The following is a 56497-nucleotide window of genomic DNA, read 5'->3' as shown; positions in this document are numbered from 1 at the left end:
GCGATGCGCGCCGTGCGCGACGCCGACGTCGCCGCGGCGGCTCTGGGCTTCGACCCGGTCCGGGTGAAGACCCTGGCCTTCGCGATCTCCGCCGCCCTGACCGGCCTCGCGGGGGCTGTCCTGCCGCCGCTGATGCTGTTCATCGCGCCGAGCTCGTTCCCGTTCTCGCAGTCGATCCTGTTCGTCCTCTCGGTGATCGTCGGCGGCGCCGGCACGGTGCTCGGCCCACTCCTCGGGGCCCTCGTCACCGTGCTGCTGCCGGAGGCGCTGTCCGGCCTCGCCGAGTACCGCCTGCTGTTCTTCGGCATCGCGACCCTGGCGGTGCTGTGGCTGGTGCCCTCGGGGCTGGTCGGCAGCCTCGCCCGGCTGCTGCCCCGGGGCCGCGACGAGGCGGCCCCCCCGGAGAGCGGGGAGTTACCGCTGCCCGGCACGGCGGCGCGCGAGGCCCTCGTCCTGGAGGGCGTCGGCATCCGCTTCGGCGGCATCACGGCGGCGGACGGCGTCGACCTCACGGCGCGGCCGGCGGCGGTCACCAGCGTGATCGGCCCGAACGGGGCCGGCAAGACCACCGTGCTCAACATGGTCTCGGGCTTCTACCGCCCGAGCGCCGGGGCGATCCGGCGGGGCGGGCGCGACCTCGCCGGGCGGCCGGCCCACGTCGTCGCCCGCGCCGGCATCGCGCGCACCTACCAGACCACGCGCCTGTTCGGCTCGCTGCCGGTGGCCGACAACGTCGCCCTCGGTCTCGCGCCGGGCCGGCTCTGGCGCCGCGCGCGGGCGCGGGACCGCGCGACGGCCGCCGCGCTCCTCGCCTTCGTCGGCTACCGGGGTGCCCTCGACCGCCCGGCCGCCGAGCTGCCCCACGTCGACCGGCGGCTCGTGGAGATCGCCCGGGCGCTCGCCGGCAGCCCCGCGGTGCTACTCCTCGACGAGCCCGCCGCCGGCCTGTCGCGGGCCGACACCGACCGGCTGGCCCGGCTGATCCGCCGGATCGCCGACAGCGGCGTCGCGGTGGTGCTGGTCGAGCATGACATGCCGCTGGTGATGGGCATCTCCGACCACATCCTCGTCATGGATGCCGGCCGCCCGATCGCGCGCGGCACGCCCGCCGAGATCCGGCGCGACCCGGCGGTGCTGCGCGCCTATCTGGGCGGCGCCGACACCCCGGCCCGGCCGCGGAGCGCGCCGTGGCAGGGACCGGCGGACGCCGTCCTCTCGGTCCTCGACCTGACCGCCGGCTACGGCGCCGCGCCCGTCCTCGACGGCGTCCATCTCGACGTGCGTCCCGGCGAGACCGTCGCCCTGCTGGGCGCGAACGGCGCCGGCAAGTCCACGGCCATGCGGGCGCTGGCGGGGCTTCTGCGCCCGGTCGCGGGATCGGTCGTGTTCGACGACCGGCGCGTCGAGGCGCTGCCCGCGCACCGGATCGCCAGAAGCGGGCTCGTCCTGGTGCCGGAGGGCCGGCAGGTCTTCCCGGAGCTCACCGTCGTCGAGAACATCCGCCTCGGCGCCTTCGGGCGCGGGTCGCCGATCGACCCGGCCGAGGTCGAGCGCCTGCTCGACCGGTTCCCGCGGCTGCGCGACCGGGCGGCAAGCCGGGCGGGCCTGCTCTCCGGCGGCGAGCAGCAGATGCTGGCGATCGCCCGCGGGTTGATGGCGCACCCGCGCATCCTGCTCCTCGACGAGCCATCGCTGGGCCTCGCCCCGGCGATGATCAACGCCCTCTACGCCACCGTGGCCGAACTGCGCGACGAGGGCGTCACCATCCTGATCGTCGACCAGATGGCGGCGCTGGCCCTCACGGTCGCCGACCGCGGTTACGTGCTGGAGCAGGGCCGGGTCGTCGCGCGCGGAACCGCCGCGGAACTGTCGGCGGACAAGGGGCTGGAAGCGGCCTATCTCGGTGCGGCGTAAGGGGGGCCCTGATGGACACGAATGCCGGACACGGTCGCTACGGCTACAGCGCCCTCCCCGACCGGCCGGTCTACGACTGGCCGGAGGGCAAGCGGCTGGCCGTCTATGTCGGGCTCAACCTCGAGACCTTCGCGTTCGGCGAGGGCCTGGGCGCCGAGCTGGCGCCGGGCGGCCCGCAGCCGGACGTGCTCAACTACGCGTGGCGCGACTGGGGCAACCGGGTCGGCGCGTGGCGGATCGCCGAGATGCTGGACGCTCTGGCGATGCCGGCGAGCGTGCTCGTCAACAGCAACCTCTACCGGGACTGCCCCGGGCTGATCGAGGCGTTCCGGGCGCGGGGCGACGAGATCGTCGGCCACGGGCGAACCAACGCCGAGCGGCAGGGTACCCTCGACGAGGACGCGGAGCGGGCCCTGATCGCCGAGACGACCCGCGAGATCGCCGCGCGGGAGGGCCGCCCGCCGGCCGGCTGGCTCGGGCCCTGGATCTCGCAGTCGCGGGTGACGCCCGACCTGCTCGCCGAGGCCGGATACCGCTACCTGCTCGACTGGGACCACGACGACCAGCCGACCTGGTTCGCGACCCGCGGCGGCGGCCGGATCCTGACGGTGCCCTACCCGCAGGAACTCAACGACATCCCCGCCATCGTCGCCCGCAAGGAGACGGGCCGCCAGTTCGCCGAAGCCATCGTCGACGCCTTCGAAGAAATGTTGGAGCAGTCTCGGGGCGCGCCGCTGGTGATGGGCATCGCGCTCCATCCCTACATCGTCGGGCGCCCGCACCGGCTGCGGCCCCTGCGGCAGGCGCTCCGGCACATCGCAGACCGCCGCGACGCCATCTGGCTCACCACCGCCGGGGCGATCGCCGACCACATCGTGGCGCGGGAGGCCGCGCCGCGCTGACGCGGCCCTGACCCCGGCGGGCTCAGAGCACCTGCGACAGGAACCGGCGCGTGCGCTCGTCCTGGGCGGAGGCGAAGAAGGTCGCGGGCGGCCCGTGCTCGACGATCACGCCGCGGTCGGTGAAGTAGATGTGGTCGGCGACGTCGCGGGCGAAGTTCATCTCGTGCGTGACGAGCATGCAGGTCATGCCCTCCTCGGCGAGTTCCCGGATCGTCACCAGCACCTCCTTGACCGTCTCCGGATCGAGGGCGGCGGTGACCTCGTCGAACAGCATCACGTCCGGCCGCATCGCCAGCGAGCGGGCGATGGCCACGCGCTGCTGCTGGCCGCCGGACAGCTCGCCCGGATAGGCGTTCTCCTTGCCGGCCAGCCGGACCTTGGCGAGGAGCGCCCTTGCCCGGGCCTCGACCTCGCGCTTCTCCTGCCCGAGGACGTGGATGGGGGCCATCATCACGTTCTGCAGCGCCGTCTTGTGCGGGAACAGGTTGTACTGCTGGAACACCATGCCGACCTTGCGGCGCAGCGCCAGCTTGTCGAGCCGCGGATCGGTCACCTCGATCCCCTCGACCTGGATCGAGCCCGCGCTCACCGGCACCAGGGCGTTGACGCAGCGGATCAGCGTCGACTTGCCCGAGCCCGAGGGGCCGATGATGCAGACGACCTCGCCCTTGCGGACGTCGAAGCTGATCCCCTTCAGCACCTCGAACGTCCCGAAGGACTTGTGCACGTCGACGACGCGGACGATCGGCTGATCGGGGGTCCAGCTCGGGGACGGGGTGGCGGCCGGGGTCGCGCGCGTCATGGTCTCAGCGGGTCTCGAAGCGGCGTTCCAGGGCGGCGGTGAACCGGTCGATCGGGTAGCAGTAGAGGAAGAAGCAGAGCAGCGCGAAGCCGTAGAGCGGCGCGAACAGCTCGGGGCGGCCGCCCTCGGCGGCGTGCACCTGCGCGGTCAGCGTCAGCATCTCGGTGACACCGACGATGGAGGCCTGCACGGTCGCCATCGCGATGAGCGAGTAGACGTTCATCCAGGGCGGCAGCATGCGCTTCGCGCACTGGGGCAGGATGATGCGCCACATCGTCTGCCGCCGGGTGAAGGCCAGGGATTCGGCGGCCTCCCACTGGGTGTTGGGCACCGAGCGCACCGCGCCGCGGACGATCTCGGCGACGTTGGCCATGACCGGCAGGCTGAAGCCGAAGGTCGCCTTCACCCAGTCGGGCAGCGGCACGCGGACGCCGAACACCGTGACCTGGAACGGGACGAGGAACATCACGAAGAACAGCAGCACCAGCCAGGGCACGTTGCGGAAGACCTGCGTGGCGCACCACGCGAGTCGGGGCAGGATCCGCCCCTCGGCCAGCATGGCCAGCCCGAGCCCGATGCCCGCCACCGTGCCGATCGCCATCGCCATCAGCGAGATCGCCACGTTGAACGCGAAGCCCGTGAGCAGGAGGGGCGCCCACTTGATCACGACCTCCAGCGGCGACAGCGCGGGGGCCGCGCCCTGCGCCCAAGCCGGCAGGGCGACGAGGGCGAGCGCTGTCAGCAGCCAGAAATGGGCCGGGCGCAGGCGCGCCGCCGCGCGGTCCTTCGGGAGCGCGAAGGGCAGCAGCACCGGCAGGTCGCCCGGTCGCCCGCCCCGCGGATCGGCAGCTTTCATCGGCCGTATCCCGGGATCCGCAGGGCGCGTTCCCAGCGGTGCATGATCCAGACGAGCACGCCGACGAGGACCGCGTAGGTCGCGAGCAGCACCAGCATCATCTCCAGCACGTTCTGCGACTCGGACCAGATCTGCTTCACCGCGTACAGCGTCTCCGGGACCGCGATGGCGTAGGCCAGTGTGGTGGTCTTCAGGAGGTTGATCAGGTTGTTGTTGAGCGCCGGCAGGCAGACCCGCAGGGCCAGCGGCAGGACGACGTACCGGTAGGCCTTGAAGCGGGTGTAGCCCAGGGCCTCGGCGGCCTCGACCGTGGTCCGCGGCACCGCCTCGATGCCGGAGCGGAAGATCTCGACGTTGAACGCGCCCGCGAACAGCGACAGCGAGATGATCGCCCACTGGACATTGTTGAGGATCGGCGCGCGCAGGCCGTCGGCCGAGCGGATGTCCGGGAGCAGCGTCCCGAGGCCGAAATAGAAGAAGAAGATCTGCACGAGCGGCGGCGTGTTGCGAAAGACCACCACGAAGCCGTTGATCAGCGCCCGCAGGACGCGCGACGGCCCGCTCTGCAGGAGCGCGCCGACGGCGCCGATGACGAGGCTCGCCAGGATCGTGCTGATCCCGAGGAGCAGCGTCATCCGCAGGCCGGCCACGTACCGGTCCCAGTCGTAGGGATCGTAGAAGACCGTGAAGTTGAAGCCCGTGGTCTCGTAGAGCTGCTGGAACCACGCCTGGATCGTGGCGATCATCGCGGGCTAACGCTCGGTGTTGTCGCGCAGAACCGCATCAGTTGGTCGCGTTCTTGTACTTCTCGTGCATCGCCTTCGAGTAAGCGGTCGGCTCGATGCCCCACTTCTTCTCCTCGTTGACGATGAAGCCGGTCTTCATCCAGTCCTTGGTGGCGTCCTCGACCGCGGCCTGGAGCGTGGTGTTGCCCTGCGCCACCGCCATCATCCACGGGGCGTCGAGGATGCCCTTGAGCGGCAGCGCGTAGTTGGCCTTCCAGTCGTCGTCGAGCAGCTTACCCTGCAGCATGCTCTGGTCGTAGACGTAGCCGATGCAGTTGCCCTGCTTGAGCGCGAAGAGCGGCTTCTCGGATCCGTCGAAGGCGACGATCTCCGCACCGTAGGTCCGCGCGACGTCCTTGTTGTACCAGGCGCCCGAGGTGGCGCAGAGCGGCTTGCCCTTGAGCTGCGCCCAGTCGGTGATGCCGGACGACTTGGGCAGCAGGACGTTCACGAAGTCGGAATAGTAGTTCGGGTCGATCGCCTGCACCACGCGGCGTCGCTCCGGCTTGTCCGACAGGGTGGCGATCAGCAGATCGACCTTGCCCTGCTGCAGGAACTCGATCCGGTTGGCCGAGACGACCGGCACGAGCTCGAGCTTCACGCCGAGCCGCTTGGCGAGGTCGGCGGCGAGGTCGGGCTCCAGGCCGATGATGGTCCCGCTCGGGTCGCGGAAGCCGAACGGCTTGTAATCCGCCTTCACGCCGACGATCAGCGTTCCGCGCTTCTTGATCGCGTCGACGCCGTCGGCGGCCGTGGCCCGGCCGGGCAGCGCGACGGTCGAGAACGCCGCGAGCGCGGCCAGCGCACCGGTGGTCAGAAGGGTGCGGACGGTGAGACGCATCGGATCTTTCCTGCTCGGGTCGACGGATCTTGGCATGGTTTCAAGCAATCCACGAGCCATCGGTCGGCGCATCAACTGAAACGTGCCAGAGCGAAGGGCTTGAGATCGACGGTGCTACCGGTCCCGGCCAGCTCCGCGGCGACGGCCTCGCCGATGCCGGCCGAGTGCTTGAAGCCGTGCCCCGAGCAGGCGGAGACGACCAGGACCCGCTCCATCGCGGGATGCCGGTCGATGATGAAGCCGCGGTCGGGGGTCACCGTGTAGACGCAGGCGGCGGCCTGGACGACCTCCGGGGTCGCGCCGGCCAGCCGGTTCGCGACGCGCAGCCGGTACATGTCGTCGGATTCCGACGGGTCGACGCGGCGCTCCACCCCGTCGGCGGTGGTGGTGGTGCTGTACTGCTCCGTCGCGACCTTGATGGACCCGTCCAGCGGCGGGAAGCCGTAGAGGTATTCCGTGTCGCTCGTCCCGTACATCCAGATGAAGACCGGCGCGTGCGGCCCGTAGGCAGTCTCGTCCGCGAGCGCGTACCAGTGCAGCAGTTGGCGACGGACGGTCAGGAGCCGGTCGAAGGGGCTCCCGAGCAGGGGGGCCGTCCAGGCGCCCGCGGCCACGACGGCGCGGTCGGCCAGGATGGTCTCCTCCGCCGTCTCGATGCGGACGCCGCTCCCGTCCTGCTGCAGCGCGACCACCGTGCAGTTGGTGCGGATCTCGGCGCCCGCGGCACCCGCGCGGCCGAGCTGCGCCGCGAGGCAGCGCTCCGGGAACACGTAGCCGCCGCCCGGCTCGTAATAGGCCTTCTCATCGCCCGCGAGGTTCAGGAATTGCGGGAAGCGGCGGGCCACCTCCGCGCCGGTGAGCACCTCGTGGACGATGCCGGCGCCCTCCGCGGCGCTGATGGACCGGCCCACGAAGTCCGGTTTGCCGTGGTGCGAGGAGACGCCGTGGCCCGGGGCCATGACGAGCGCCCCGCAGGCGTTCAGCAGGGTCTCGCCCGTCTCGGCCTCCAGCTCGCGCCAGATGCGGTGCGAGGCGGTGACGAAGGGGACGTAGTCGGCGCCCTCACCGACCGCCTGACGGGTGATCCGCGTCTCGCCGTGGCTCGACCCGAGCGCGTGGGGCGGCGCGAAGCGGTCGAGCCCGATGACCGCGGCGCCCCGCTTCGCCAGCTGGTAGAGCGCGGCGCTGCCCATCGCGCCGAGCCCCAGCACGGCGACGTCGTAGCGGCGGCTCACGGCCGACACTCCCGCTGGCTTCCGGGACGGGCCGCCGCGGCGGCGCGGAACGGAGGAAGATCGGCAGGTCGAGGCATCCGGAAGCGATCTCGCGCGGGACGGGGTAACGGCACACAGCATGATCAATGCCGAGGCGGGCGTTTGACTGAAACGGACGGTTTCCTGCACGTTTGAGCCATCGAGGAGCGGAGGGGGCGTGCGAGATGGAGGCGGAGACCGGGGATCGCCCACAGGAGATCGGCTTCATCCTCGTGCCCGGCTTCGCGCTGCTGTCCTTCGCTTCGGGGTGCGAGCCGTTCCGGGCGGCCAACGAACTTGCCGGGCGGCCGCTCTACCGCCTGCGCTACTTCGGCGAGTCGGAGGGCTCAGTGGCCGCCTCGTCGGGCGCCGAGGTCCCCACCGAGGCGCTGCCGCGCCAGCGCGGCCACCTCCACACCCTCTTCGTCTGCGCGGGCGGCGAGCCGACCGGGTGGGACAGGCCCGAGATCCACGCGACCCTGCGGCGGATGGCCCGACTCGGCGTCCGCATCGGCGGCATCTCGGGCGGTCCCTACCTGATGGCCGAAGCGGGCCTGCTGGCCGATCGCGCATTCACGCTCCACTGGGAATATGCCGGTGCCACGGTCGAGACCTTCCCGGAGGCGCGCCTGAGCCGGGCGCGCTACGTCGCCGACGGCGATCGCCTGACCTGCGGCGGCGGCGTCGCGCCCCTGGAGATGGCCCACGCCCTGATCGCCGAACGCATGGGCGAGGCCTTCGCCCGGCGCGTCTCCGACTGGTTCCTCCACACCGCCATCGGCGCCGCCGACGACCCGCAGCGGGCCTCCGCGGTCGAGCGCTACGGAATCCACCATCCGGCTCTGCTGGCGGTACTGGAGACGATGGAGAAGACCGTGGAGGCGCCGCTCGGCCGCCTCGCCATGGCGCGCCTCGCGGCGATAAGCCCGCGCCACCTCGACCGGCTGTTCCTCGACAAGCTCGGGCTCGGCTTCTCGGCCCAGTACAGGGCGATTCGCCTCGCCCACGGACGCCGCCTTCTGCGCCAGAGCCCGCTCAGGATCGGGGAGATCGCGACGGCCTGCGGCTTCACGAGCGCGGCCCATTTCGCCCGCTGCTACCGGTCCCAGTTCGGCTGCAGCCCGTCCGCGGAGCGCGCGTGACGTCCGCCCGGGTCGTCCGAGCGGTCAGTCCCGCGCGTCCGGCAGCGCCTTCGGGTCTGCGGGATCGTCCCGGCGCAGCGCGACGCCGCTGGTGCCCTGGGCCAGCATCGCCCGCAGCAGCGCCTCCATCTGCGCGGCGGCCGCCTCGACCGCCAGGCCGCCCTCCCGGATGTTCGAGATGCAGTTCCGCCGGGAATCGGGCAGCCCCGGCGCCGGGCCGAACGTGACATAGCAGCCCAGGCTGTCGGAGGCCGACAGGCCCGGCCGCTCCCCGATCAGAACCACGACGCAGCGCGCCCCGAGTCGCGCCCCGATCGGATCGCCGATCGCTACACGTCCCTGGCTCGCGACGACCACCGGCGCGAGGCGCCAGCCGGCCCGCCGCACCCGCGCTGCCAGCGCCGCCGCCGCCGGGACCGCGTTCAGCGCGACCGCCGTCGCCGACAGCCCGTCCGCGATCACGATCGCCACGTCGAAGCCCGGCCCGTGCCCGTCGAGCACCGACCCGGATTCCGGATCGAGGGTGCGGCCCCTGTCCGGCCGGCGCAGGTACTCCGCCCGGTCGGCCACGGCGGAGCGGACCTCCAACGCGTCGAGGCCCTGCGCCCGCAGCCCTTCGCGGATCGCGACCGCGTCGAGGGGCGTCCACACCGCCTCGCGGGCGCGGGCATGGTCGAGCCCGAAGGCGAGCGCCGCGGCGGTCGGCAGGCCAGCGCCGTGCGCGCCGAGCGCGATGCGCGCCTGGGTCAGCGCGCGCAGGTCGCGCAGCGTCGGGGGGCCCGGTCGGGCCGGCTCGCCGCTCACGCGGCCCGCCCGGGCAGGAGCCGGGACGCCTCGGCCAGGGCCGGGGGCAGCGCGCCCGTCGCGCTGGCCAGCCGGCCCTGCCCGTCCGTGATGCCCACGGCCCGCAGCCACGCCTCGAATTCCGGGGCCGGACGGCGACCCAGGGTCTCGCGGGCGTAGACAGCGTCGTGGTGCGACAATGACTGGTAGTTCAGCATCACGTCGTCCGCCCCCGGCACCGTGATGACGAAGTTGACCCCGGCCGCGCACAGCAGGGTCAGGAGCGCGTCCATGTCTTCGCCGTCGGCATCGGCGTGGTTGGTGTAGCAGACGTCCACGCCCATCGGCAGGCCGAGCAGCTTGCCGCAGAAGTGGTCCTCCAGCCCGGCGCGGATGATCTGCTTGCCGTCGTAGAGGTACTCGGGACCGATGAAGCCCACGACCGTGTTGACCAGCAGCGGGTCGAACTCCCGCGCCACCGCGTAGGCGCGCGCCTCCATGGTCTGCTGGTCGACGCCCCAGTGGGCGTCGGCCGAGAGGGCCGAGCCCTGGCCGGTCTCGAAGTACATGAGCTGACCGCCCTCCGGGCAGCGGCCGAGCGCGCGGGCAGCGTCCGAGGCCTCGCGCAGGACGGCGAGGTCGACGCCGAAGCCGGCATTGGCCTTCTGCGAGCCCGCCACCGACTGGAACACGAGGTCGACGGGCGCGCCGCGGTCCATGGCCTCGATCGCCACGGTGACGTGGCCGAGGCAGCAGTGCTGGGTCGGCACGTCGAGGCGCAGGCGCAGGGTCTCGAGCAGCTCGACGATGCGGATGTAGTCCGGCAGGGAATCGGTGGCCGGGTTGACGCCGATGACCGCGTCGCCCGAGCCCATCAGCAGTCCGTCGAGGGCCGAGAGCAGGATGCCCTCGGACGAGTCGGTCGGGTGGTTGGGCTGGTTGCGGGTGGCGAGGCGCCCGGGCAGGCCGATGGTGGAGCGGAAGCGCGTCACCACCGGCCGCTTGGCGGCCACCGCGACGAGGTCCTGCAGCCGGCAGATCTTGGAGACCGCCGCGACCATCTCGGGCGTGAGGCCGGGCGCGAGGGCGGCAAGGGCGTCCGCGTCGGCGGCGGGCGCGAGCAGCCACTCGCGGAAGGCGCCGACCGTCAGGGATGAGACCGGCGCGAAGGCTTCCGGGTCGTGCTGGCGGGCGATGAGGTCGGAGACCTCGTCCTGGTCCGAGGGGATCAGTTCCTCGGCCAGGAAGGTCTTGAGCGGCAGGTCGGCGAGGGCGATCTGCGCGGCCAGGCGCTCGACCGGCCCGTCGGCGCAGAGCCCGGCGAGCTGGTCGCCCGAGCGCTCCGGCGTGGCCTTGGCGAGCAGGCTGCGCAGGTCGGGGAAGGTGAAGCGTGTGCCTTCGATCGTCGTCGCGTAGGCCATGCGGGCGCTCCCGGCGCGCTGTCGGAAGTCAGGGACGCCGATCCTGCAGGATGTCGGGGCCGCCGGGAAGCGGGGACGGCGCGGGCGCTGCCCGCCCTCAGGCCGGCAGCACGACCACCTTCGTCTTCACCGGCGTGCGCGCGTAGAGGTGGATCATGTCCTGGCTGAGCAGGCCGACGCAGCCGCTGGTGATGCCCGTGCCGATCGATTCGGCATCGCTGCTCGCGTAGATCGTGTAGAGCGTGTAGGCGCCGTTCTGGTAGAGGTGGAGCGTGCGGGCGCCGAGCGGGTTATCGAGGCCGCCGGGCATGCCGCGGGCGTATTTCGCGGCCTCGGGCTGGCGCCGGATCATCTCCTTGGGTGGGGTCCAGGTCGCCCACTCGGACTTGCGGCCGACATAGGCGTTCCCGTTCCACAGGAAGCCCTGGCGGCCGACATTGGCGCCGTAGCGGGTGGCGGTGCCGTCACCCTCGATGCGGTAGACGTAGTAGTTGGCGGGATCGACCACGATCGTGCCGGGCGCTTCCGACGAGGCGTACTGGACGGTCCGCCGGTAGTATTTCGGGTTGACCTTGCTGACGTCGACCGCCGGGATCGGGAACTTCTCGTTCGGCATCGGCCCGTAGGTCTTCGTCGCCTCGGCCATGAGCAGGGTGTCGGTCGTCCCGCACCCGCCGAGCGAGAGCGCGCCGATCCCGAGGGCCGAGCCGGCCAGGAACGACCGGCGGCTGAGAACTCCCGCCTCGCATCCGAGGCGCCCGCGCCCGTCGAGCCCGCCGGCCTCGCGATCGTCCGTCATCATCGCCCTGGACTTCCCTGTCCTGCAGCCCGGCGCGACTGCGCGGCGTGCCACCGCCGCGCGAACGGCCAAGCTTGAGAGTGCCGCGTGCCAGCGCGCGTGGCAAGCTTGTCTTTACAGAGTCGAGAGCGGCCGAAATGCGTCGCAAGTGTGGTGAGTCCTCGCGATCTCCGGACTTCGTCGCTGAACGACCGTACTGAACGCGCCGGGTGTGCTTCGGACGTCGCAGGTGTCCCGGTGCGGGGCGAGGCCGGTCGGCGTCAAAACTGCACGCCGCGGGTCAGGCTGCCGTCGACCACGAGGTTGGTGCCGGTGATGAAGCTCGCGGCCGGGCTGGCCAGGAAGACGGCCGCGCGGGCCACTTCCTCCGGCCGCGCCATCCGGCCGGTCGGGTTCAGCCGGAGCGCCTCGGCGAACAGCGCCGGGTTGCCGGTCTCGATCTGGTGCCAGACGCCGCCCGCGAAGTAGGTGTTGCCGGGCGAGACCGAGTTCGCGCGGATGTTCCGCGGCGCGAGCTGGAAGGCCAGCCCCTGCGCGTAGTGGATCAGCGCCGCCTTGAAGGCGCCGTAGGGACCGGCCGCGAAGTCGATCTCCCGCCCGGAGACGCTGGAGATGACGACGATCGCGCCGGCCTCGGAGCGCTCGAGGTAAGGCATCGCCGCCTCGACCGCCGAGACGGTGCCCATCATGTCGACGGCGAAGCCGCTGCGCCACGCCGCCTCGTCGCTGCCGACCGCGAGGGCACTCACGTTGGGCACCACGATGTCGAGGCCGCCGAGTTCCTCCGCTGCCTCGGAGACCCAGCCGCGCAGCGCGGCGGAATCGGCGACGTCGACGGCGCGCCCGGTCGCCGCCACGCCCCGGGCGCGGAGGGCCGCCACCTTGCCGGCGACCTCCGCGGCGTTGCGGGCGCAGAGGGCGACCGCCGCCCCCTCGTCGGCCAGCAGGTCGACGATCGCCGCGCCGATGCCCTTGGTGCCGCCGGTCACCAGCGCGCGGCGGCCTCTGAGCCCGAGATCCATGCCGTCCTCCTCCGTCGCCGGTCAGGCGTGGGCGATCGCCTTCGTGATCGAGGCGCCGAGCGTGTATTTCGGATCGACCATGTTGCCGAGCCGCACGCGCCCGCACTGCGTGAGCAGCATGTAGGCGTCGATCTCGTCGAAGCCGAAATCGGCCGCGAGCCAGCGGATCAGCTCCCGGTAGGCGATGCGCGCCGCGTCCTCCATCGGCCGGGACGAGCCGATCGTCATGTAGAAGTCTTCGGTCTCGAGCCGCGGCCAGCGGAAGGTCCAGCCCTTGATCAGGTCGATCTGCACCGTCGTGTGGGTCGGGTGCTCCACCGCGACGCCGCAGAGTTCGCCGTCGCCCTGCGCGGCGTGGCAGTCGCCGAGGTAGAGGAGCGCGCCCTTCGCATTCACCGGCAGGTAGATCACCGCGCCGACGCCCACGTCCGGCAGGTCCATGTTGCCGCCGTAATAGTCCGGCTGCAGCGAGGAGATCGCCTCGATCTCCGGAGAGGTGCCGATCGTGCCGATGAACGGCTGGTAGGGCAGCGTGATCCGGTCGTTCCAGCGCACGCCGGTCTCGGCCGTGACCTCGAGCTTGCGCACCCGCTCGGGGAGCGGCGGATTGAGGAGCGCGGTGTCGCCGGTGGCGACGAGGCCGCCGAATTCCGGCATGATCAGCGTCGTGCCGCAGGGCTGCGGGCCGCGCGGCCGGATCGAGCGGATCGCCACCGCGAGGCAGTCGCCCTTCTCGGCGCCGTTGACGTAGATCGGCCCGTTCTGCGGGTTGAGGTAGGGGAAGTTCAGGATCTGCGTCGGGCTGTCGGTCTCGTGGCGGATCTTGCCCTCGAAGGCGTCGTGGGTCTCGACGGTGACGACCGCGCCGGGATCGACGGTCAGCACCGGCTCGGCGAAGGGCCCGTAGACGTAGTGGTAGCGGCCCTGCTCGGCCTCGGTGATCGTGTGCTCCCGGCCGGGCTTGCCGCCGGCGACGCCCTTGCGGGCCATGATGGACTGGTCGAGCCACTGCATGGTCGTCTCTCCCTTGGTTGTCTGCCGTGTCGTCAGACGGCGAGGTGGCGCCGCACGAGGTCGCGGTCGTCGAGGTCACCGGCCGTCAGCTCCGCGACGATCCGGCCCTTGTCCATGACGTAGCTGCGCTGGGCCATGGCGCGGATCAGGTCGAGGTTCTGCTCCACGAACACGATCGTCACCCCGGTGCGGCGGTTGAGATCGACGAGGGTGCGGCCGATCTGCTGCACCACCGAGGGTTGGATGCCCTCGGAGGGCTCGTCGAGGAGGATCAGCGCCGGCCCGCCGACGAGGACGCGGCCGATGGCGAGCTGCTGCTGCTGGCCGCCCGAGAGCGTCCCCGCCCGCTGCCCGCGCCGCTCCCGCAGGATCGGGAAAGGCCCGAAGGCGCGCTCGTAATCCGGCCGCTCCCCCTTCGGCAGCAGCGACGCGCCGACCGTCAGGTTGTCGACGACGCTCATGCGCGGGAAGACATCGCGGCCCTGCGGCACGTAGCCGATGCCGAGGCGGGCGCGCCGGTGGGCGGCGAGCCCCTCGACCGCCGCACCCCGGAACGCGATGCCGCCCGCGGAGGCGGGCAGGAGTCCGACGAGGCTGCGCATCAGCGTCGACTTGCCGACGCCGTTGCGGCCGATCACCGCCACGATCTCGCCGGGCCGGACCGCGAGGTCGACGCCCTGCAGCACGGGCTTGCCGCCGTAGCCGGCGCGGAGGCCGGTCGTCGCGAGGAGCGGCTCAGGCATCGGCGACGCTCCGCAGCGGCGGCGCGTCCGCCTCCCCGAGGTAGATCGCGGCGACCCGCTCGTCCGCGATGATCGCGTCGGTGGTGCCCTGGGCGAAGATGCGCCCGACGTGGAGCACGGTCACCCGCTGGGCGATCTGCCGGACGAAGGCCATGTCGTGCTCGATGGCCAGCACCGCGACGCCGTCGCGGTTGAGCGCCTGCACCATCGCGCCGGTGGCGAAGGTCTCGTCCGGCGACATCCCGGCGGTGGGCTCGTCGAGGAGGAGCAGGCGCGGCTTGAGGCTGATCGCCATGCCGATCTCCAGCCACTGCTTCTGCCCGTGGCTGAGGTTGCCGGCGCGGTCGGAGGCCGCCGCGGTGAGATTGAGGAAGGCGAGCAGTCGGCGGATCTCGGCACCGAGCGAGGCGCCCTCGAGATGGTGCTGCAGGGCTATCTCCAGGTTGTGCGCCACCGACAGGCTCGGGAAGATGCCCGGCACCTGGAACTTGACGCTCATGCCCCGCCGGATCCGCGCGAAGGGCTTGAGCGCGGTGATGTCCTCGCCGGCGTAGAGGATCTGCCCCCGCTCCGGCGTGTACTCGCCGAGCAGCAGGCGGAAGAAGGTGCTCTTGCCGGCGCCGTTCGGCCCGATCAGGCAGTGGATCTCCCCCGCCGCGAGGGCGAAGTTCACGTCGTTGGTGACGTGGAGCCCGCCGAAATGCTTGCTCAGATCGCGGGTCTCGAGCAGCGGGCTCATCGGCCCACCTCCCGGCGGCGGAGGCGCCCGAGCCCGCGCATGGCCGCCACCACGAGGCCGTCGGGCGCCGCCAGCACCACCACGACGAGGAGCAGGCCCATCACCACCAGGGCGTACTGGCTGCCGTAGATCGTCAGCGCCTGGAAGCCGCCGAGGACCACGAGCGTGCCGATGAGCGTGGCCGTCAGGTCGCCGCGGCCGCCGACCGCGACCCAGATCACCGGCAGCGCGGCGGCGGTGAGCCCCATGCTGGAGGGCGTGATGTACTGGCCCCAGGCGGTGTAGAGGGTGCCGCTCAGCCCCGCGAGGGCCGAGCCGATCACGAAGGCGGCGAGCTGGTAGCGCCGCACGTCGTAGCCGAGCATCTCGGCCCGCTCCGGGTTCTCGCGGATCGCCACCAGCACGTTGCCGAACCGGGCGTTCACCAGGATGCGCAGCGCGAGGTAGACGACGATCAGGAGGCCCAGGAGGCCGTAGTAGAGGGCGACGTCGGGAAACAGCACGACGTCGCCGTCGGGCCACGGCACTGTCAGGGGCGGCATGCCACTCATGCCGTTGTAGCCGTTGAGCCGCGCCGCCCCGATCTTCCATTCCGGACCGGCGGTCTGCGCCATGAAGCGCTCCAGGGCGAGCGTCACCGACAGGGTGATGATGCCGAGGAACACCCCGCCGATCCGGCCGAAGAACAGGAAGTAGCCGAGGAGCGCCGCCATCACGGCCGAGAGCGCGACCGCCAGCACCAGGGCCGCCAGGGTGAAGCCGTAGGCCGCGCCGACATTGAGCGTGAGCACGCCGTAGGCGTAGCCGGAGAGGCCGAAGAAGGCGGTCTGGCCGAAGCTGAGCGCGCCGCCGTAGCCCCAGATCAGGCACAGGCCGAGCGCCATGAACACCCAGCAGAAGAAGTACGCCGTGTTGCCGACCGTGTAGCCGTCCGCGAACCACGGGTAGGCCACCGCGGCGGCGACCGCGAGCGCGAAGGCGGTCCAGAAGGCCGGGCCGCGCCCCAGGGTCTGCGGACCCTCGAGGCGCCGGAGCAGGGTCATCGCCGGAATCATCGCCACGGCCTCAGGCCCGCTCGCGCAGGATCAGGCCCGAGATGCCCCGCGGCAGCACCCGGATCACCAGGATCACCGCGACGAGGAGGCCGATCTGTCCGAACAGCTGGCCCTGCCACGTCGTGAGCAGCGCCCGCACCGTGCCCAGCACGAGCGCCGCCGGCGCCGTGCCGAGAAAGATGTCGGCGCCGCCGACCACCACGGTGACGAAGGCCTCCATGATGAAGGTCGTCCCCATGGTCGGCACGATGGTCATGGTCGGCGCGTAGAGCCCGCCCGCGAGGCCCGCCAGCGCCGCGCCGAGGCCGAAGGTCAGGGCGTAGACCTTGCGGGTGTCGACGCCGAGGGCCTCGGCCATGTGCGGCACCTGGATGGTGGCGCGGGCGAGCGTCCCGAAGCGGGTGGCGTTGAAGGCGAGATAGAGGCCGGCCAGCACAGCGACGGCGGCGACCATCAGCACCACGCGGTAGGTCGAATAGGAGTAGCCGCCGACCGTGAAGCTGCCGAGCGGCGTGCCGATCCCCGGCATGCTGGAGCCCAGCAGGATCAGCGTGCCCTGCGTCGCCGCGAGGCTGATGCCCCAAGTCGCCACGATCGTGTCGAGGGGCCGCCCGTAGAGGTGGCGGATGACGAGGCGCTCCATCACCATGCCGACGGCCCCGGCGACGAGCGCGCCGGCCAGGATCCCCAGCGGAAGCGGCAGCCCCGCCCGCGTGGTCGCCGCCGTGACGTAGGCGCCGCACATGATCAGCTCGCCGTGCGCGAGGTTGATCACGCCCATCATGCCGAACACCACCGCGAGACCGCAGGCGGAGAGGACCAGGAACGAGAACGCGTCGCCGATCTGGTAGAGGAACGTGAAGGCGTGAGTCAGCAGATCCATCCGGAGGCCCGATCGTGATGGCTGTGGGCCGGGGCCTCGGCCCCGGCGATGTCGCGTCGTCTCCGGCCCGGGGCCGCGGCGCGCGGGAACCCGTCCCGGCGGCTCAGGGCTTCGGCGGGTTGCTCGGCGTGTACTGCGCCATCGGATCCTTCTTCGTCAGGTCGCAGCCGGCCTTCCCGAGCCAGTAGGGCTGGATGTTGTCCCAGGTCTTCGGGAAGGAGATCGCGTGCTTCTCGTCGACCTTCGCGAGGTAGATCGTGTGGGAGGCGTGCTGGCTCTTCGGGTCGATGCAGACCTTGCCCTCCGGCGCGTCCACGCAGACGTCGCCCGCCGCGATGACCTTGCGGAGGTCGGCGCGCTTGGTCGATCCGTTCGCCCGCTCGACCATCTGCTTGTAGAGGTAGACCGCGAGGTAGGAGTTCTCGGCCTCCTGGTTCACGTAGGGCTCGTTCGGGAACTTCGCCTTCCACTTGGCGAGGAACGCCTTGCTCGACGGGCTGTCGACCTCCTCGATGTAGTTCGTGGTCACGTACATGTTGGCGAGGCTGGGGGGCTGGAAGCGCTTGTGCTCGTAGCCCTGGCCGATATTGACCGAGGAGCCCATCGGCACCTTCAGGTTCGCGGCCGCCGCCTGCTCGTAGTAGGAGGCCTGCGCCGTCCCGACGAGCAGCGTCATCAGGATGTCGGGCTTGGCCTTCTGGATGTTCTGGATCGTCTGCGAGAACTGCGACACGCCGAGGGGGATGAACTCCTCCCCGACCATCTCGCCGCCGTTCTCCTTGACGATGTTGCGCACCCACTCCGCCGAAATCTGACCGAAATTGTAGTCGGCCGCGATCGTGTAGACCCGCTTGCCGAACTTCTCCATCATCCACGGGATCAGCGTCGAGAATTGCTGCTCCGGCACCGCGCCGGTGACGATCATGTGGCCGTCGCAGACGCCGCCCTCGTACTGGTTGTTGTAGAACGCGAAACCGTCGAGCTGGTCGACGATCGGCCGGTAGGCCTCGCGGGACGCGCTGGAGAAGCCCGCGAAGACGGCGTTGACCTTGTCGCGCTGGAGCACCCGGCGCATGAATTCCTGGTAGCGCGTGTTGTCGGACTGCGTGTCGTAGATCACGAGTTCCAGCTTGCGCCCGGCGATGCCGCCCGCGGCGTTGATCTCGTCCGCGGCGAGCTGGATGCCGTGGACCTTGCCGATGGTGGCGACGGCGAAGTCGCCGGACTGGTCCTCGAGGACGCCGAGCTTGATCGGGTCGGCGGCGCGCGCCGCCGGGGCGGCCAGGGATGCGCCCGCGAGCAGGGCGGCCGCGAGGGCGGACAGGCGGGATCCGCGGGGCGTTCTCGGCATCAGGGCGTCCTCGTTTTCGGGTTGGCGACGGAGCTTCAGGATCGGGCGAGCCGCGGCGGTGCGACCGGCGCCGCGACCGCCGGACGGGCGCGCACCAGCGCCTCGCAGTAGGCCTCTAGGGGCTGCCGGGCGCGCATGGCGTCGCGGCGCAGAGTCTCGTAGGCCGCGTCGTCGTCGACGCCGTGCTCCTGCATCAGCCGCAGGATCGCCTTGACGACGTGGCGCCGGCCGCGCCTCCGCTCCTCGTGGCGGGCAAGACGCTCTTCGAGGAGACGGCGCCGGTTGTGCTCGTTCACCGCCAGGAACAGAGCGGCGTAGACCGAGGCGCCGTGGATCGGCTTGCGCAGCAGGCCGGTCGCGCCGAGCTGGAGCAGCCCCTTGAGGCGGCTCGGCGCCTCGACGCCCACGAGCCCGACCACCGGGACCGGCGGCAGGTCGGGCACGGCGCTCGCCGCGAGGCCCGGCAGCGGCAGGTCGCCGTCCACGATGACGATGTGGTGCTCGGGGTCGAGGATCTCGAGATCGAGCCACGGCGCCTCGCCGGCCGGGACGACCGAGGCCACGGTGAGCCCGAGCTTCATCAGGGTGCTCGCCAGGACGTCCGTGGCGGTGCTCTGTGGCGCGATCAGCAGGGCCTGCGCGCCGCTGAAATTCTGGATCAGCCGGGGCGTCGTCATGGCACCACCTTCAGGTGCGGGCGCCGGCTCACCGGCACGACGCGCGGATCGCTGCGCACGAGGTAGGGGTCCGGCGCGACCGGCGCCTCGGCCTGCGCCACGATGGTGAAGCGGGCCGCCGCCGTCGAAAGGCCGATCCGGGGGGTCAGGCAGGCGTGGAGGGTCGTCTCGTCGAGGCGCACCGGTCCCTGGGGCGCCTCGAACTCGTCGGCGCAGGCTGCCCGGCGCACCGTCGCGGCATCCTCGGTCCCGGCCCGCGCCAGCGCCCGCGCCAGGAGATGCACCGCGATGTACGAGGATTCCGCATCCGCCGAGGGGGTCGGGCCTTCGGGGAAACGCGCCGCGTAGGCCGCCATGAAGGCGCGGTTGCGGGGCGTGTCGATCGACGTGAAGTAGACGCTGGAGGACAGGTGGCCGTCGACCGCCTCCGGCCCGATCGCCTCCAGTTCCGGCTCGGCCAGGCTGCAGCTCGCCACCGGCATGGTCCGCGCCTGGTCGATGCCGCGCGCCGCGCAGGCGCTCCGGAAGTCGCGGAAGAACCGGTACGCCGAGATCCCGATCAGCGTGTTGAAGACGAAGTCCGGCTTCGCGGCCAGGATCGCCGCGATCACCTGATCGAAGGCAGTCTCGCCCACCGCGAGGTAGCGCTCGCCCGCGACGTCGCCGCCGGCGATCGCCAGCGTCTCCCGCAGGATCCGGTTGTTCTCCCAGGCCCAGATGTAGTTGGAGCCGACGCAGAAGGCCGTGCGGCCGCCCCGGGCGAGGAGGTGCCGCACCAGCGGGACGATGTGCTGATTCGGCGCCGCCCCGGTGTAGACCACGTTCGCCGAGGTCTCGAAGCCCTCGTAATGCGACGGGTACCAGAGCAGGGCGTCCCGCTTCTCGAAGATCGGGATGATCTCCTTGCGGCTCGACGAGGTGTAGCAGCCGACGACGTGGCGGATCCCCGCGTCGAGGAGCCGCTCGGCGCCGGCGACGTAGCCCGCGAGGGCGCCCTGCGGATCGCGGATCACCGGCTCCAGGACGCAGTCGCCCCGCGCGTTCACCTCGTCGACCGCCAGGAGCGCGCCGTTCAGCATCGCCCTCCCGACGAGACCGTAGGGTCCGTCCGCGGAGAACAGGATTCCGATGCGGTAATGGCTGAGGCCCATGCAATCCTTCAGAACGCAAAAAGCCCGCCAGTGCGGAAGCACTGCGGGCGGCATCGCCGTGAAAGATAGTGACGTATTGGCGCGAAACTGGGCAGCTTTGCCCCGCGCCTGAAAACTAGGCTCCTCGGTAATGGCCTCGGTGTCAAGTCCCGCGCAGTCTTTTCGGAACCGGCGTCTTGATGATTGCTTCCCGGGTCGCTGATCGGCGTCTGCGCCAAGCCCGTCCGCGGCGCCTGCGACCGCGGAGGCGAGGCGGATGACGGCCGCGCCAGGCCGGCACAGGATCGCTCGGCACCTTTGGCCCGCGCGATTATTCCGATTTCCGGAATGATGAACTGCGGAGAACGCCTATTCTGCTCGCCCGAACGCGGCGGCATTCTCCTCACACGGCCCGGGGCGATCCCGGCCCCCGACGGAGATCCACGGTCATGAAGCTCTACCACCATCCCCTCTCCGGCCACGCGCATCGGGCCCGCCTGTTCCTCTCCCTGGTCGAGGCCCCGCACGAGCTGATCGAGGTCGACCTGAAGGCGGGCGGACACAAGACGCCGGCCTTCCTGGCCATGAACCCGTTCGGTCAGGTGCCGGTGCTCGACGACGACGGCGTGATCGTCTCAGATTCCAACGCCATCCTCGTCTACGTGGCGAAGCGGCTCGGCCGATCCGACTGGCTGCCCGAGGATCCGCGCGCCGCGGCGGCGGTCCAGCGCTGGCTCTCGGTCGCGGCGGGCGAACTCGCCTACGGGCCGGCGGCGGCGCGGCTGATCACGGTGTTCGGCGCCCAGTTCCATCCGGAGGAGGTGATCGCCCGGGCGCACACGCTCCTGGGGCGGCTCGAGGCGCATCTCGATGGCCGGGACTGGCTCGCGGCCGAGCGGCCGACCGTCGCGGACGTGGCGGTCTACAGCTACCTCGCCCGCGCCCCGGAGGGGAACGTGGACCTGTCGGGCTACCCGCGGGTCGAGGCCTTCCTGCGCCGGATCGAGGGCCTGCCGGGCTTCGTCCCCTTCGCCCAGACCCCCGCGGGCCTCACGGCCGCGGCGTGACCGGAAGGCCCCGGGCGCACCCGCGCCCGGGGGCGGATGCAGATGGAGGGCGCGAAGATGGCTGACGGTCAGACCCTTGCGACGCTGCCGACATGGCATGCCGGCGAGACGTCCATCCAGGAGACGGTCGGCGCCGCCGACCGGATGGCGGTGGTCGGCCAGCGGGTGGTGCGGGACTTCATGCCCGATCAGCACCGCGCCTTCTTCGCGGAGATCCCCTTCATCGTGCTGGGCAGCGTCGACCGGCAGGGCGACGCCTGGGCCACGCTCCTGGCCGGCCGTCCCGGCTTCATCTCCTCGCCGACCGCCACGACCCTCGACATCGCCGCGCGGCCGGACCCGGCCGACCCCGCGTCCGACGGCACGGGCGACGGCGACGCAATCGGCCTCCTCGGGATCGCGCTGGACAGCCGCCGCCGCAACCGCGTCAACGGCCTCGTCCGCTCCACGGCCGGCGGAGTCCTGCACTTCGCCGTCGACCAGAGCTTCGGGAACTGCCCGCAATACATCCAGCTGCGCGACAGGACCTTCGTCGGCGAGCCGGGCGCCCCCGCTCCGGCCCTCGCCGAGGAGAGCGCGGAGCTCGACCCGGAAGCCCGCGGCCTGATCGCGGCGGCGGACACGTTCTTCGTGGCCTCCTACGCCGACCGGGAGGGCCGGCGCCAGGTCGACGTCTCGCATCGCGGCGGCAAGGCGGGGTTCGTCCGCGTCGCCGCGGACGGCACGCTGACCATCCCCGACTTCGCCGGCAACCTGTTCTTCGCCACGCTCGGGAACATCTTCCTGAACGGCAGGGCCGGCCTGGTCTTCACCGATTTCGAGACGGGCGATCTCCTGCAGCTGACCGGCGACGCCGCGGTGATCCTGGACTCGCCCGAGATCGCGGCCTTCCAGGGCGCCGAGCGGCTCTGGAGCTTCCGCCCGCGCCGGGTGATCCGCCGACGCGGTGCCCTGCCGCTGCGCTGGTCTTTCCGGCCGGACGGCTGGTCGCCGAACGCGCTGATGACCGGCGACTGGGCAGAGGCCGCCGACCGCGTCCGGGCGGCCGAGCGCGCGACGCAGTGGCGGCCGTTCCGGGTAGCCGAGATCGTCGACGAGAGCCGCACGATCCGGTCCTTCCACCTGACCCCGGACGACGGGGCCGGGCGGCTCCCGCACCGCGCGGGCCAGCACCTGCCGATCCGCGTGTCACTGCCAGGGGCCGACGCGCCGGTCATCCGGACCTACACGCTCTCGGTCGCGCCCTCGGACCCGACCTACCGGATCAGCGTGAAGCGCGACGGCACCGTCTCGCAGCACCTCCACGACCGAGTTCGGGTCGGCGACATCGTCGAGGCGCGCGCGCCCGGCGGCGGCTTCACCCTCGACGCGAGCGCGGCGCGCCCGGCCGTGCTGCTCGCCGGCGGCGTCGGGATCACGCCGCTCCTCGCGATGCTCCGGCACGTGGTCTACGAGGGCCTGCGCACCCGCAAGATCCGGCCGACCACGCTCGTCTACGCCGCCCGCACCCGCGCCGAGCGCGCCTTCGATCGGGAGCTATCCGAACTCGCCGCGGCGGCGCAGGGAGCCGTGCGGATCGTGCGCGTTCTCAGCGATGTCTCCGATGCGACGGCCGGCGTCGATTACGAGGCCGCGGGCCGGATCGACATGGGCCTGCTCACGCGGTTCCTGGCCTTCGCGGATTACGATTTCTACCTGTGCGGCCCGTCAACCTTCACCCAGGCGCTCTATGACGGCCTGCGCGGCTACAACGTGGCGGACGACCGGATTCACGCGGAGGCGTTCGGTCCCTCGGGGCTCAACCGCGACACCGGAACGGCGGCATCCGCGCCCCCGCGGCCACCGGCCTCCACGGAGACGGTGCCGATCGCCTTCCTCGACACCGGCAAGGAAGCGCGCTGGACGCCGGATTCGGGCAGCCTCCTCGACCTCGCCGAGGCGCGGGGTCTCGCACCGGAGTTCAGCTGCCGCGAGGGCAGCTGCGGGACCTGCCGCACCAAGCTGCTCGCCGGCGCGGTGACCTATCCGAGGGAACCGAGCGCACCGGTAGCTGAGGACGAGGTGCTGATCTGCTCCGCGGTGCCCGCGGAGGGCACGGACCGGGTGCAGCTCGCGCTGTGACGCGCGCGACGGCGCGGCCCGCGCCGTGTTCCGCCTTGCGGGACCGGCGCCGGCGGATCATCCTGCGCCGCTACCGGAGCCGGGCTGAACCTTCCCCGAGGACAAGGAGCCCATCCTGTCCCGTCCGCCGCTGCCGCCCTTCGACGCGCAGAGCGCGATCACGAAAGTCCGCCTCGCCGAGGGTGGGCTGATGCGCTATCGGCACAGCAGCATCAACGCGTTGCCGATCGCGGAATCGGACCGCGAGTTTCACTGGCCCCTCGGGCGCCGGCCGGACGACCATCCGGGCCTGAGCCATTTCGGCTTCTGACCGATCGGCCGGGACGCCGACGCGGCGGGCCGGATCGGGCGTGAGCGTCGCGACCCGGCGGCGAGAACCCGGAGCGAGGCTATGGATCGGTGGCAGGCCATGCGCATCTTCGCGAAGGTCGCCGAGACGGCGAGCTTCGCGCAGACCGCCCGCCTCCTGCACATGAGCCCGCCGGCCGTGACGCGCGCCGTGGCGGCGCTCGAGGAGACCATCGGCGCCCGCCTCCTGATCCGGACGACCCGCTCCGTGAAGCTCACGGAAGCGGGCAGCCGGTACTACGAGGATTGCCGGCGGATCCTGGCCGACATCGCCGAGGCGGAATCGGCGGCGGCCGGCTCCAACGCGACGCCGTCGGGCACGCTCGCGGTGACGGCCTCGGTCCTGTTCGGACGGATGCACGTGCTCCCGATCGTCACCGACTACCTCGACACCTACCCGACCATGGTGGCGCGGACCCTCTTCGTCGACCGGCCGGTCAGCATGGTGGAGGAGGGGATCGACGTGGCGATCCGCATCGGCCACCTGACCGATTCCGGGTTCACGGCCGCTCGAGTCGGGTCGGTGCGCCACGTCATCTGCGGCGCCCCGGACTACTTCGCGCGGCACGGTGTGCCGGCGACCCCGGCGGATCTCAAGCGCCACCGGATCGCCGTCTCCACCGGGGCCTTCGCGTCGCCGGAGTGGCGGTTCGGCCGGAACGAGCGGGTGGTCGTCCGCCCCACTCTGGAGGGCAACACCAACGAGGTCTCGATCGGCGCCGCACGGTCGGGCTGGGGGCTGGCGCGTGTCCTGAACTACCAGATCGGCCCGGACCTGCGGGACGGCCGGCTGCAGATCGTGCTCGCCGATTACGAGGAAGCGCCGCTGCCCGTCCACGTCCTGTACCCGGAAGGCCGGCACGCGCCCGCGAAGGTGCGGACGTTCGTCGACCTGGCCGTGGCGCGGCTGCGCGCCAACCGGACGCTGAACTGAGAGCAGCCCGGATCGACGACGGTCGCATTGGTCGCAGCCGCGGCCGGGGAAAGGATGGCTCAGTCTTAGGTTAGTTTTTTTAGGATCTTCCGCATCTTCTGCGGGCAATGGGGGCCCATACGTGACGAGACCCGAGCGCGCGACCGTGGGCAACCGCCCCTCAGCGGCCATTCGCCCGGATGTCGACGCGGTGGCGCTCTGAGAGGAGTCAGGCGCATGGATCAGTGGACCCGCCTGGATCCCGTCTACGATTCCGAGGCGGCCGCGCGCGCGATCGCCGCGTCGGCGCCCGCGCGCGCCGACGCCCAGGATCACGACGACGGCTTCCCACTGGATGACATCGCCGATCTCGCCCGCCTGGGGCTGCTCGCCGCGCCCGTGCCGGTGGATCACGGCGGCGCGGGCCTCGGGACGGAGCCGGGCGCCGGTGCCCTGGCGGAGGTTCTGCGGCTGGTCGGCTACGGAAGCCTCGCTCTCGGCCGGCTCTACGAGGGTCACGTCAACGCCCTCCAGCTCGTCGCCCGGTACGGCTCACCCGCCCAGCGCGTCCGCCTGTTCGCCGACGCGCGCGCCGGCCACCTGTTCGGTGTCTGGAACACCGAGCCGGGGGAAGGCGGCCTCACGATCGAGGCCTCGGACGTCGACGGCCATCTCCGCGGCGTGAAGACCTTCGCGTCGGGCGCCGGCTTCGTCACCCGCGCCCTCGTCACCGCCCGGCATCCGGGACAGGGCGGCACGGCGATGATGGTGGTGCCGCTCGACGCCGGCACGCGGTCCGATCTCTCGGCGTGGCGGGCGCAGGGCATGCGCGCCTCGGCGACCGGCACGATCGACTTCACTGGCCTCGCCTTCGCGGCCGACGATATCCTCGGTCAGCCCGACGATTACTTCCGGCAGCCGGCCTTCTCGGGCGGCGCGTGGCGCTTCGCGGCGGTGCAGCTCGGCGGCATCGAGGCCGTGTTCGATGCCTGGCGCGGCCATCTGCGCCGCCTCGGCCGGGGGAGCGATCCGCACCAGCTGGCGCGCCTCGGCGAGGGTGCCATCGCGGTCGAGGGCGCGCGTCTCTGGGTCGAGCGCGGGGCGCAGGTCGCGTCGGACGCGGCGATGCCGCCGGAGCGCGTCGTCGCCTACATCAACCTGGTCCGCCTCGCGGTCGAGCGCGCCGGCCTCGACATCCTCCAGCTGGCCCAGCGCTCGGTCGGCCTCCAGGGCTTCCTGCGCGGCCATCCGCTGGAGCGGCTGTCGCGCGATCTCGCCACCTACCTGCGCCAGCCCGGACCGGATCACGCGCTCACCAGCGCGGCCTCCGAGATCCTGCGCGGGGACGGCCTGGCCGGTGACCTCTGGACCGAGAACGCCGCGTGACGGGGCAGAGCGGCCACGCCACCGCATCGCGGACCGTCTGGCTGGACACGCCGGAGCGGTACGGCCGCGTCAGCCGCGGCTTCCACTGGGTGATGGCGGCCCTGTTCGCCTGGCAATTCACCGGGGCGCTGCTCTACGTCACGATCGGCGATGCGGCGCTCACCCGCCTCATCGGCGGCAGCCACTTCACCCTCGGCTTCACCCTGTTCGTGCTCGTGCTCCTGCGCGGAGTGTGGGGCCTCGCGAACCTTCACCGGCGCCCCGCCCATCCGGGCGCGCCGGGGCGCGCGGTCGCGGCCGGTCACGGCCTGATCTATCTCCTGATGGTCCTGGTCCCGAGCCTCGCGCTGCTGCGCCAGTACGGATCGGGCAAGCCCTTCGCGCCCTACGGCATCCCGGTGATGCCGGCCCGCGAGACGAAGATCGAGTGGATGATGCTGCCCGCCGACCTGTTCCACTACTGGCTGGGCTTCACGCTTCTCGTCGTCGTGCTCGGCCACGCCGCGATGGCGTTCCTGCACCGCAGGCTCTGGAACGAGACCGTCCTGACCCGCATGACCTGACCGGCGGCGGGCCCGCGGGACGCGATCCTCAGCCCGTCGCCTCCGCCGCGGCGGGCGCGCGGTCGGGCAGCGGCGCGTCCAGCGTGAAGACCACGCCGCGGGGTCGGTACTCGATCTCGGCCGAGCCGCCCATCTCGGCGGCCAGCGCCCGCTCGATGAGGCGCGTGCCGAACCCGCCGCGGGCCGGTGCCGTCACCGCGGGTCCGCCGACCTCCTCCCAGCGGAACCAGAGACGGGCCGGCGTCGCCCCGTCGACCACGTCCCAGTTCAGGACCACTCGCCCCCGGTCGTTCGACAGGGCGCCGTACTTCACGGCGTTGGTCGCCAGTTCGTGCAGCGCCATCGTGAAGGCGAGCGTCAGGCGCGGCGTCAGCCACACCTCCGGTCCGTTGATCAGGAAGCGCTGTCCCGCCCCGCCCCGGAACGCCTGGAGGGTGCCCTCCACGATGACGTCGAGCGTGGCCCCGATCCAGCTCTGGCGGGTCAGGACGTCGTGGGCCGCCGAGAGCGAGTGCAGACGCGCGTCGAGGGTCCTATGCGCCTCCTCCAGGGAGGCGGCGTTGCGCAGGGTCTGGTGCGCGATCGACTGCATGGTCGCCATCGAGTTCTTCACCCGGTGATTCAACTCGTCAGCCAGGAGGGCGCGGTGCTCCTCCGCGCGCTTGCGCTCGGTCACGTCGATGGAGACGCCGGCCATGCTCAGCGGCTGCCCGACCGAGTCGTAGAAGGTCTGACCCCGGATCTGCAGCCAGCGCAGTTCGCCGCCGGGCGTGCGCGCCCGGTACTCGATGTCGTAGTCGCTGTGCTCGCGGATCGATGTCTGCACCGCCGCCTGCATGCGCGGCCGGTCCTCGGGCTCGATCGCGGCGATCAGGTCCTCGTAGCTGAACGCCTCGCCCGGCGCCCGCCCGAAATTCTCCTTGCAGGTCTCGGAGGCCACGAGCCGCATGTCGGCGAGATCGAGGGTCCACGAGCCGAAACGTCCGGCCTTCAGGATGAATCGCAGCCGCTCCTCGCTGCGGGTCAGGTCGCTGGTGCGGCGCTCGATCTCCTGCTCGAGCGCCTCCCGGTCGCGCTGCATCCGCGCGAGCTTCTCCCGCTCCAGCGTCACGTCGAACTGCGACGCGAAGAAGTAGGTGAGCTCCCCGTCGCGATCGAAGACCGGCGAGATCAGCAGCCGGTTCCAGAAGAGCTCGCCGTTCTTCTTGTGGTTCAGGAGCTCGATCTCGATCGGCACGCGGCGGGCGATCGCCGCCCTGATCTTCGCGATGTCGGCCTTGCTGGTCTCGGGCCCCTGAAGGAACCGGCAGTTCCGGCCGATGATCTCGTCGTGGCCGTACCCGGTCAACTTGGAGAAGGCGGCGTTGACGAAGACGATGGGGTTGTCCGGCTGATGGGGATCGGTGATCAGCATCGGCATCCGCGTCGCCCGGACGGCGGAGACGAAGGGGTCGGTGCTCGCGTCGGTGCGGGCGAATTCCGCCTCGAAACGCGTGCGTTCCTGCTGATCCGTCAATGCCCGGTCGCCCCTGTCACGACTCGCCGATGGCGGCCTTCGGCCCTCGTGGCGTGGCTGTACCACAGCGGGGATCGCTTGTGCGCAATCATGATGCGGTCCGAGACGCCGCAGGGGGTCGCGACGCCTTGCCCGATCGGACACGGGAAGAGGCCCGCCGCTACACCGCGGCCCGACCGGGGCCGAACCCGGCCGGCGGGCGCGAGCCGAGATGGTCCCGCAGCGTCCGGCCTTCGTACTCGGTGCGGAACAGGCCGCGCCGCCGCAGCTCCGGCAGGACCAGCGCGATGAAGTCGTCGAGGCCGCCGGGCAGCGTCGGCGGCATGATGTTGAAGCCGTCCGCCCCGCCGGCCCGGAACCGCGCCTCCATCTCGTCCACGATCTGGGCCGGCGTACCGACGATCTGCGAGTGGCCGCGCGCGCCGGCGATGCGCAGGTAGAGCTGGCGCAGGGTCAGGCCCTCGCGGCGGGCGAGGTCGAACATGAGCTGCTGGCGGGACTTGATGCCTTCGGTCTCGGGCAACTCCGGCACCGGCCCCTCGGGATCGTAGCCCGACAGATCGTGGCCGCCGATCATGCGACCGAGCAGCGCCAGCCCGACCACCGGGTCGATCAGGTCCTGCAGCGCCTCGAACTTCGCCCGCGCCTCGGCCTCGCTGCGCCCGACGACGGGGAACAGGCCGGGCATGATCTTGAGGTCATCCGGCGCACGACCGAAGCTGGGCATGCGCCCCTTGAGATCGCCGTAGAACTCGACCGCCTCCTCCAGCGTCTGGTTCGCGGTGAAGACGATCTCGGCGGTCCGCGCCGCGAGGTCCTTGCCGGGCCCGGAAGCGCCGGCCTGCACCAGCACGGGCTGGCCCTGCGGCGTCCGCGAGATGTTGAGCGGACCGCGGACCTCGAAATGCTTGCCCCGGTGATCCAGCGGGCGGAAGCCGTCCGGCTTCGAGAACTGGCCGCTCGCGCGGTCGATGATCACGGCGCCGTCGTCCCAGGTGTTCCAGAGGCCGAGGACCACGTCCGCGAATTCCTCGGCGCGCTCGTAGCGGTCGGCGTGACGGCCGATCCGGTCGCCGCCGAAATTCGCCGCCTCCGCGTCGGTCGCGGAGGTCACGAGGTTCCAGCCGGCGCGCCCGCCGCTGAGATGGTCGAGGGAGGCGAACCGGCGCGCGACGTTGAAGGGCTCGTTGAAGCTGGTGGAGGTGGTGGCGACGAGACCGATCCGGCGCGTCACCGCCGCGAGGGCCGACAGCAGCGTCAGCGGCTCGAAATGGGTCGAGCGCGCGGTGCGCTCGCTCGACCGCAGGTCGAGGTCGCGGATCCCGCTCCCGTCCTCCAGGAAGATGAGGTCGAACTTCGCGGCCTCGGCGCGCTGCGCCCAGCCGACATAGCGCTCCAGGACGAGCCCGCCGTCGGCCTCGCTGGAGGGATGGCGCCAGCCCGCGACGTGGTGGCCGGTCGCGTAGAAGAACGCGCCGAGGCGCAGGGTACCCTGTCTCATCGAACCGACCGTCATCGTGCCTGCTCCGCTCCGTGCCTTCCGCGCGGGCCGGTGTCCAGCCGAACCGTGCGCACGGGCGGACCCCGCGTCGCGCACGGCTCATCCGCCGCACCGGAACTCCGGCCGGGCGGCCGGAGCCTCAGCGCGGGACTGCGGCGTCCGGCGCGTTGTCGGCGGGGAGGTCGCGCAGGTCGGACGAGGCGTAACGCCCGTGCCGGGCCGCCAGCGAGCCCCTTGCCTCCTGCATCGGCATGAAGGCCGAGAATCCGACCGGCTCGGCCACGTCGTGGTAGATCGCCTCCATGCCGCCGCGCATGTGGTAGGTCTCGTGCCAGATGCCGACGCCGCGGGTGTCGCGCAGGAAATCCCGCCACCAGATCCGGTGCGGCTCGGACTTGGACCACGCGACCATGCTGTCCATGTCCCGCCAGTACCAGCGCATGCCGACATGGAGCGGGCGCAGGCTGAAGATGATGTTGTTCTCGTAGTGCAGGAGGCCCTCCGGCCGCGCCGCGCCGACCCTGTCGATCCGCGGCCCGAAGCCGAGCAGGGTCTTCACGCCGGCCAGGGTGCGGACCTTCATTCCGAGATAGATCACGACGAGGTCCGGGTAGCCCGAGAAGTCCGGGACCGCGTGTCGCCGGTTCGCGCCCATGATCGCGCCCTCCCTCGCCGGCCGGTCTTGGCGGGCCTTCAGCGTCGAGAATAGGCGACGACGCGGTCGGCGAGCAATATTCGTGGACCGCGTTGCTTACGACCTGCGAAGTCCGGCAGTATCGGACGAACCCGGTCGACCTCCGTCACGGCCGCCGCGCGGCAGCCGCGATCCGGGCGGACGCTCCCGCGCGCGCCGCCGCGGAGATCCTCGAGGTTCGTGCCGACCGCCTCGGAGATCTCCGCTCCGTCGCCGGATCGTTCGGGGTCGCGCGCGGCTCAGCGCGTGCGCTTGCCGCAATCCGGGCCATTCTGCTGGGAGCGCGGCCAGGCGCGCGTGCGGATGTACTGTTCGACCACGAGAGCCCCTCCTCCAAGAACAACCACAGCGAGAATGGCTTCGCGGAAAGTGCCAGGATCGATCATCGCCTCGGTTCCCTGAAGTGGATCGCCCCTGCCGGGGCCTGAGAGCTCTTCAACTCTGCTCTCTCTCGTCAATCGCTGATCGCTTCCCGGGTTGCGCTGCCCAGCTGACAATTGCCCTTCGACGACGTGAACATTCTGTAAGACCGAGGATCGAGAGAGCGGCGCGTCGGCGCCGAGCGCGCGGCCGGACAATGGGCCCGTCCACCGCGTGCGCTGGCCGACTGGCATCGTGTCGACGGCGCAAGGCCTTCGAGATTTCGCGCGACGCGCCCGTGTCGGATGCTAGGATCCGACGATGCAGCAGCAGATCTCGGTCATCACGCTCGGCGTCTCATCGCTCGGCCGGTCGCGCGCCTTCTACGGCGACGGCTTCGGCTGGGCTCCCGTGTTCGAGAACGACGAGATCGTCTTCTACCAGATGAACGGGTTCATGCTCGGAACCTGGCAGAACCCCAACCTCGACCAGGACATGCGGCGCGCGAGCGAACCGAGCCCGAGCGCGTTCTGCCTCGCCCACAACGTCCCGAACCGCGGCGACGTCGCGCCCACCATCGCGCGGCTCGTCGCGGCGGGCGGGACGCTCCTGCGCGCGGCCGACGAACCGCCCCACGGCGGATTCCGCGGATATCTGAGCGATCCGGACGGACATGCCTGGGAGATCGCCTGGAACCCGGCCTGGCGGATCGATGAAAGCGGTCGGGTGACGTTCGGACTCTGAGCGGGCGCGGAGGCCGCCCAGAGATCGGCCGTGCCGGGAAGGCCGCGCCTCAGAGGTGGGTGAGCCGCAGGCGCCACCCGGACGAATCCGCGACGATGGCCGGGTCGAGGGCCGGATCGGGCGGCCGCGCCGCGGCCGGCGCGGCCGTCGGAGGCTCCGCCACGGCGATGTCGGCGGACGGGGCGCGGCCGGAGACGCAGCCGCAGAGGGGCAGCGCCAGGGCGAGTGCCGCGACGGCGACAGACCGGATCGGTACGGCCCACCCGCGGATCGGCGATCCGGCCTCGACCGCGCGGGAGACCGCGGCGCTCCGTCCTCGGCGCGGAGCGCGTCCGGAAACGGGTCCCGGCGGACGGCCTGAAGCGGCGCCGCGGAGGGGCCGGGTGCCCGACGCGGCCATGGTCCGGCCCCGGCACTCGGCCTCAGGCGCCCGCCGGCCCGCGGCTCACGTGGCCGCCCAGGAGGAGCGCCTTGGCGGCCGCGTCGATCCGGCCGAGCCACTTCTCCGCGGTCTCCGCGCGCAGGTCGGCGACGCGGACCTGCTCCTCGGCGGCCCGGACCCAGGCTTCGGCCTCCGCGCGGATCGTCCGGACGCGCGCCTCGGCCTCCGCGCGGATGTCCTGCACCTGGGCGTCCGCCTCGGCCTGGACGCGCTGCAGCCGGATATCGGCGCGGGTCTCGACCTCGCGGACGCGCATCTCGGACAGTTGCAGGCGGTGCCGGGTCTCCGCCAGCGCGCGCTGCGCGGCGGCCAGGGCGGCCTCGTGCGACATGCTCTGCTCCTGCAGGCGCTGCTTCTGCGCTTCGGCGCGGCCGGCCATGCCGGTGATGATGTCGAGCGTGCTCATCCAGTCCGACACCGCCTCGGACTCGCAGGGGACCGGCGCGGGGCCCGCGTCGTTGACCGCGGGTTCCGGCAGGATCGGCGGGTGCGCGACGGGCTCGATGCGCGGCGCGGACAGCGCGGCCGGCCCCTCGACCGTGTCGAAGGACGGCTTGAGCTTCAGGATCTCGGCGGACGGTCCCTCGACGAAGCGATCCAGGCTGTCGGCGACCTGCGAGAGGATGTGGGACCACGTGGCTGTGGGGGCCGCGACCATGATGGCTCTACCCTGGCGGGATTTTGGCAATAGCTAATACAATCTCCGGTATGGTTAATGGATGGTTAATCGGCGGCGCGGCGGCGCGAATCCCGAACGGTTCGTGGCGGCCCGATCAGTCTCGGCAGGCGCGGACGGGTAGCCTCGACAATCTTCCACCGGATCGGTTCCAGTCTCCGAGGCGCTTCGCACGGTTTCGCCAGGTTATCGTCCGCCGACGACCGGACTCCCGGACCGGCCGCGATCGGGCCGGCGTCATCGCGCGGCCTGCGTCGCGGGCGCGGCCTGGATGATCGGCGCGGCCGCGGCCAGGATGGACGCGGCGTCGCGGTCGAGGGGCGGATAGATGCGCGTGCCGTTGATGATCCGCTTCGTCGCCTTCGCGGCGGCGCCCGACGCGACCAGCGTGCCACGATCCCAGCCGGCGGTGTAGACCGCCCCCCAGGCGCCCAGATCCAGCACGGTGACGTAGTCGGGCGCGGCGAAGCGCAGCCGCCGCTCCGGCCGGTCGGCGAGATCGCAGACCGCGTTGAAACCCGCGAACCGACCCATCGGCCGGGCGTGCTGGCACGACATCACCGTGCGATGTCCGGCATCGTCCGCCGCAGCCGAGGCGATGTCGCCGGCCGCGTAGACGCCAGCGAGCCCCTGGACGGCCAGGAAGGCGTCGACGGGCAGGCGCCCGAGCGGGTCGAGGGGGAGGCCGAGCGTGCCGCCCAGCGGGCTCGCCCGCATGCCGGTGGCGCAGACACTCGTCCACGCCGGCAGGCGCGTCCCGTCCGCCAGCATCACCCCGGCGCGATCGACGGCACCGACCCGCGCACCGCCGATGCAGGTCACGCCGGCATCGCGCAAGGCCTCGCGGATCCCCGGCATGGCCGCCGCGCCCATGGCGCTCCCGACCTCGCGCGCGTGGTCGATCAGGATGGTCCGCACCGGACCCGTGGCCCCGGCCCGGTCCCTGGCAGCGGCGAGCCGGGCGGGCAGCTCGCAGGCGAGTTCCAGTCCCACGAGGCCGCCGCCGATGACGACGGCGGTCCAGCGGCCGGCCTCATCCGGCCCGCCCGCGTCACCGAGACGATCGAGATGCGCCGCGAGGGCCTGGGCCCCCGCGAAGGTGTCGACATCGAAGGCGCCCGCGATTCCCGGGATCTCGGGGCGCCACAGCAGGCTTCCGGCGGCGAGGATGAGGCGGTCGTACGCCAGCGTCTCGACGACGCCCGACGACGCGGCGGACGACGCCGCGGGCTCGACCGTGACCGTGCGCGCCGCGGGGTCGATGTCGATCGCGCGCGCCTCGCGGCGTTCCACGCCGATCGGCCCGAGCACGTCGTCGAGAGGCACGCGCAGGGCGCCGAGATCGGTCTCGTAGCAGCGGACCCGGATGACGTGGAACGGGTCCGGCGCGATCACCGTGACCGCGACGCGGTCGCCGAGGCCGAACTCGGTCCGGGCGCGCGCCGCGGCGGCGGCGGCCCACAGACCGGCGAAGCCGCCGCCGATCACGACGATTCTCGAGACCATGGCAGAGTTCCCCCCGTGCCGGAGACATCGAACTCTGCACGTCGCTCGGCGATGCGGCAACGGTTACAGTCCTGACGCGGGCGAGGATCGCTTCCGACAGTCGAGCGCCGGCGGTTCAGCCGTCGTCACAGCCGCCACCCCGGCGCGCCTTCGGGCGCCGGAACGACCCGTCAGCCCGCAGCCGCGGTCTCACGTGAGTGCGGGCCGCGCGGCTCCAGCGTGGCCGCGGCGCGGCCGGGGAGGACAGACGCCGCTCCTCGCGCGCGCGGACGCGTAATTTCTTCTCGTCCTGGGTCGGCCGACCGAAAATTCTTGCTTCGACGCCGCGAAGTAGAGAAAGCCCTTTTGTTGACTCCGCGACCGGCCGACAGGATCTTGTATTCACAGTCACGCCGAGGGCCGCGCAGGTACGATGAAGACGCAGGGGCGGACCGGGCGTAATCCCGCAGCCGGGGGATGTGTCGGCGCGGATCGCGCGACCGGGGCGGTCCCGAGTCTCGGACGCGCCGGATGCGCCCGGCCGATCGTCACGCCGACGGCGCCGCGCCCCTGAACCCAGCCGCCCGGACAAGACCGCTCGGGACCGCGCCGCGGCGCGGATCCCCTGCCCCGCGCCGGCCCCGCACCCCGCCCTCCGTTTCGCCACGACATCAGGCCCAACCATGCGCTCCACCCGCCGATCCCTCCTGGCCGCCGGCCTCGCCCTGGCCTGCCTCGGCGCGCTCGCGCCGCGCGAGGCCCGCGCCGACGACCCGAAGGAGATCCGCCTGGACTGGGCGACCTACAACCCGGTCGGCCTGCTCCTGAAGGAGAAGGGCTTCCTGGAGGAGGCGCTGGCGCCGCGGGGCATCAAGGTCCGCTGGGTCCAGTCGCTCGGCTCCAACAAGGCCCTCGAGTTCCTGAACGCCGGCGCCATCGATTTCGGGTCGGCGGCCGGCGCGGCGGCCCTCGTGGCGCGCATCAACGGCAACCCGATCAAGGCGATCTACGCCTACTCGCGCCCCGAATGGACGGCGCTCGTGACCCGCAAGGACAGCGGCATCACCAAGCCCGCCGACCTGAAGGGCAAGCGCGTCGCCGTCACCCGGGGCACCGATCCGCACATCTTCCTGATCCGCGCGCTCCAGGGCGCCGGCCTCACCGAGCGCGACGCCAAGCTCGTGCTGCTGCAGCACGCGGACGGGCGGACCGCCCTCGACCGCGGCGACGTCGATGCCTGGGCCGGCCTCGACCCGATGATGGCGGCGTCCGAGATCGAGAACGGCGACGTGCTGGTCTACCGCGACGCCGCGGCGAACACCTGGGGCCTGCTCGACGTCCGGGAGGACTTCGCCACCGCCCATCCCGACCTCGTCCGGACGGTGGTCGCGGCCTACGAGCGGGCGCGCGCCTACGCGCTGGCCAACCCGCAGGCGCTCGCGGCGGCCCTCGTGGCGGCGACCAAGCTGCCCGAGCCGGTGATCGCCCGGCAGCTCGAGCGGACCGACCTCTCCCAGCCGGCGATCGGCCCGGCCCAGGCGCAGTCGATCAAGGCGGCCGGCACCGCCCTGCAGCAGGCCGGGATCATCCCGGCGGGCACCGACGTGTCCGCCGCCGTCGACGGGCTGCTCGACACGCGCTTCAATCCCGTCGCCGGACAGTGAGCGGCCGCGTGCCGCTGCTGCGGCGGGGCGGTCGCGCCGGCCTGGGTCTGCTGCTGCCGCTCGTCCTGGCGATCGGCTGGGAGATCGCGGTCGCGAGCGGCGCGGCGTCGGGGCGGCTGCTCCCGCCGCCGAGCCGGATCGCCGCGACCCTCTGGGCCCTGGCCGTCTCGGGCGATCTCTGGATGCATGTCGAGGCGACCCTCGTGCGGGTCGGCCTCGGCTTCCTCTGCGGCGCGGCGGCCGGGATCCTGGCCGGCGCCCTCGTCGCCACGGTCCCGCCGCTGCGCTGGCTCCTCGACCCGAGCCTGCAGGCGCTGCGGGCCGTCCCGTCGCTCGCCTGGGTGCCGCTCTTCATCCTGTGGTTCGGCATCCTGGAGACGCCGAAGGTCCTCTTGATCGCGGTCGGGGTGTTCTTCCCGGTCTATGTCGGCGTCTCGGGCGCGATCGCCTCGGTCGACCGCAAGCTGGTCGAGGTCGGCCGGATCTTCCGCCTGTCCCGCCTCGCCCTCGCCCGCCGGATCCTGCTGCCGGCCGTGCTGCCGGCGACCCTGGTGGGCCTGCGCACGGGGCTCGGCCTCGGCTTCCTGTTCGTCGTGGCGGCGGAGCTGATGGGCGCCTCGGAGGGGCTCGGCTACCTGCTGGTGGACGGCCAGCAGTTCAGCAAGCCCGATCAGATCGTGGCGGCGATCATCGCCTTCGCCCTCGTCGGCAAGGCGGCCGACATGGCCCTGGTCACGCTGACAGCCCCCCTGACCCGGTGGCAGGATACCGTGCGGGACAGCCTGTGACCGCGTCTCCGGTGCGGACGCGCGCCGCGGACCGGGAGGCCGCCCCGCGCCGCGATCCCCACGCCACGCCCGCCGAGAGACGCCCGTGCTGACCGTCGACGACCTCTCCAAGACCTACGCGGACGGCACGCAGGCGCTCGCGGGCATCGACCTGTCGGTCGAGCAGGGCGAGATCGTCGCGCTGATCGGCGGCTCGGGCTGCGGGAAGACGACCCTGCTCCGGCTGATCGCGGGGCTCGACCACGCGAGCGCGGGCGCCGTCGCGGTCGACGGCGAGACGATCCGCGCGCCCCATCCGAGCGTGGGCGTCGTCTTCCAGGAGCCACGCCTGCTGCCCTGGCTCGACGTGGCCGGCAATGTCGGCTTCGGCCTCGCCGACCTGTCCCGGTCCGAGCGCCGCGCCCGCGTCGCCCACGCCCTGGAGCGCGTCGGGCTCGCCGAGCACGGCGGTCGCTGGCCGCGGGAGCTGTCCGGCGGGCAGCAGCAGCGCGTGGCGATCGCCCGCGCTTTCGTGGCGCGGCCGCGGGTGCTGCTCCTCGACGAGCCGTTCTCGGCCCTCGACGCCTTCACCCGCAAGGGGTTGCACGACCAGCTCCTCGGTCTCTGGGCCGAGTCGAAGCCGACGATCCTGATCGTCACGCACGATGTCGGGGAGGCCGTCACCCTGGCCGACCGGGTGGTGGTGATGCGCCCGCGGCCCGGGCGCCTCGACGAGACCGTCCCGGTCGCGCTCGCCCGGCCGCGCGAACCGGTGGCGGCGACCTACGAGGAGGCCGTGCGCCGCGTGCTCGCCGCCCTCGACCACTCCCTGCGCCCGGCGACGAGCAGCCGGCCGCCCGCGCCCGAGACCCGCGCGAGCTGGTGGTAGGGCCGCCGGCGAACCGCGGTCTCAGGACCCGACCGCGGTCAGTTCCAGATCCGCGGGGTCCGCGCGCCGGAACCGGGCGTAGCGCAGCGCCATCACCGGCAGGACCAGCAGGTTCAGCACCGTCGAGGTGATCAGGCCGCCGAGGATCACGAGGGCCATCGGGCCCTCGATCTCGCGGCCGGGCTCCCCGGCCCCGAGGGCCAGCGGCAGCAGGCCGAGGCCCGTCACCAGGGACGTCATCAGGATCGGCACCATCCGGTCCGCGGCGCCCGCCGCCGCCGTGGCGGCGTCCCAGGCGCGCCCGTCCCGGGTGACCATCTGCTCGTAATGGGCGATCAACATCACGCTGTTGCGCAGCGAGATGCCCGACAGGGTCACGAAGCCGACGATCGAGCCCAGCGACAGCACACCGCCGGTGAGCGCCACGGCCGCGACGCCGCCCACGAAGGCGAAGGGCAGGTTGACGAGGACGAGGAGCAGGTTCGCCGCGGAGCCGGTGACGATCGCCAGGAGCACCACGATGCCGATCCCGGCCATCCCGGCATGGACCAGCAGGTCGCGGCGGGCGGCCGCCTGCGCCTCGGCGGCCCCCGAGAAGGTCACGTAGACCCCCTCCGGCAGCCGCACCTCGCGGGCGATCTTGCGCTTGGCCGCCGCCACGAAGCCCGCGACGTCGCGGTCGGCGACGTTGGCGGTCACCGCCTGCACCCGCTGCGCGCCGAGATGCTGGACCTGGTAGCGGCCGGCGCTCTCGTAGACGTCGGCGACCTGCGACAGCCGGACGTAGCGCCCGCCCGGCGTCCGCAGGGGCAGGTCGCCCACCGCGCTGAGGCGGTCCCGCACGCGGGCGTCGAGGATCACCAGCACGTTGAACACGGCGTTGCCGCGATAGGTCTGGCCGACCGTGTCGCCCTGGTAGGCGGTGCGCACGGCCTCCAGCACCTCCACGGGGTCGAGCCCCCAGTGCCGCAGATCCACCGGACGCAGCGCCACCGTGACCTGCGGCAGCCCGGCCGGCGAGGCCTGCTGGACGTCCCGGGCGCCCTTCACCTCCGAGAGTTCCTGCGCCACCGAGCGGGCGGCCGCCTCGATCCGGTCGAGGTCGCTGCCGACCACGTTGACCACGACCGGCGCGGTGAAGCCCGAGACCGTCTCCTCGATGCGCTCGGTGAGGAAGGTCTTGAGCGAGAAGGCGGCCCCCGGGAAGCCGGCGATCAGCTGCCGGATGGCGCCCTCGACCCGGCGCTGGGCGGCGCCGTCGAGCCCGGGCTCGAGGTCGATGTGGATCTCGCTGTAGTGCGGCCCGGCGGTGTCCTCGGCGGCCTCGGCCCGGCCGATCTGCGCCGCCACGGCGCGCACCCCGGGGATCCCCTTCAGGTCGCCGGTGATCAGCGTCCCGAGCCGCTCCGATTCCTGCAGCGCGGTGCCGGGGATGGCGACCATGTGCAGGATCATGTGCCCCTCCTTCAGGTCGGGGAGGAACACCGCGCCGAGGGTCGGCAGGACGGCGGCGCCCGCGAGGGTGACCAGCAGGGCGCCCGCCATGGCGACCCGCGGCACCCGCCCGATCCCGGCGAGCAGCCGCAGGTAGGCGGCGCGGCTCCAGCGCACCACGGGCGGATCGCGCGGCGCGGCGCCGGCGTCGCGCCCGATCCGGCCCCCGAGGAGCAGGAGCGCCAGGGCCGGCGTGACCGTGAGCGCCACGAGGAGCGAGGCGACGACGGCCGCGATGTAGGCGAGCGCCAGCGGCCCGAACAGGCGGCCGGCGACGCCGGTCAGCGCCAGGACCGGCAGGAACATCAGGATCACCGCGAGGGTCGCGTAGGCGACCGAGGTCCGCACCTCCAGCATCGCGGCGAGCACGACGCGCGGCAGGCCGCGGCGTCCGCCCCGCGACTCCCGCAGCCGGCGCGCGACGTTCTCGACGCCGATCACCGCGTCGTCGACGACCTCGCCGATGGCGAGGGCGAGGCCGCCGAGGGTCATCGTGTTGAGGCTCTCGCCCCAGGCCTGGAGGGCGAGGGCGGCGGCGATCAGCGACAGCGGGATCGCCGTGGCGCTGATCAGGGCCGCCCGCCAGTCCGCGAGGAAGACGAGGAGCACGACCACCACCAGCACACCGCCGAGCGCCAGCGCCTCGATCACGTTGCCGGTGGCCACGTCCACGAAGTTCGCCGGCCGGAACAGGTCGGCCCGCAGGCTCACGCCGTCGCGCTTCAGGACCGGGCGCAGCTCGTCGAGGGCCGCCTCCAGGCGGGCGGTCACGGCGCGGGTGTCGACGCCCACCTGCGCGCCGATCATCAGCAGCACGCCGGGCCTGCCGTCCACGAGGGCCGCGCTGATCGCCGGCTCGGGCGCGGCCGTGACGGTCGCCACGTCGGAGAGCACCACGCTCGCCCCGCCGTCGTTGTGGAGCACGATCTGCCCGAGCGCCTCCGGGGTGAGCGACTGCCCCTCGGTCCGGAGCAGGACGCGCTGGTTCGGCGTGTCGACGAAGCCCGCCCCGCGCACGCCGGTCCCCTTCCGGGCGGCCGTCAGGACGTCGTTGAGGCCGATCTGGAAGCGAATCAGGTCGTCGGGGCGGACCTGGATCTGCAGGGCGCGCACGCCGCCGCCGTAGATCGAGACCTGGGCGATGCCGGGCACCGCCTGGAGCCGCCGCCGCACGGTCCACTCCGCGACCTGGCGCAGGTCCATGGCGTCGCGGGTCTCGGAGGTGAGACCCACGAGGAGCACGGTCAGCGTCGAGGAGGTCAACGGGGTCATGGCGGGCGCCGCCACGCCGGCCGGCATGCGGCCGGCGAGCGCCGCCAGGCGCTCGTTGACCCGCTGGCGGATGCGGTCGACGTCGCTGCCGGACCGGAACGCGGCGGTGATCACCGACAGGCCCTGGATCGAGGTGGAGCGCAGGGTCTCCAGGCCCGGCAGGCCGCCGACCGACACCTCCACGGGCTGCGTGACCAGCACCTCGACCTGCTCCGAATCGAGGCCCGGCGCCTCGGTCTGGATGGTCACGGTCGGCGGCGCGAATTCCGGGAACACGTCGTAGCGCGCCCCCGAGAGGGCGTAGAGCCCGAAGACGAGGACGGCGCAGGCGAGGGCCAGGACCACCCTGGGCAGCCGGACGGCGAAGCCGACGAGGGCTGCCTGCGGACCGCCGCGACCGGCGGCAGCGGGCGGCTCAATCATCGTCGTCGCCCACGACGCGGATGCGGCTCTTCATCTCCTCGGACAGGAGCGCCTGCGCGCCCCGCAGCACGATCTCGCTGCCGTCCGGCAGATCCTCGACCACGAAGGCGTCGGCCGACATCGGCGCGTCCGGCCGGACCGGGTGGCGCACGAAGGCGCCGTCGCCGGTCCCGCGATACACCCAGGTGCCGCCCTCGCCGTGGACGACGGCGTCCTCCGGCACGAGGACGCCCTTCACCGCGCGCGGCGCCGGCAGGAACGCCATCGTGCTGGTCCCGGGCAGGAGACCGCTGTCGCCGGAGACGAGATAGAAGAAGCTCTGCCCCTGGATCCGCGGATCGGTCCGCGTCGCCGGCGAGACCAGCCGGAGAGCGACCCGCTCGCTCTGCGGCGGCACCTCGGCGAAAGCGGCCTTGGGCGCCTCCGGCAGGGTCTCCCCCGGCGGCAAGGTCACCTGCATGAGGAAATCGGCCCGCTCGATCAGGCGCGTCACCAGCGGCGACCGCTCGATGATCGCCTTTCCGAGCACCGGCCCCCATTCCTGGCGCGCCGTCGCCGCGAAGGTGCGCAACTGCGATTCCGCCACCGTGACCGACGCCTGATCGGTCAGGAGCGTGCCCTCGGCGGTCTCGATCTGCGCCACCGCCACCACGCCGGCGCCGAGGGTCCGCGCCCGGCGGGCGGCGCTGGCCGAGACCTCGACCCGGGCGCGGGCCGTCTGGAGCGCCGCCACGGCGCCGGCGTAGCTGTTGGTCAGCTCGGTGATGCGGGCGAGGTCGAGGACGCTGCCGTAGGCGGTCAATTCCTGGCGGTGCAGGACGGCGGGACGCGCCTCGGCGACGAGACCGATCCGGGCGCGCTCGGCCGGCGTCAGCCGGACCAGGGTCCGGCCGTCCTCGATGGCGGTGCGCGGCGCGGGAAGCTGCGCCGCCGCCGACAGGTTCTCTCGCCGCTCAGGAATCAGCGCCGCGACGCGCGCCCGTACCTCGGCGACGATCGGGCCGGCATCGGCCCGGAGGCGCTCGCCCGTCGGCGTGACCGCGAGACCGGCCGCCGCGAGCAGGACCCCTCCGATGAGCAGCAGCGCCCGGCGACCACGCACGTCGCTCTCCTCCCCTGGACCGATTGCCGAATCTACCCGGTTTCGGTGCCAAATACACCCGAACTCGGCCAGCTCAAACTGCCACGCTCGGTTCCGGTCGTGGGTCGGGCCTCGCGGGTGGTCGGGAACGCGAAAGCCCGCCTCGACGGTGCGAGGCGGGCTTCCGGTCTGCTGGGATTATGTCGGTCCGGATCAGCAATCGTTGCCGGAGACCGGGGCGGTCTGCCGATCGGCGGCGGCCTTGTTCATGGCGCCGACCGTGCCGGGCGACGCGGGCTGGTTGCCGCCGGCCAGGTTCGCGGCGGCCGGATCGGTCGAGTTCGACTTGGAGCCGGCATCCGTCTGGGCCTGACGGTCGGCGGTCTGGTTGGCGCCCACGTTGTTCATGGCACCGACCGTGCCGGGCGACGCGGGCTGGTTGCCGCCAGCGAGATTCTTGCTCGACTTGTCGACGTCGGAGCTCTTGGGATTCGATGCCTGCTGATCGGGGCTGTTCGACTTCGTGGTTCCGGTGTTGCACGGGGCCGCGAGGGCGGGCCCGGCAGCGAGGGCCAGAAGCGCAACCGCGCCGGCCAGGTGAGAGACCTTCATCAAACGCTCCTCCAGGATTTATCGATCTCCCAAGTGCCTAATCGTCCCGTGAGTTCCGTCGCGACTGCCCAGATCTTCGATGGAGAGCGGGCCGCACACCGGATTTCGGTGCCTTCGACGTGGATCAATGTATGAATTCAGACATTGGCACCGAAGATACCGGGCCGCTCACGTCGCGGCGGCCGATCTTCGGTGCGGCATCTTATCCCACGGGGCCCGGTCGAGCTGTTTCATCCGGCCCGGCGGGACCGCGCATCGATCCGGTCGTCCCCGAGCGCCGCGCCGCCGCTACCTCGTTTGGTCGAGTTCTTGAGCCGGGATGCCCGGGATAGCGTCGACTCGCGAGGGGGCGTGTCCGCGGCAGCCTCGAGCGGTGTCAGGCCGCGGGGCGGATGGGACACCGCCTCACCCGGGGCGTCTGAGATCGAGCGATGGCGTTTCCACGACACTTGACGGGCCTCGGACACGGTCCTGCCGGCGATCTCGCTTGGTCGCCGGGCGGGCCGTACGGAACGGATCACCGCTGGGCCCATTCGGGCGCACCGGGCGATGGCGCGGCCGAGGCCATGCCGCGGCTCGGCGTGGCCGCCGCCGCGTGGATCGTGCTGTTCCTCTTCGCCCCGGTGGTCGGCGAGCAGATCAAGCTGCCGGGCGTCGACAAGGCGATCTGGATCGGCAGCGACCTGATCGCCTTCGCGTTCCTGGTCATGCGCCGCGACCTCGCCGCCACCCTGTTCGGCAGCCGTCTGCTGCTGCTCAGCTGGCCGCTCCTGGCGATCGCGTCCGCCCTGTGGTCCCTCACGCCCGGCCTCTCGGCCTATCACGGGCTCCAGCTGCTCGCGACGATCGTGGCCGGCATCACCCTGCGGACGACGATGGGCCTGTCCCGCCTGGTCAGGATCGTCTTCCTGGGCCTCCTGGCGGGACAGCTCCTGTCGGCCTTTCTCACGGTGGCGGCGCCCGCCCTGACGCGCGGGACGGACGGCAACTGGGCCGGGATCTACTCGCACAAGAACGTCCTCGGATCCCTGTCGAGCCTCCAGATCCTCTGCGCGGCCTGCCTGTTCCTGCAGGGCTGGAACCGTCTCCTGACCGCGTTCGGATTCTGCCTGGCCCTGGCGCTCCTCGTGTCGACGCACTCGGCCACCGCCCTGGTGGCGGCCGCCGCGGGGCTGTTGCCGCTCGCCGCGATCTTCGCGTGGCGCCAGGGCAAGCACGTGACGGGCTTCTGCCTCGGCATCGCCATCGCCCTGGCGGGCGTCGGCATCCTCGTCGTCGCCGCGCGGGGCGCCGACATCTCGGCGAGCGTGCTGTCGGATCTCGGCAAGGACACCACGCTGACCGGCCGCACCATCCTCTGGCAGTTCGGCCTCGACCAGTTCTGGCGGGAGCCGCTCATCGGCATCGGCTACAAGGCCTACTGGGAGAGCCCGCTCACCACGGCCGCCTACCTGCACTTCGTCACGAAGCAGAAGCTGTGGTTCTTCCACAACAACTTCATCGACACGGCCGTGGCGTTCGGGATCGTCGGCCTGGTCCTCTTCACGGCTGCGCTGCTCGACACCGCGCGCCGGGTGATCGCCCATTTCGCGCGCTCCTCCGGCTACGTCGAGGCGTGGCCGATCCTGTTCATGAGCCAGCTCTTCGTCCTGGTCTGTTTCGAGTGCCCGCTCTTCGTCAATCACGGTCTCCACCAGCTCCTGCTGGCGGCGATCCTGCCGGTGGTGCGGTCGCCGACCGTCGACGGGAGCGACCCGGCCGCCCGCGATTGAGCTCGCAGGCCCGAGCGCCGTCCGGACCCCGGCGCAGATCCGGACGGCCGGAGCCGTGGACGCGGTCGGGAAGGATCACGGCCGCCGAACGCGGCCGGCCCGACGGGCCCCATCAGAGGTGACTACGATGTACTGCTTCGGCATCTCCCTGCCCCGGTTCCGCGAACGGCACGCCTACCTATCCCGGCACCTCGCCGAGGTGTGGGGGCCGCGCTGCGAGATCACCGGCTATGAAGGCCCGGTCCCGGATCCGAACGCCCCGTTCCAACCCGACCTGACGGCCGGTCAGATCGGGTGCGCGCTGTCCCACATGAGCGCTTACGAGCGGATGATCGCGCTCGACCTGCCCCACGCGCTCATCGTCGAGGATGACGTCGTTCTGCCGCCGCAGATCCATCAGATCGTGGCCGGCATCGAGGCCGCCTTGCGGCCCGGCGACGTCGTCCTGCTCTTCAATTGGGCCGAGACGGTCGGGCCGTTCAGCTCGGTCGACACCGTCACCATCGGCGAATACCGGTTGTGCCTGCCCATGGACATGAGCAGCCTCGGCACGGCCGCAGCCTACGTGATCACCCGGTCGGCGGCCGAGGGGATCCTGCGGGCCAACCGCCCGGTCGCGGTGACGTCGGACAACTGGGCCTACTTCTTCGAGCGCGGCGCCCTGACATGCGGTCGCGCGCTCGTCCCGAACGCCGTCTCGCGGAAACCTTTCGAGTCGACCATCTTCACGTCCCGCTCCAGGATCGCGGCCTTCCTGAAAAGCAACCCGATCCTCAAGCCCCTCTTCGCCGCGCGCCGCCGGGTCCTGGCGGAGCGGGTCGCCGCCAAGCTGACGTTCGTCGACGAGACCTCACCGCTGGCGGGACAGGCGCCGCGCTGACGCCCGTCCCACCGCGCGCAGCGGCGGGTAGAGCCCGGGGGCCGGGACGGTCGGGGTAACCGAAAGGCGTAGGGGCGATCGCCCTCTTTGCAGCCTCTCACACCCCCGTGAAGTGCCAAGCTCTCCGGCGAGGCAGGAACCCGGGGCGGCAGGACAGGTCCGCGGCGGGTCCTCCTCGAGACGCCCGCATGACGGCGGACCCCGTTCGGCCGCTGGCCGCCCCGTCGTCGCGGGCCCTTGAGGATGAGAGGTCGTCGCTGCGCGCAGCGGCGGTCGCACCAGCGCGGCGGAAGACAGACGATGAGCAGCACGCTCCCGATCACCGGCCCGGACAAGGCCCTCGACACCGCCCTGCGACGCCTCGTCCGACCGGTGGCGGAGCGGGCGCGCTACTACCTGATCCTGCTCGCGCAGATCGGCGCCCTGCTGGTCCTGCTGAAGATCTCGCACGGCGTCACGGCGATCAACAACTACTACGGCGTGGTGCTGCCCGTGGCGCTGGCCCTCGCGATGACGCGGGTGCGCTTCGCCGCCGCCGATCTCGCGTCGGTCCGGCTGCTGCAGATGATCGGCGTGATCGCGGGCGGCTACGCGCTGATCCACTACCCGCTCTTCCCCGTCATTCTGCCCGGGGCGAAGGCGACCGTCGCCGTCACGGCCATCGCGGTGCTGTGGGTCGCGGCCGTGGCCGGCGGCGTGCTCTGCCTGCGCTGGCCCTCGCTCGCCCTGATCAGCGCCACCTACCTCGTCTGGAGCAAGCAGGCGGTCATCCGGGTGACCGGCCTCTGGCACGGGCACATCATCGACGTGGTGCCGCTCGCGGAGGTGAGCTTCTGCCTCGTCGCGGGCCTGCTGGTCGCCCACGGGACGGCGCGTCTGCGCGACTGGCGCGGGCTCGGCGCCGCGGCACGGTCGGACGTCGCGTCGGCCAGCGCGATGTTCTCGAAAGTGCTGATAGCGGCGGCGATCAGCATCCACCTCGGCAACTACTATTCGTCATTCCTGGCCAAGGTAACGCTCGACGACGGGCCGTTCTCCTGGCTGCTGAACAACGATCCCGGCAAGATCTTCATCGTCGGCCTCGACAACAACCACGTCCCCTACGCCGGCTGGCCCGTGCTGGTGGAGGCGATGCGCACGATCCTGAGCCATTCGAGCGCGCTGACCAACACCCTCATCCTGGTCGGCCAGGGCATCGCCCTGGTGGGGATCCTCATGCCGCGCCGCTGGCTGCTGCTGCTGCTCCTCGGCTTCGACGTGATGCACCTGTCGATCATCGTGCTCATGGGCGCCAACTTCGCCCCCTGGATCATGCTGAACCTCGCCATCGCGGCCGTCGTCGTGAGCCGGCACTACGAGCGGCCCCCGGTCTCGGTCGGGATCCTGTCGGTGCTGTTCATCCTGACCGGCAACACGTTCATGACCCAGGCCTGGCTCGGCTGGTACGACACCCTGGCCAACAACAAGATGTACTTCGAGGCGGTCGACCGGACCGGCCGGCGGCACTACGTGCCGACCAACTTCTTCACCTTCTATTCCTACCCGTTCGCCCACATGGCCTACGGCGCGCCCGACGCGGCGAACGCCTTCGCCCTCGACAACCCGAACGGCGGCACGCAGGTCTTCCGCAAGGTCACGGCCTCGACGACCTGCGACGTTCCCGTCCTGACCGCACCGGACGGCCTGGGTCAGGAATACTCGAAGTCGGAGATCGACGGGCCGGCGCTGGACGCCTACGTCCGGGGCTACCACCGCCTCGTCAGCGCGATCCGCGACAGGACGGGCCTGTTCCCCTACGCGGTCTATCCGCACCACTTCTTCGTCCCGCTCCAGTACGCCGCCGGCTTCGACACCCTCGCCATGGCCGACATCGTCGCCTACGTGTACCGGCGCGAATCCGTCTGCTTCAGCCTGCAGGACGGCGTCCCCGTCCGCCGCGTGGTGTCCGAAGCCGAGCACAGGATCGACCTGACCCCATGACCGCCCCCTCGACCGAGGCCGCCCTGACGGTGGTCTACGACGGCGAATGCCCGTTCTGCTCCAACTACGTGCACCTCATGGCCCTGCGCCGGTCGGTCGGCACCGTCGCCCTGGTGGACGCCCGGAGCGGGGGTCCCCTGGTCGACGAGATCGCGCGGCGCGGGTACGACCTCGACGAGGGCATGGTCGTCCGGCACGGCCCGGACCTCTATTACGGCGCGGACGCCCTCGTCCTGCTGTCGCGCCTCAGCGACGACCGGGGCGCGGCGAGCCGGCTCCTGGCGCGGCTGCTGCGCAGCCCCGGACGCGCGCGGCTTCTTTACCCGGCGATGAAGCTCGGGCGGCGCGTCACGCTCCGGATGCTCGGCCGGACGCGCCTCGCGCGGCCCGGCGGCGCGCCGGCCCGCTGAGCGGGCCGCGCTCCCGCGCCTCCCGCCGGCCCGGAGCGCCCTAGGCCCGGGCGGGCACGCGCGTCAGCAGCGTCCGCGCGCTGTGCCAGGCGAAGGCCAGGACGCCGCTCAGATTGGCGGTCACGATGGCGCGCCACGTCAGGCCGAGCTGCGCGTCGAAGCGCGGGCCCCCGACCAGTTCGCGGGCGGCGTTGCGGGCGGACCAGTACAGGTGCTTGATCAGCCACGGGCTGCGGCCGATGTGCTTGGCGTAGAGCGCGCCGTTGCCGAACTGGTAGTTCCAGTGCAGCCGGTCGATCGTGCGCGGGTCCCGGCGCCCGTGGAAGTGCTTGACGCTCATGTCGGGCACGTACTCGACCGCCACGCCGGCCGCCCAGCCGCGGTAGATGAAGTCCGTGTCCTCCGCCGCGCGGAACGTCGCCCCGGGGCCGAACGCCGCGTCGAACCCGCCGATCCGCTCGATGACGGCCCGGCTGCAGGTCATGTTGCAGCCGTGGACGAAGCCGCCGGGATGGGCCGGATACGTCAGCCGGCTCGCCAGGGCCTCGGTCTTCGTGGTGAAATCGATGTCCTGGGTCGATCCCAGTTCGACACGGCCACCGCGGATGACGCTTTCCGTGTCGCCGGCATAGTGCGCGATCAGATCTCGCAGATACTGGTCCGACACGACGCAATCGTCGTCGATGAACGCGATGATGTCTCCGGACGCGCGCGCGATCGCGGCGTTCCGAGACCCGGCGACACCTGGGCGCGCCTGCGCGAGGAGCAGAACGTCGTGTCGATCGATCGAGACGGACGCGGACCAGCGCTTCAACGCCGCGTCCGTGCCGTCCTCGGACCCGTTATCGACGACGATGATCTCGGCCTCAGCTTCGGGCGCGGCCTCGATCGCGCGGACCACCGAGTCGAGCGTCTGCAGAAGGGACGCTACACGGTTGCGAGTACATACGATGAAGCTGATTTTCATTTGGCATTATTCCATAAATACTGCCAGAATTGCGACCTTCTAAAACGAGTCACAGACAATGTATAGTAATATTATTGCACTTCCTCGGTCCGTGCGCCGTAGGGGCGGCTACGCCTTTTGGATGCGGAACCGAATGTCATGCAGTTGTGGCGGCGCAATATTTGGCGTCCCCGACGCACAGCGACGGCCGCTTGGATCCTCTGACGGGCTATAGAAAAGTCCAGATCCGCGCCGGCATCGGACGATGATCTCCGGTATTCGATCCCACCGACCCGTCAAGCCGGGAAAATCTTGCGGAGATTTACTGTTCCATCGGCGATAACGCGGAATAGGGCACGCGCGCGCCGTGACGGAATGCGATCCGTCCGGCCTCGCGACCGGGACTCCAAGTCTTTCCGCGAGGTCTTCGGCCGAAACATCGGATCGTCCCGGCCGTGCCGCGCGCCGCTTGCACATTCGGAAATCTTCGTTCGGCCTCGGCATACGGTGCTGCCAGCGTGAACGGGGCTCGAAGTGCGTTCGGCAAGATGAATATATTACGTGCCGGTTCATGACGCGGGCAGATCACGGATATGTGCGCCCGATACAGTCACATCGGATTCCCGGACTCGGGAGCGGGCGAGTTCTCGGGCCTCTCTGCAGCGCCTGATCTGCACGGCGCCCCGACCTGACCTCGGCCATCGGGCGTGGGCACGGTCCTCCGATTGGCCAGCTGCCGCGGTCCACCGGGCACTGTTAAGCCGTCCCGACCGATCGCGCCCTGGCCGCCGCCAGCGCCGCCGCCACCCTGTCGCGTCCGAAGGATCCCATGGCAGAACTCCGAGAGGGGCCGGAAGCGACGGCGCCGCCCGCGTTCTCGAAGCGCCGGAGCCTGGCCTGGATGGGATTCTGCCAGGGCGGGTTGTTCCTGGCACAGTTCGGCACCTCGCTGGCCCTCGCGCGGCTGCTGACGCCCCACGAGACCGGCATCTTCAGCCTCGCCGCCGCGATCGCGGGCCTGCTGTCCACGCTGCGCTCCTGCGGCCTGTCGAGCTACATCGTCCGGGCGGACCGGGTGGACGGGGCCCTGCTGGCGAGCGTGTTCACGGTGAACCTGATCCTGTCGGGCGCGGCGGCGATCCTGATCCTGGCCTTCAGCGTGTTCGGCAGCGTCCTCCTGGGCGAGCCGGAGGTCCAGCGCGCCCTGGCCATCCTCGCCGTCGTGCCGCTGGTCGGCGCGCTGGAGTTCCGCCCGGCCGCCATGATCGAGCGGCACGGCAATTTCCGCGGCGTGGCCCTCGTCAACATGCTGCGCGGTCTCGTCGCCAGCGGCGCGATGCTGGCGCTGGCGCTCCTCGGCTTCAGCTACATGAGCCAAGCCTACGGGCAGGCCGCGGGCGCCGTCGCGGCGGCGCTGGCGGCGAACGGCCTCGGCCTGCGCTACGTGTCGCTGCGCATGGGCCTCGCGGGCTGGCGCGAGATCCTGACCTACGGCGGCCGGCTCTTCGCCATCGCGGGGGTCGCGGGAATCGCCGGCCGGATGGGCGACCTCGTCCTCGGGCGGATGCTCGGGCTCAGCGCCCTCGGCCTGTACTCCCGCGCGGCGAGCCTCAACACCCTGATGTGGGACCACCTGCACGTGGTGATCACGCGCATCACCTTCGTGGACCTCGCGAACCAGCAGCGGAACGGGCAGTCCCTGCGCACCTGCTACCTCCACACGCTGCGGATGATCACCGTGCTGCTCTGGCCGGCCTTCGCGGGCGCGGCCGTCCTGGCCGGGCCGATCATGCGCGTCCTGCTCGGTCCGGGCTGGGACGGCGCGGCGCTGCCCTTCTGCCTGCTGTCCCTGGCGGCGATCGTGCTGAGTTCGCTCAGCATGACCTGGGAGGTGTTCCTGATCCGGGACCAGACCGCCCTGCAGGCGCGGTTCGAGTTCCTGCGCCACGGCGCCGGGCTCGTGATGTTCAGCATCGGCTGCCTGTTCGGACTCGGCGGCGCGGGCGCGGCACGGGTCGGCGAGGCGCTCCTGGCCGTGGGCCTCTACCGGCCGCATCTCGAGCGGATGACCGACACGTTCCGGCGCGACTACGCCCCCATCTACCTCCACGCCGCCGTCCTGACCGGCATCGCCGTCGCGCCCGCCGTCCTGGTGATGTCGGCCTGGGGATGGTCGGCCGAGACGCCGCTCCCGAGCCTCGCGGCCGCGATCGCCGCGGGCATCGCGGGCTGGGTGTGCGGCCTCTGGTACCTGGACCATCCCCTCGTCGCGGAAGCGCGCCTGCTGCTCGCGCACATGCGCCCGGCCCGCCCGGCCACGACCGTGTCGGATCTCTAGAGCCGTTCCCGATCACCCCGAGACGGGGGCGATAGCCGGGCGCATGTGCTCGAGGGGCGGGTCCCCTCTCCCGTACGGAGGGGACCGCCGCACGCTTGCGCTTCCGCGCGCCGCGGCGCGATATGGCCGGGCACGGCGGCGAGGCGGGACGATCGCGGGATGGCGGATTTCCGCAGCTTGGAGGTATTCTACTGGGTCGCGAAACTCTCGAGCTTTCGCCGCGCCAGTGAGAAGGTGAACACCACGCAGCCGGCGGTCTCCCAGCGCATCGCGGCCCTGGAGCACGAGTACGGGACGCTGTTCGAGCGCCGCAGCCGGGACGTCGCGCTGACGGAGCGGGGACGCCTGCTCCTCGGCTTCGCGGAGCGGTTCCTGGCGCTCCAGACCGAGATGAGCGCGGCCCTGCACGAGACCGGCCGGACGCGGGGCACCCTGCGGCTCGGCGTGTCCGAGACCATCGTCCACCTCTGGCTGTCGCGCTTCATCGAGCGCATGCGCGCCACCCATCCCGGGATCGGCGTCGACATCACGGTCGACATCTCGCCCAACATGCAGGCCGCCCTGGTCGCCGACGAGATCGACCTCGCCCTCCTCGTCGGCCCGATCACCCTGCCGAGCTTCGCCAACCGGCCCCTGTTCAGCACCCCCGTCGCCTGGATCGCCGCGCCTGGCCTGCTGCCGGACGACGAGCCCCTGAGCCTCGGCGCGCTGCTGCACCACCCGCTCATCACCTACCCGCGCAACACCAGCCCCTACGTCGAGCTGCGCGATCTCGTCCTGCAGGAGAACCTCCTGCCGAGCCAGATCCACACGAGCGCCTCTCTGGCCACCATCGTGAAGATGGGCGTGGAGGGCCTCGGGATCTGCGTGATCCCCCCGGCCGTGGTCGAGGCCGAACTGCGTGCCGGCACCCTGCGCGTCTTGCCGGCCGAGCCGCAGCTCTCGGACCTGACCTTCACGGCGATGCACACCAAGCGGCCGGCCCACCACTTCGTGGCGGACGCGGCCCGCCTCGCCCAGGACGTCGCCGAGACCTGGGCCGCCGAGACCTGGGCCGCCGGCCGATAAGTCCGGTTTATCGCGCCCCATTCGCAATCACGATTGGCGTGCCCCGCGGCGCGATGGGATCGTTGCCGCAGGAAATGAATCGCTGAAGCGATCGGGATCTCGCGGAATACGGACGGCCGACGCGGCCGCTCCGGCGCGCGACGACCAGCCAGGGAGATCAACGCGGTGAGCCAGCACGCGGGCGCCGACGGCGCGCCACCTGTCTTCGCCGACGCGGCGGACGCGCGGCGCGCGATCCGCGCGGGTCGGTTCCGGGGCCACACCTCGGGTCTCGTCCCCGCCCACGCGCAGGGCAACCTGATGATCCTGCCGCGGGCCATGGCGGAGGATTTCCACCGCTTCTGCCAGCAGAACCCGAAGCCCTGCCCGATCCTCGGCGTCTCGCGGCCCGGCGACCGCGCACTGCCGACGCTGGGGACCGATCTCGACCTCGCCACAGACGTCCCCGGCTACCGCGTCTACGAGGGCGGCGCGCTCGTGGCGGAGCTGCCCGACCTGACTGGCGTGTGGCGGGACGACCTCGTCACCTTCGTCCTCGGCTGCTCCTTCTCGTTCGAGGCCGGCTTGATCGAGGCGGGCATCCCGCTCCGGCACGTCGCCCTCGGCCGCAACGTCGCGATGTACCGGACCTCCATCGCCACCCAGCCGTCGGGCCCGTTCCACGGTCCGCTCGTCGTCTCCATGCGGCCCATGAAGGCGGCGGACGCCATCAAGGCCGTGCAGGTGACGGCCCGGATGCCGGCGGTCCACGGGGCGCCGATCCATCTCGGCGACCCGGGCCTGATCGGCATCCGCGACCTCGCGCGGCCGGATTTCGGCGACCCCGTGCCGATCGAGCCGGACGAGATCCCGGTCTTCTGGGCCTGCGGGGTCACCCCGCAGGCGGTGGCGATGGCGGCGCGGCTGCCGCTCTGCATCACCCACGCGCCCGGTCACATGCTGATCACCGACCTCCTCAACCGCGACCTGCCGTTCCTGTGACCATCCCGGCCGCGCGGCGGCCATTCCGCAAAGGAGTTGCGCCATGTGGGTGAGAGACACGAGTCCGGCGGAGCGCCGGGTCCTGGGCGCGGCCTTCGCGGGCTACGGCGTCGATGCGTTCGACTACATGATCTACACGTTCCTGATCCCGACCCTGGTCGTGGTCTGGGGCCTGACCAAGGTCGAGGCCGGCAACATCGCCACCGCCGCGCTGGTGACCTCGGCGATCGGCGGCTGGGCGGCCGGGATCCTCGCCGACCGCTACGGCCGGGTCGTCGTCCTGCAGGGCACCGTCGCGTGGTTCACCCTGTTCACGGTGCTCAGTGGCTTCACCCAGTCCTACGAGCAGCTGCTCGTGACCCGCGCGCTGCAGGGCTTCGGCTTCGGCGGCGAGTGGTCGGTGGGCTCGGTGCTGATCGCCGAGACGATCCAGGCCCGCTACCGCGGCAAGGCGGTGGGGCTCGTCCAGTCGAGCTGGGCGGTCGGCTGGGCCTGCGCGGCGATCGCCTTCTGGGCCGTGTTCGCCCTGGCGGAGCCGGCGGTGGCGTGGCGGATCCTGTTCTGGCTCGGCGCCCTCCCCTCGGTGCTGATCTTCTGGATCCGCCGCAACATCGAGGACCCCGAGGTCTACCGGCAGACCCGCGCCGCCATGCGGGACGTCGGCGACACCGGCAGCTTCCTCGACATCTTCTCCCGGCCGCTGATCGGCCGGACCGTGCTGGCGAGCCTCCTCGCGACCGGCATGCAGGGCGGCTACTACGCGGTGACGACGTGGCTCCCGACCTACCTGAAGACCGAGCGCAACCTCTCGGTCCTGAACACCAGCGGCTACCTGCTGATGCTGATCTTCGGGTCGTTCGTCGGGTACCTGACCAGCGCCTGGCTCTCCGACCGCATCGGCCGCCGCCTGGGCTTCGTCCTGTTCGGCTTCTGCGCGGGTATCCTCGTCCTGGCCTACACGCTGATCCCGATCACCGACCCGGTGATGCTGGTGCTGGGCTTCCCCCTCGGCTTCTTCCTCTCCGGCGTCTTCTCCGGGATGGGCGCCTTCCTGAGCGAGCTGTTCCCGAGCCGGATCCGCGGCTCCGCGCAGGGCTTCTGCTACAATTTCGGCCGCGCCACCGGCGCGATCTGCCCGGCCGTGGTTGGCCACCTCAGCGGCTCGCTGACACTCGGCATCGCCATCGGCGTCGTGGCGGCGGGCGCCTATTGCCTCGTGATCGTCGCGGCGCTTCTCTTGCCCGAGACGGCGGGCCGCGCGCTCGATTCTCGCAGCGCGGATCCGGCCGAGCCGGAACCCGTTGCGGCCCTATGAGACCCGATCGGCACGCGGAGCGGCGGCGATGACCAGCGTGGACTTGAATTCCGACCTCGGCGAGGGCTACGGCGCCTACGCCTGCGGCGACGACGCGGCGATCCTCGGGATCGTCACCTCGGCCAACGTCGCCTGCGGCCTCCACGCCGGCGACCCCGAGATCATGGCCCGGACCTTCGCGCTGGCGAAGGAGCGCGGCGTCGCGGTCGGCGCCCATCCGGGCTTCCCGGATCTCTGGGGCTTCGGGCGGCGGCGGATGCCCTACAGCCCCGCCGAGATCGAGCGGCTCGTCGCCTACCAGATCGGCGCCGCGCAGGCGCTCGCCGCCTATGCCGGCCACCGCATCACCTACGTGAAGGCGCACGGGGCGCTGGCCAACGTCGCCGCCGAGGAGCGGCCGGTGGCCGACGCCATCGCCCGCGCGGTCCGCGCGGTGGACCGGGAGCTCGCGCTGCTCGCCATCGCGCTGACCGCCCAGGTGCCGGCGGGCGAGGCCTGCGGCCTCGAGGTTCACCAGGAGATCTTCGCCGATCGCGGTTACACGCCGAGCGGCCTCTTGATCCCCCGCAGCCAGCCCGGCGCGATGATCACCGATGCCGGCGAGGCGGCCGACCGCGTCCTGCGCATGGTCGAGGCGGGCGCGATCCTCACGGCCGACGGTCAAACGCTGCCGACGCCGATCCGCTCGATCTGCGTCCACGGCGATTCGGACCACGCCGTCGCCACGGCGCGGGCTGTGCGGACCCGGCTGGAGGGCGCGGGCGTCACGCTGGCGCCGTTCCGGCCGTGAGCGCGGCGCTGGACGAGCCCCGGCTCCTCGACGCCGGCGAGGCGGCCCTCGTGGTCGAGTTCGGCAGCACCGTCGACCCCGCGATCAGCGACCGGGTCCTGGCCCTCGACGACGCCCTCGGGGCGGACCCGCCGGAGGGGCTGCGGGAGCGCGTGCCGACCTACCGCTCCCTGATGCTGCACTACGACCCGCTGGTGCTCGACCGCGAGACGCTCGCCGAGCGGGTCCGGGCGCTGGTGGCCGGCGCGACCGCGCGCGCGGCGAGCCCGATACTCTGGACCCTGCCCTGCTGCTACGACGCCCCCCACGGTGAGGACGTCGCGCAGGTCGCCGAGCGGAGCGGCCTGAGCCCGGAGAATGTGGTGTCGACCCACGCGGCCACGACGTTCCGGGTCTACATGTACGGCTTCGCGCCGGGCTTCGCCTATCTCGGCGGCCTGCCGCAGCCCCTGGCGGTGCCCCGGCGGGCGAGCCCGCGGCCGCCGCACCCGCGCAACGCCATCATGATCGGCGGCGGCCTCGCCGCGGTGGCAACCGTGCCGATGCCGACCGGCTGGTACGTGATCGGCGCGACGCCGTCCCGCCTCTACGCGCCGGAGCGCGACCCGAGCTTCTTCGTCGGCGCCGGCGACCTGATCCGCTTCGAGCCCGTGGATGCCGCGACCTTCGACGCCCTGACGGCGCGCGAGGCGGCCGGCGAGCCGGTGGCCCGCCGCGGGGAGGCGCGCTGATGCCCGCCCTCGTCATCGACTCCGCCGGGCCCGGCATCACCCTGCAGGACGGGGGCCGGCACGGCTACCTGCGCTACGGCATCACGGCCGCTGGCCCGATGGACCCGCTGATGCACGCCGCGGCCAACCGGGCGGCGTCGAACCCCCTCGACGCCACCGCCATCGAGATCTCCACCGGCGGCGTCACCGTCTCGGCGGAGGATGGCGCCGTCGGGATCGCCCTGCTGGCGCCGGGCTTCCGCATCGCGCTGGACGGCGTGCCCCTGCCCGACACGGTCGCGCTCGCCCTGGAGCCCGGCCAGACCCTCGTCGTGCGGGCCGGCGATGCCGGCGCCTGGGGCTACCTCGCGGTCGCCGGGCGGCTCGACGTGGCGCCGGTCCTGGGATCGGCGGCGACCCATACCCGCTCGGGGCTCGGCGGCCTCGACGGGCGCGGCCTCGCCGCGGGCGACCGCCTCCCCGTCGCCGAGGGCCGGACGGCGGACGGAGCGCCGCAGCGGCTCGTCGCGCCCTGGCTCGCCCGGGACGGCCGGGAGATCCGGGTCGTGCTGGGCCCGCAGGACGACTACTTCGCGCCCGACCAGATCGCGGCGTTCCTGGCCGGTCCCTGGACGGTCTCGCCGCGGGGCGACCGGATGGCCTGCTTCGTCGACGGCACGCCGCTGAGGCACGCCAAGGGGCACGACATCGTCTCGGACGGCGTCGCCATGGGGGCGATCCAGGTCCCCGGCAACGGCCTGCCGATCATCCTGATGGCCGACCGGCAATCCACCGGCGGCTACCCGAAGATCGCCACGGTCATCGGGCCGGATCTCGGGCGGCTGGCGCAGGTCCGGGGCGGGGCGAGCCTGTCGTTCCGGCGCGTCTCGGTGGCGGAGGCGGTCGCGGCGCGCCGCGCCGAGCGCGATCTCCTGCGCGAGGCGGTCCCGCGCGAGCCGGTCATCCGCACGGATTTCGCGTCGGACTTCCTGCTCGGCCTCAATCTCGTCGGCGGCGTCACGGACGGCCGCGCCTGAGCGCGGAGCGGCTGCGCAGGGGCGAGCGAGCGTCTAGAGTGGCGGGACCGGTCGAGTCCCCGGCCCGAACCCCGACACAGGAAAGCCCGCACGCATGGCGCACGCCGTTACCGCCCCGGGAACCCCGCCCGCCCGCAGCA

General features: G+C 72.0%; 51 protein-coding genes and 1 pseudogene (2 of these 52 only partly in view). 26 read left to right on the top strand and 26 right to left on the bottom strand.

Features of this window, described 5'->3' with window-relative positions:
• Positions 1-1914, top strand: partial view of a branched-chain amino acid ABC transporter ATP-binding protein/permease gene (locus ACLBX8_RS16170; RefSeq protein WP_447698975.1) — the 3' portion only. The gene continues 555 nt to the left of window position 1, outside the view; only the last 1914 of its 2469 coding nucleotides appear in the window; its start codon lies off the left edge, out of view; its stop codon occupies positions 1912-1914.
• A gap of 11 nt (positions 1915-1925) precedes the next feature.
• Positions 1926-2816 (top strand): polysaccharide deacetylase family protein, encoded by an 891-nt coding sequence (locus ACLBX8_RS16165; RefSeq protein ID WP_447698976.1) that lies wholly within the window; start codon positions 1926-1928, stop codon positions 2814-2816.
• Between the two features lie 22 nt (positions 2817-2838).
• Here ACLBX8_RS16165 and ACLBX8_RS16160 read toward each other — a convergent pair whose 3' ends face one another.
• The 5 genes from ACLBX8_RS16160 to solA form a co-directional block, all read right to left on the bottom strand.
• Positions 2839-3618 (bottom strand): amino acid ABC transporter ATP-binding protein, encoded by a 780-nt coding sequence (locus tag ACLBX8_RS16160; protein ID WP_447698977.1) that lies wholly within the window; start codon positions 3616-3618, stop codon positions 2839-2841.
• A gap of 4 nt (positions 3619-3622) precedes the next feature.
• Positions 3623-4474: an amino acid ABC transporter permease gene (locus tag ACLBX8_RS16155; protein ID WP_447698978.1), complete on the bottom strand. Its 852-nt coding sequence runs from the start codon at positions 4472-4474 to the stop codon at positions 3623-3625.
• Positions 4471-5220: an amino acid ABC transporter permease gene (locus tag ACLBX8_RS16150; protein ID WP_447698979.1), complete on the bottom strand. Its 750-nt coding sequence runs from the start codon at positions 5218-5220 to the stop codon at positions 4471-4473. The genes ACLBX8_RS16155 and ACLBX8_RS16150 overlap by 4 nt, the downstream gene beginning before the upstream one ends.
• A 37-nt stretch (positions 5221-5257) precedes the next feature.
• Positions 5258-6100, bottom strand: coding sequence for a transporter substrate-binding domain-containing protein (locus tag ACLBX8_RS16145; protein ID WP_020093110.1), 843 nt, complete (start codon positions 6098-6100; stop codon positions 5258-5260).
• Between the two features lie 71 nt (positions 6101-6171).
• Entirely contained in the window at positions 6172-7344 is a 1173-nt protein-coding gene (gene solA, locus ACLBX8_RS16140; RefSeq protein ID WP_447715501.1) for an N-methyl-L-tryptophan oxidase, read from the bottom strand.
• Positions 7345-7538: 194 nt separating this feature from the next.
• On the opposite strand from solA, the gene ACLBX8_RS16135 reads away from it, so the two are divergent.
• The gene (locus tag ACLBX8_RS16135) at positions 7539-8495 is read left to right on the top strand and encodes a GlxA family transcriptional regulator (RefSeq protein WP_447715500.1); all 957 of its coding nucleotides are present in this window, start codon (positions 7539-7541) and stop codon (positions 8493-8495) included.
• A gap of 24 nt (positions 8496-8519) precedes the next feature.
• On the opposite strand, the gene eutC is transcribed toward ACLBX8_RS16135, so the two are convergent.
• From eutC to ACLBX8_RS16075, 12 genes are all read right to left on the bottom strand, one after another.
• Positions 8520-9299, bottom strand: coding sequence for an ethanolamine ammonia-lyase subunit EutC (gene eutC, locus ACLBX8_RS16130; protein WP_447698982.1), 780 nt, complete (start codon positions 9297-9299; stop codon positions 8520-8522).
• A complete protein-coding gene (locus ACLBX8_RS16125; RefSeq protein WP_447698983.1) occupies positions 9296-10699 on the bottom strand; it encodes an ethanolamine ammonia-lyase subunit EutB in 1404 nt (467 codons plus the stop codon). Before ACLBX8_RS16125 ends, eutC begins: the two co-directional genes overlap by 4 nt.
• A 97-nt stretch (positions 10700-10796) precedes the next feature.
• Positions 10797-11501 (bottom strand): L,D-transpeptidase, encoded by a 705-nt coding sequence (locus ACLBX8_RS16120; protein ID WP_447715499.1) that lies wholly within the window; start codon positions 11499-11501, stop codon positions 10797-10799.
• A 257-nt stretch (positions 11502-11758) separates the two neighbouring features.
• Positions 11759-12520 carry an SDR family NAD(P)-dependent oxidoreductase gene (locus tag ACLBX8_RS16115; RefSeq protein ID WP_447698985.1) on the bottom strand — a complete coding sequence of 254 codons (762 nt, stop codon included), beginning with the start codon at positions 12518-12520 and terminating at the stop codon, positions 11759-11761.
• 21 nt (positions 12521-12541) lie between these two features.
• Positions 12542-13534 carry an acetamidase/formamidase family protein gene (locus tag ACLBX8_RS16110; protein WP_050731620.1) on the bottom strand — a complete coding sequence of 331 codons (993 nt, stop codon included), beginning with the start codon at positions 13532-13534 and terminating at the stop codon, positions 12542-12544.
• Between the two features lie 32 nt (positions 13535-13566).
• On the bottom strand, positions 13567-14277 hold the full coding sequence (locus ACLBX8_RS16105) for an ABC transporter ATP-binding protein (protein WP_056533271.1): 711 nt from the start codon (positions 14275-14277) through the stop codon (positions 13567-13569).
• Positions 14270-15016, bottom strand: coding sequence for an ABC transporter ATP-binding protein (locus ACLBX8_RS16100; RefSeq protein WP_447681533.1), 747 nt, complete (start codon positions 15014-15016; stop codon positions 14270-14272). Before ACLBX8_RS16100 ends, ACLBX8_RS16105 begins: the two co-directional genes overlap by 8 nt.
• A complete protein-coding gene (locus ACLBX8_RS16095; protein ID WP_447715498.1) occupies positions 15013-16059 on the bottom strand; it encodes a branched-chain amino acid ABC transporter permease in 1047 nt (348 codons plus the stop codon). Before ACLBX8_RS16095 ends, ACLBX8_RS16100 begins: the two co-directional genes overlap by 4 nt.
• A 22-nt stretch (positions 16060-16081) precedes the next feature.
• The gene (locus tag ACLBX8_RS16090; protein WP_447715497.1) at positions 16082-16954 is read right to left on the bottom strand and encodes an ABC transporter permease subunit; all 873 of its coding nucleotides are present in this window, start codon (positions 16952-16954) and stop codon (positions 16082-16084) included.
• Between the two features lie 103 nt (positions 16955-17057).
• Positions 17058-18305, bottom strand: coding sequence for an urea ABC transporter substrate-binding protein (locus tag ACLBX8_RS16085; RefSeq protein WP_447715496.1), 1248 nt, complete (start codon positions 18303-18305; stop codon positions 17058-17060).
• A 35-nt stretch (positions 18306-18340) separates the two neighbouring features.
• Positions 18341-18982, bottom strand: a complete 642-nt coding sequence (locus ACLBX8_RS16080) for an ANTAR domain-containing response regulator (protein ID WP_447715495.1) — start codon at positions 18980-18982, stop codon at positions 18341-18343.
• Positions 18979-20133, bottom strand: a complete 1155-nt coding sequence (locus tag ACLBX8_RS16075) for a transporter substrate-binding domain-containing protein (protein ID WP_447715494.1) — start codon at positions 20131-20133, stop codon at positions 18979-18981. The genes ACLBX8_RS16080 and ACLBX8_RS16075 overlap by 4 nt, the downstream gene beginning before the upstream one ends.
• Before the next feature lie 428 nt (positions 20134-20561).
• Here ACLBX8_RS16075 and ACLBX8_RS16070 point away from each other — a divergent pair, with 428 nt between their 5' ends.
• The 6 genes and pseudogenes from ACLBX8_RS16070 to ACLBX8_RS16045 all read left to right on the top strand — a co-directional run bounded on the left by ACLBX8_RS16070 (position 20562) and on the right by ACLBX8_RS16045 (position 26510).
• Positions 20562-21179 (top strand): glutathione S-transferase family protein, encoded by a 618-nt coding sequence (locus ACLBX8_RS16070; RefSeq protein ID WP_447681528.1) that lies wholly within the window; start codon positions 20562-20564, stop codon positions 21177-21179.
• Between the two features lie 57 nt (positions 21180-21236).
• The gene (locus tag ACLBX8_RS16065; protein WP_447715493.1) at positions 21237-23300 is read left to right on the top strand and encodes a 2Fe-2S iron-sulfur cluster-binding protein; all 2064 of its coding nucleotides are present in this window, start codon (positions 21237-21239) and stop codon (positions 23298-23300) included.
• Positions 23301-23475: 175 nt separating this feature from the next.
• A pseudogene (locus ACLBX8_RS16060) lies at positions 23476-23610 on the top strand (DUF1348 domain-containing protein); the annotation flags it as partial.
• An 81-nt stretch (positions 23611-23691) separates the two neighbouring features.
• Positions 23692-24582: a LysR family transcriptional regulator gene (locus ACLBX8_RS16055; protein WP_020093092.1), complete on the top strand. Its 891-nt coding sequence runs from the start codon at positions 23692-23694 to the stop codon at positions 24580-24582.
• A 216-nt stretch (positions 24583-24798) separates the two neighbouring features.
• Complete coding sequence (locus ACLBX8_RS16050; RefSeq protein WP_447698993.1) at positions 24799-25947, top strand: acyl-CoA dehydrogenase family protein; 1149 nt, start codon at positions 24799-24801, stop codon at positions 25945-25947.
• Entirely contained in the window at positions 25944-26510 is a 567-nt protein-coding gene (locus ACLBX8_RS16045) for a cytochrome b (RefSeq protein ID WP_082558090.1), read from the top strand. Before ACLBX8_RS16050 ends, ACLBX8_RS16045 begins: the two co-directional genes overlap by 4 nt.
• Positions 26511-26538: 28 nt before the next feature.
• Here ACLBX8_RS16045 and ACLBX8_RS16040 read toward each other — a convergent pair whose 3' ends face one another.
• The 3 genes from ACLBX8_RS16040 to ACLBX8_RS16030 all read right to left on the bottom strand — a co-directional run bounded on the left by ACLBX8_RS16040 (position 26539) and on the right by ACLBX8_RS16030 (position 30182).
• Entirely contained in the window at positions 26539-28026 is a 1488-nt protein-coding gene (locus ACLBX8_RS16040; protein WP_447715492.1) for an HWE histidine kinase domain-containing protein, read from the bottom strand.
• A 160-nt stretch (positions 28027-28186) separates the two neighbouring features.
• Complete coding sequence (locus ACLBX8_RS16035) at positions 28187-29527, bottom strand: LLM class flavin-dependent oxidoreductase (RefSeq protein ID WP_447698994.1); 1341 nt, start codon at positions 29525-29527, stop codon at positions 28187-28189.
• Positions 29528-29666: 139 nt separating this feature from the next.
• Positions 29667-30182 carry a DUF4188 domain-containing protein gene (locus tag ACLBX8_RS16030; protein ID WP_447698995.1) on the bottom strand — a complete coding sequence of 172 codons (516 nt, stop codon included), beginning with the start codon at positions 30180-30182 and terminating at the stop codon, positions 29667-29669.
• A gap of 92 nt (positions 30183-30274) precedes the next feature.
• On the opposite strand from ACLBX8_RS16030, the gene ACLBX8_RS16025 reads away from it, so the two are divergent.
• Together ACLBX8_RS16025 and ACLBX8_RS16020 are read left to right on the top strand one after the other, a co-directional pair.
• Positions 30275-30649, top strand: a complete 375-nt coding sequence (locus ACLBX8_RS16025; RefSeq protein WP_447715491.1) for a hypothetical protein — start codon at positions 30275-30277, stop codon at positions 30647-30649.
• A gap of 253 nt (positions 30650-30902) precedes the next feature.
• Positions 30903-31325, top strand: a complete 423-nt coding sequence (locus ACLBX8_RS16020) for a VOC family protein (RefSeq protein WP_132368376.1) — start codon at positions 30903-30905, stop codon at positions 31323-31325.
• A 422-nt stretch (positions 31326-31747) separates the two neighbouring features.
• On the opposite strand, the gene ACLBX8_RS16015 is transcribed toward ACLBX8_RS16020, so the two are convergent.
• Both ACLBX8_RS16015 and ACLBX8_RS16010 read right to left on the bottom strand, forming a co-directional pair.
• A complete protein-coding gene (locus tag ACLBX8_RS16015) occupies positions 31748-32425 on the bottom strand; it encodes a cell division protein DivIVA (RefSeq protein ID WP_447715490.1) in 678 nt (225 codons plus the stop codon).
• Between the two features lie 255 nt (positions 32426-32680).
• Positions 32681-33949, bottom strand: a complete 1269-nt coding sequence (locus ACLBX8_RS16010) for an NAD(P)/FAD-dependent oxidoreductase (RefSeq protein ID WP_447715489.1) — start codon at positions 33947-33949, stop codon at positions 32681-32683.
• Between the two features lie 662 nt (positions 33950-34611).
• Here ACLBX8_RS16010 and ACLBX8_RS16005 point away from each other — a divergent pair.
• The 3 genes from ACLBX8_RS16005 (at position 34612) to ACLBX8_RS15995 (ending at position 37248) form a co-directional block, all read left to right on the top strand.
• The gene (locus ACLBX8_RS16005; protein WP_447681518.1) at positions 34612-35592 is read left to right on the top strand and encodes an aliphatic sulfonate ABC transporter substrate-binding protein; all 981 of its coding nucleotides are present in this window, start codon (positions 34612-34614) and stop codon (positions 35590-35592) included.
• A gap of 8 nt (positions 35593-35600) precedes the next feature.
• Entirely contained in the window at positions 35601-36380 is a 780-nt protein-coding gene (locus ACLBX8_RS16000; protein WP_244435397.1) for an ABC transporter permease, read from the top strand.
• Between the two features lie 85 nt (positions 36381-36465).
• Positions 36466-37248, top strand: a complete 783-nt coding sequence (locus tag ACLBX8_RS15995) for an ABC transporter ATP-binding protein (protein ID WP_020093080.1) — start codon at positions 36466-36468, stop codon at positions 37246-37248.
• A gap of 21 nt (positions 37249-37269) precedes the next feature.
• Here the strand turns inward: ACLBX8_RS15995 and ACLBX8_RS15990 are convergent, their stop codons facing one another.
• The 3 genes from ACLBX8_RS15990 to ACLBX8_RS15980 form a co-directional block, all read right to left on the bottom strand.
• The gene (locus tag ACLBX8_RS15990; RefSeq protein WP_447715488.1) at positions 37270-40437 is read right to left on the bottom strand and encodes an efflux RND transporter permease subunit; all 3168 of its coding nucleotides are present in this window, start codon (positions 40435-40437) and stop codon (positions 37270-37272) included.
• A complete protein-coding gene (locus ACLBX8_RS15985; RefSeq protein WP_447699000.1) occupies positions 40430-41539 on the bottom strand; it encodes an efflux RND transporter periplasmic adaptor subunit in 1110 nt (369 codons plus the stop codon). The genes ACLBX8_RS15990 and ACLBX8_RS15985 overlap by 8 nt, the downstream gene beginning before the upstream one ends.
• Positions 41540-41731: 192 nt before the next feature.
• Positions 41732-42130, bottom strand: a complete 399-nt coding sequence (locus ACLBX8_RS15980) for a hypothetical protein (RefSeq protein WP_020093077.1) — start codon at positions 42128-42130, stop codon at positions 41732-41734.
• Positions 42131-42696: 566 nt separating this feature from the next.
• On the opposite strand from ACLBX8_RS15980, the gene ACLBX8_RS15975 reads away from it, so the two are divergent.
• The 4 genes from ACLBX8_RS15975 (at position 42697) to ACLBX8_RS15960 (ending at position 47172) form a co-directional block, all read left to right on the top strand.
• The gene (locus tag ACLBX8_RS15975; RefSeq protein WP_020093076.1) at positions 42697-43902 is read left to right on the top strand and encodes an O-antigen ligase family protein; all 1206 of its coding nucleotides are present in this window, start codon (positions 42697-42699) and stop codon (positions 43900-43902) included.
• Positions 43903-44029: 127 nt separating this feature from the next.
• Positions 44030-44782: a glycosyltransferase family 25 protein gene (locus ACLBX8_RS15970; protein ID WP_447699001.1), complete on the top strand. Its 753-nt coding sequence runs from the start codon at positions 44030-44032 to the stop codon at positions 44780-44782.
• Between the two features lie 300 nt (positions 44783-45082).
• Entirely contained in the window at positions 45083-46762 is a 1680-nt protein-coding gene (locus tag ACLBX8_RS15965; protein WP_447715487.1) for a hypothetical protein, read from the top strand.
• On the top strand, positions 46759-47172 hold the full coding sequence (locus ACLBX8_RS15960; protein WP_020093073.1) for a DCC1-like thiol-disulfide oxidoreductase family protein: 414 nt from the start codon (positions 46759-46761) through the stop codon (positions 47170-47172). Before ACLBX8_RS15965 ends, ACLBX8_RS15960 begins: the two co-directional genes overlap by 4 nt.
• A gap of 40 nt (positions 47173-47212) precedes the next feature.
• Here the strand turns inward: ACLBX8_RS15960 and ACLBX8_RS15955 are convergent, their stop codons facing one another.
• Positions 47213-48139, bottom strand: coding sequence for a glycosyltransferase family 2 protein (locus tag ACLBX8_RS15955; protein WP_447715486.1), 927 nt, complete (start codon positions 48137-48139; stop codon positions 47213-47215).
• A gap of 808 nt (positions 48140-48947) precedes the next feature.
• On the opposite strand from ACLBX8_RS15955, the gene ACLBX8_RS15950 reads away from it, so the two are divergent.
• The 8 genes from ACLBX8_RS15950 to ACLBX8_RS15915 form a co-directional block, all read left to right on the top strand.
• On the top strand, positions 48948-50456 hold the full coding sequence (locus tag ACLBX8_RS15950) for an oligosaccharide flippase family protein (protein WP_447715485.1): 1509 nt from the start codon (positions 48948-48950) through the stop codon (positions 50454-50456).
• A gap of 159 nt (positions 50457-50615) precedes the next feature.
• A complete protein-coding gene (locus ACLBX8_RS15945) occupies positions 50616-51524 on the top strand; it encodes a LysR family transcriptional regulator (RefSeq protein WP_091680547.1) in 909 nt (302 codons plus the stop codon).
• Between the two features lie 165 nt (positions 51525-51689).
• Positions 51690-52505 carry a putative hydro-lyase gene (locus ACLBX8_RS15940; RefSeq protein ID WP_100251878.1) on the top strand — a complete coding sequence of 272 codons (816 nt, stop codon included), beginning with the start codon at positions 51690-51692 and terminating at the stop codon, positions 52503-52505.
• A gap of 43 nt (positions 52506-52548) precedes the next feature.
• Entirely contained in the window at positions 52549-53820 is a 1272-nt protein-coding gene (locus ACLBX8_RS15935; protein ID WP_447715484.1) for an MFS transporter, read from the top strand.
• A 28-nt stretch (positions 53821-53848) separates the two neighbouring features.
• On the top strand, positions 53849-54610 hold the full coding sequence (locus ACLBX8_RS15930; RefSeq protein WP_100251877.1) for a 5-oxoprolinase subunit PxpA: 762 nt from the start codon (positions 53849-53851) through the stop codon (positions 54608-54610).
• The gene (locus ACLBX8_RS15925) at positions 54607-55341 is read left to right on the top strand and encodes a 5-oxoprolinase subunit B family protein (protein WP_447715483.1); all 735 of its coding nucleotides are present in this window, start codon (positions 54607-54609) and stop codon (positions 55339-55341) included. The genes ACLBX8_RS15930 and ACLBX8_RS15925 overlap by 4 nt, the downstream gene beginning before the upstream one ends.
• A complete protein-coding gene (locus tag ACLBX8_RS15920) occupies positions 55341-56357 on the top strand; it encodes a 5-oxoprolinase subunit C family protein (RefSeq protein WP_447699007.1) in 1017 nt (338 codons plus the stop codon). The genes ACLBX8_RS15925 and ACLBX8_RS15920 overlap by 1 nt, the downstream gene beginning before the upstream one ends.
• 94 nt (positions 56358-56451) lie before the next feature.
• Positions 56452-56497: the beginning of an aldolase gene (locus ACLBX8_RS15915; RefSeq protein ID WP_447715482.1), read on the top strand. 743 nt of this gene lie beyond the right edge of the window; only the first 46 of its 789 coding nucleotides appear in the window; it begins with the start codon at positions 56452-56454; the stop codon falls past the right edge of the window.

This window comes from Methylobacterium sp. D48H, assembly GCF_053345715.1.
Note: the sequence above shows the minus strand (reverse complement) of the source record. Positions and strands in the feature narration are given on the sequence as shown.

Coding starts and splice junctions, on each gene's coding strand:
- ACLBX8_RS16165 (WP_447698976.1), top strand. CDS start 1,926: ATGGACACGAATGCCGGACACGGTCGCTACGGCTACAGCGCCCTCCCC.
- ACLBX8_RS16160 (WP_447698977.1), bottom strand. CDS start 3,618: ATGACGCGCGCGACCCCGGCCGCCACCCCGTCCCCGAGCTGGACCCCC.
- ACLBX8_RS16155 (WP_447698978.1), bottom strand. CDS start 4,474: ATGAAAGCTGCCGATCCGCGGGGCGGGCGACCGGGCGACCTGCCGGTG.
- ACLBX8_RS16150 (WP_447698979.1), bottom strand. CDS start 5,220: ATGATCGCCACGATCCAGGCGTGGTTCCAGCAGCTCTACGAGACCACG.
- ACLBX8_RS16145 (WP_020093110.1), bottom strand. CDS start 6,100: ATGCGTCTCACCGTCCGCACCCTTCTGACCACCGGTGCGCTGGCCGCG.
- ACLBX8_RS16135 (WP_447715500.1), top strand. CDS start 7,539: ATGGAGGCGGAGACCGGGGATCGCCCACAGGAGATCGGCTTCATCCTC.
- ACLBX8_RS16125 (WP_447698983.1), bottom strand. CDS start 10,699: ATGGCCTACGCGACGACGATCGAAGGCACACGCTTCACCTTCCCCGAC.
- ACLBX8_RS16120 (WP_447715499.1), bottom strand. CDS start 11,501: ATGATGACGGACGATCGCGAGGCCGGCGGGCTCGACGGGCGCGGGCGC.
- ACLBX8_RS16115 (WP_447698985.1), bottom strand. CDS start 12,520: ATGGATCTCGGGCTCAGAGGCCGCCGCGCGCTGGTGACCGGCGGCACC.
- ACLBX8_RS16110 (WP_050731620.1), bottom strand. CDS start 13,534: ATGCAGTGGCTCGACCAGTCCATCATGGCCCGCAAGGGCGTCGCCGGC.
- ACLBX8_RS16105 (WP_056533271.1), bottom strand. CDS start 14,277: ATGCCTGAGCCGCTCCTCGCGACGACCGGCCTCCGCGCCGGCTACGGC.
- ACLBX8_RS16100 (WP_447681533.1), bottom strand. CDS start 15,016: ATGAGCCCGCTGCTCGAGACCCGCGATCTGAGCAAGCATTTCGGCGGG.
- ACLBX8_RS16095 (WP_447715498.1), bottom strand. CDS start 16,059: ATGACCCTGCTCCGGCGCCTCGAGGGTCCGCAGACCCTGGGGCGCGGC.
- ACLBX8_RS16090 (WP_447715497.1), bottom strand. CDS start 16,954: ATGGATCTGCTGACTCACGCCTTCACGTTCCTCTACCAGATCGGCGAC.
- ACLBX8_RS16085 (WP_447715496.1), bottom strand. CDS start 18,305: ATGCCGAGAACGCCCCGCGGATCCCGCCTGTCCGCCCTCGCGGCCGCC.
- ACLBX8_RS16080 (WP_447715495.1), bottom strand. CDS start 18,982: ATGACGACGCCCCGGCTGATCCAGAATTTCAGCGGCGCGCAGGCCCTG.
- ACLBX8_RS16075 (WP_447715494.1), bottom strand. CDS start 20,133: ATGGGCCTCAGCCATTACCGCATCGGAATCCTGTTCTCCGCGGACGGA.
- ACLBX8_RS16070 (WP_447681528.1), top strand. CDS start 20,562: ATGAAGCTCTACCACCATCCCCTCTCCGGCCACGCGCATCGGGCCCGC.
- ACLBX8_RS16065 (WP_447715493.1), top strand. CDS start 21,237: ATGGCTGACGGTCAGACCCTTGCGACGCTGCCGACATGGCATGCCGGC.
- ACLBX8_RS16055 (WP_020093092.1), top strand. CDS start 23,692: ATGGATCGGTGGCAGGCCATGCGCATCTTCGCGAAGGTCGCCGAGACG.
- ACLBX8_RS16050 (WP_447698993.1), top strand. CDS start 24,799: ATGGATCAGTGGACCCGCCTGGATCCCGTCTACGATTCCGAGGCGGCC.
- ACLBX8_RS16035 (WP_447698994.1), bottom strand. CDS start 29,527: ATGAGACAGGGTACCCTGCGCCTCGGCGCGTTCTTCTACGCGACCGGC.
- ACLBX8_RS16030 (WP_447698995.1), bottom strand. CDS start 30,182: ATGGGCGCGAACCGGCGACACGCGGTCCCGGACTTCTCGGGCTACCCG.
- ACLBX8_RS16020 (WP_132368376.1), top strand. CDS start 30,903: ATGCAGCAGCAGATCTCGGTCATCACGCTCGGCGTCTCATCGCTCGGC.
- ACLBX8_RS16015 (WP_447715490.1), bottom strand. CDS start 32,425: ATGGTCGCGGCCCCCACAGCCACGTGGTCCCACATCCTCTCGCAGGTC.
- ACLBX8_RS16010 (WP_447715489.1), bottom strand. CDS start 33,949: ATGGTCTCGAGAATCGTCGTGATCGGCGGCGGCTTCGCCGGTCTGTGG.
- ACLBX8_RS16005 (WP_447681518.1), top strand. CDS start 34,612: ATGCGCTCCACCCGCCGATCCCTCCTGGCCGCCGGCCTCGCCCTGGCC.
- ACLBX8_RS15990 (WP_447715488.1), bottom strand. CDS start 40,437: ATGATTGAGCCGCCCGCTGCCGCCGGTCGCGGCGGTCCGCAGGCAGCC.
- ACLBX8_RS15980 (WP_020093077.1), bottom strand. CDS start 42,130: ATGAAGGTCTCTCACCTGGCCGGCGCGGTTGCGCTTCTGGCCCTCGCT.
- ACLBX8_RS15975 (WP_020093076.1), top strand. CDS start 42,697: ATGCCGCGGCTCGGCGTGGCCGCCGCCGCGTGGATCGTGCTGTTCCTC.
- ACLBX8_RS15970 (WP_447699001.1), top strand. CDS start 44,030: ATGTACTGCTTCGGCATCTCCCTGCCCCGGTTCCGCGAACGGCACGCC.
- ACLBX8_RS15965 (WP_447715487.1), top strand. CDS start 45,083: ATGAGCAGCACGCTCCCGATCACCGGCCCGGACAAGGCCCTCGACACC.
- ACLBX8_RS15960 (WP_020093073.1), top strand. CDS start 46,759: ATGACCGCCCCCTCGACCGAGGCCGCCCTGACGGTGGTCTACGACGGC.
- ACLBX8_RS15955 (WP_447715486.1), bottom strand. CDS start 48,139: ATGAAAATCAGCTTCATCGTATGTACTCGCAACCGTGTAGCGTCCCTT.
- ACLBX8_RS15950 (WP_447715485.1), top strand. CDS start 48,948: ATGGCAGAACTCCGAGAGGGGCCGGAAGCGACGGCGCCGCCCGCGTTC.
- ACLBX8_RS15945 (WP_091680547.1), top strand. CDS start 50,616: ATGGCGGATTTCCGCAGCTTGGAGGTATTCTACTGGGTCGCGAAACTC.
- ACLBX8_RS15935 (WP_447715484.1), top strand. CDS start 52,549: ATGTGGGTGAGAGACACGAGTCCGGCGGAGCGCCGGGTCCTGGGCGCG.
- ACLBX8_RS15930 (WP_100251877.1), top strand. CDS start 53,849: ATGACCAGCGTGGACTTGAATTCCGACCTCGGCGAGGGCTACGGCGCC.
- ACLBX8_RS15920 (WP_447699007.1), top strand. CDS start 55,341: ATGCCCGCCCTCGTCATCGACTCCGCCGGGCCCGGCATCACCCTGCAG.